Annotated in this window: 54 protein-coding genes and 1 tRNA gene (2 of these 55 running past the window's edge); 29 read left to right on the top strand and 26 right to left on the bottom strand. The window is 66.5% G+C overall.

The features are described 5' to 3' along the window. Both VH567_RS07680 and VH567_RS07675 read left to right on the top strand, forming a co-directional pair. Positions 1-1689, top strand: partial view of a TonB-dependent receptor gene (locus VH567_RS07680; protein ID WP_423324712.1) — the 3' portion only. 1167 nt of this gene lie to the left of the window's left edge; only the last 1689 of its 2856 coding nucleotides appear in the window; the start codon falls outside the window, past its left edge; its stop codon occupies positions 1687-1689. A 426-nt stretch (positions 1690-2115) separates the two neighbouring features. Further along, entirely contained in the window at positions 2116-3420 is a 1305-nt protein-coding gene (locus VH567_RS07675) for a spinster family MFS transporter (protein WP_423325026.1), read from the top strand. Positions 3421-3576: 156 nt separating this feature from the next. Here the strand turns inward: VH567_RS07675 and VH567_RS07670 are convergent, their stop codons facing one another. Together VH567_RS07670 and VH567_RS07665 are read right to left on the bottom strand one after the other, a co-directional pair. Beyond that, positions 3577-3951: a hypothetical protein gene (locus VH567_RS07670; protein WP_423324710.1), complete on the bottom strand. Its 375-nt coding sequence runs from the start codon at positions 3949-3951 to the stop codon at positions 3577-3579. A 111-nt stretch (positions 3952-4062) separates the two neighbouring features. After that, complete coding sequence (locus tag VH567_RS07665; RefSeq protein WP_423324708.1) at positions 4063-5307, bottom strand: TetR/AcrR family transcriptional regulator; 1245 nt, start codon at positions 5305-5307, stop codon at positions 4063-4065. Positions 5308-5463: 156 nt separating this feature from the next. Between VH567_RS07665 and VH567_RS07660 the strand changes: the two genes are divergently transcribed. The 6 genes from VH567_RS07660 to VH567_RS07635 all read left to right on the top strand — a co-directional run bounded on the left by VH567_RS07660 (position 5464) and on the right by VH567_RS07635 (position 12004). Next, positions 5464-6747 (top strand): acyl-CoA dehydrogenase family protein, encoded by a 1284-nt coding sequence (locus tag VH567_RS07660; RefSeq protein WP_423324706.1) that lies wholly within the window; start codon positions 5464-5466, stop codon positions 6745-6747. Between the two features lie 141 nt (positions 6748-6888). Beyond that, complete coding sequence (locus VH567_RS07655) at positions 6889-7971, top strand: Zn-dependent alcohol dehydrogenase (RefSeq protein ID WP_423324704.1); 1083 nt, start codon at positions 6889-6891, stop codon at positions 7969-7971. Between the two features lie 20 nt (positions 7972-7991). Beyond that, a complete protein-coding gene (locus tag VH567_RS07650) occupies positions 7992-9035 on the top strand; it encodes a phosphotransferase family protein (RefSeq protein ID WP_423325024.1) in 1044 nt (347 codons plus the stop codon). A gap of 126 nt (positions 9036-9161) precedes the next feature. Continuing rightward, entirely contained in the window at positions 9162-9926 is a 765-nt protein-coding gene (locus VH567_RS07645; protein ID WP_423324702.1) for an SDR family oxidoreductase, read from the top strand. 15 nt (positions 9927-9941) lie between these two features. After that, positions 9942-10739 carry an SDR family NAD(P)-dependent oxidoreductase gene (locus VH567_RS07640; RefSeq protein WP_423324700.1) on the top strand — a complete coding sequence of 266 codons (798 nt, stop codon included), beginning with the start codon at positions 9942-9944 and terminating at the stop codon, positions 10737-10739. 89 nt (positions 10740-10828) lie between these two features. Beyond that, on the top strand, positions 10829-12004 hold the full coding sequence (locus VH567_RS07635; protein ID WP_423324698.1) for an energy transducer TonB: 1176 nt from the start codon (positions 10829-10831) through the stop codon (positions 12002-12004). A gap of 3 nt (positions 12005-12007) precedes the next feature. Here the strand turns inward: VH567_RS07635 and VH567_RS07630 are convergent, their stop codons facing one another. Next, positions 12008-12415, bottom strand: coding sequence for a BLUF domain-containing protein (locus VH567_RS07630; RefSeq protein ID WP_423324696.1), 408 nt, complete (start codon positions 12413-12415; stop codon positions 12008-12010). 203 nt (positions 12416-12618) lie between these two features. Here VH567_RS07630 and VH567_RS07625 point away from each other — a divergent pair, with 203 nt between their 5' ends. After that, entirely contained in the window at positions 12619-13233 is a 615-nt protein-coding gene (locus VH567_RS07625) for a superoxide dismutase (protein WP_423324694.1), read from the top strand. Between the two features lie 123 nt (positions 13234-13356). On the opposite strand, the gene VH567_RS07620 is transcribed toward VH567_RS07625, so the two are convergent. The 4 genes from VH567_RS07620 to VH567_RS07605 form a co-directional block, all read right to left on the bottom strand. After that, positions 13357-13983 (bottom strand): septation protein A, encoded by a 627-nt coding sequence (locus VH567_RS07620; RefSeq protein ID WP_423325022.1) that lies wholly within the window; start codon positions 13981-13983, stop codon positions 13357-13359. A 137-nt stretch (positions 13984-14120) separates the two neighbouring features. Further along, entirely contained in the window at positions 14121-15056 is a 936-nt protein-coding gene (ftsY, locus tag VH567_RS07615) for a signal recognition particle-docking protein FtsY (RefSeq protein WP_423324692.1), read from the bottom strand. After that, on the bottom strand, positions 15053-16300 hold the full coding sequence (gene mtaB / locus VH567_RS07610) for a tRNA (N(6)-L-threonylcarbamoyladenosine(37)-C(2))-methylthiotransferase MtaB (protein WP_423324690.1): 1248 nt from the start codon (positions 16298-16300) through the stop codon (positions 15053-15055). The genes ftsY and mtaB overlap by 4 nt, the downstream gene beginning before the upstream one ends. Before the next feature lie 324 nt (positions 16301-16624). Further along, the gene (locus VH567_RS07605) at positions 16625-18250 is read right to left on the bottom strand and encodes a putative bifunctional diguanylate cyclase/phosphodiesterase (protein WP_423324688.1); all 1626 of its coding nucleotides are present in this window, start codon (positions 18248-18250) and stop codon (positions 16625-16627) included. A gap of 382 nt (positions 18251-18632) precedes the next feature. On the opposite strand from VH567_RS07605, the gene ffh reads away from it, so the two are divergent. The 4 genes from ffh (at position 18633) to rimM (ending at position 21550) form a co-directional block, all read left to right on the top strand. Beyond that, positions 18633-20183: a signal recognition particle protein gene (gene ffh / locus VH567_RS07600; RefSeq protein WP_423324686.1), complete on the top strand. Its 1551-nt coding sequence runs from the start codon at positions 18633-18635 to the stop codon at positions 20181-20183. 67 nt (positions 20184-20250) lie between these two features. Continuing rightward, positions 20251-20697 carry a 30S ribosomal protein S16 gene (rpsP, locus tag VH567_RS07595; protein ID WP_187504196.1) on the top strand — a complete coding sequence of 149 codons (447 nt, stop codon included), beginning with the start codon at positions 20251-20253 and terminating at the stop codon, positions 20695-20697. 228 nt (positions 20698-20925) lie between these two features. Beyond that, the gene (locus VH567_RS07590) at positions 20926-21069 is read left to right on the top strand and encodes a hypothetical protein (protein ID WP_423324684.1); all 144 of its coding nucleotides are present in this window, start codon (positions 20926-20928) and stop codon (positions 21067-21069) included. After that, positions 21047-21550 carry a ribosome maturation factor RimM gene (gene rimM / locus VH567_RS07585; protein WP_423324682.1) on the top strand — a complete coding sequence of 168 codons (504 nt, stop codon included), beginning with the start codon at positions 21047-21049 and terminating at the stop codon, positions 21548-21550. The genes VH567_RS07590 and rimM overlap by 23 nt, the downstream gene beginning before the upstream one ends. Positions 21551-21643: 93 nt before the next feature. Here rimM and VH567_RS07580 read toward each other — a convergent pair whose 3' ends face one another. Further along, positions 21644-22549 (bottom strand): NAD(P)/FAD-dependent oxidoreductase, encoded by a 906-nt coding sequence (locus VH567_RS07580; protein ID WP_423324680.1) that lies wholly within the window; start codon positions 22547-22549, stop codon positions 21644-21646. Positions 22550-22626: 77 nt separating this feature from the next. Between VH567_RS07580 and VH567_RS07575 the strand changes: the two genes are divergently transcribed. The 4 genes from VH567_RS07575 to rplS are packed head-to-tail and all read left to right on the top strand — an operon-like array spanning position 22627 to position 24399. Beyond that, positions 22627-22911 (top strand): AbrB/MazE/SpoVT family DNA-binding domain-containing protein, encoded by a 285-nt coding sequence (locus tag VH567_RS07575; protein WP_423324678.1) that lies wholly within the window; start codon positions 22627-22629, stop codon positions 22909-22911. Continuing rightward, positions 22908-23282: a type II toxin-antitoxin system VapC family toxin gene (locus VH567_RS07570; protein WP_423324676.1), complete on the top strand. Its 375-nt coding sequence runs from the start codon at positions 22908-22910 to the stop codon at positions 23280-23282. The genes VH567_RS07575 and VH567_RS07570 overlap by 4 nt, the downstream gene beginning before the upstream one ends. Continuing rightward, on the top strand, positions 23279-24010 hold the full coding sequence (gene trmD / locus VH567_RS07565) for a tRNA (guanosine(37)-N1)-methyltransferase TrmD (RefSeq protein WP_423324674.1): 732 nt from the start codon (positions 23279-23281) through the stop codon (positions 24008-24010). The genes VH567_RS07570 and trmD overlap by 4 nt, the downstream gene beginning before the upstream one ends. Further along, positions 24007-24399, top strand: coding sequence for a 50S ribosomal protein L19 (gene rplS, locus VH567_RS07560; RefSeq protein ID WP_031395442.1), 393 nt, complete (start codon positions 24007-24009; stop codon positions 24397-24399). Before trmD ends, rplS begins: the two co-directional genes overlap by 4 nt. Before the next feature lie 116 nt (positions 24400-24515). Here rplS and bluB read toward each other — a convergent pair whose 3' ends face one another. Beyond that, positions 24516-25160: a 5,6-dimethylbenzimidazole synthase gene (gene bluB, locus VH567_RS07555; protein ID WP_423324671.1), complete on the bottom strand. Its 645-nt coding sequence runs from the start codon at positions 25158-25160 to the stop codon at positions 24516-24518. Positions 25161-25303: 143 nt separating this feature from the next. On the opposite strand from bluB, the gene VH567_RS07550 reads away from it, so the two are divergent. After that, positions 25304-26143, top strand: coding sequence for an amidohydrolase family protein (locus VH567_RS07550; RefSeq protein WP_423324669.1), 840 nt, complete (start codon positions 25304-25306; stop codon positions 26141-26143). On the opposite strand, the gene VH567_RS07545 is transcribed toward VH567_RS07550, so the two are convergent. Next, entirely contained in the window at positions 26140-27588 is a 1449-nt protein-coding gene (locus VH567_RS07545; RefSeq protein WP_423324667.1) for a mannitol dehydrogenase family protein, read from the bottom strand. The genes VH567_RS07550 and VH567_RS07545 overlap by 4 nt on opposite strands. Continuing rightward, positions 27585-29060: a UxaA family hydrolase gene (locus VH567_RS07540; RefSeq protein WP_423324665.1), complete on the bottom strand. Its 1476-nt coding sequence runs from the start codon at positions 29058-29060 to the stop codon at positions 27585-27587. The genes VH567_RS07545 and VH567_RS07540 overlap by 4 nt, the downstream gene beginning before the upstream one ends. Positions 29061-29345: 285 nt before the next feature. On the opposite strand from VH567_RS07540, the gene VH567_RS07535 reads away from it, so the two are divergent. The 4 genes from VH567_RS07535 (at position 29346) to VH567_RS07520 (ending at position 31729) form a co-directional block, all read left to right on the top strand. Continuing rightward, positions 29346-30437, top strand: coding sequence for a CaiB/BaiF CoA transferase family protein (locus VH567_RS07535; protein WP_423324663.1), 1092 nt, complete (start codon positions 29346-29348; stop codon positions 30435-30437). A gap of 93 nt (positions 30438-30530) precedes the next feature. Continuing rightward, positions 30531-30728: a hypothetical protein gene (locus VH567_RS07530; protein WP_423324661.1), complete on the top strand. Its 198-nt coding sequence runs from the start codon at positions 30531-30533 to the stop codon at positions 30726-30728. Positions 30729-30768: 40 nt separating this feature from the next. After that, positions 30769-31443, top strand: coding sequence for a UPF0149 family protein (locus tag VH567_RS07525; protein WP_423324659.1), 675 nt, complete (start codon positions 30769-30771; stop codon positions 31441-31443). Positions 31444-31477: 34 nt separating this feature from the next. Then, positions 31478-31729, top strand: coding sequence for a DUF3253 domain-containing protein (locus VH567_RS07520; protein ID WP_423324657.1), 252 nt, complete (start codon positions 31478-31480; stop codon positions 31727-31729). Positions 31730-31792: 63 nt separating this feature from the next. Here the strand turns inward: VH567_RS07520 and VH567_RS07515 are convergent, their stop codons facing one another. The 3 genes from VH567_RS07515 to VH567_RS07505 all read right to left on the bottom strand — a co-directional run bounded on the left by VH567_RS07515 (position 31793) and on the right by VH567_RS07505 (position 36006). Next, complete coding sequence (locus tag VH567_RS07515; protein WP_423324655.1) at positions 31793-32473, bottom strand: Fe2+-dependent dioxygenase; 681 nt, start codon at positions 32471-32473, stop codon at positions 31793-31795. Positions 32474-32565: 92 nt separating this feature from the next. Beyond that, complete coding sequence (locus VH567_RS07510; protein WP_423324653.1) at positions 32566-34968, bottom strand: TonB-dependent receptor; 2403 nt, start codon at positions 34966-34968, stop codon at positions 32566-32568. 264 nt (positions 34969-35232) lie between these two features. Next, positions 35233-36006, bottom strand: coding sequence for an energy transducer TonB (locus tag VH567_RS07505; protein ID WP_423324651.1), 774 nt, complete (start codon positions 36004-36006; stop codon positions 35233-35235). A 367-nt stretch (positions 36007-36373) separates the two neighbouring features. On the opposite strand from VH567_RS07505, the gene VH567_RS07500 reads away from it, so the two are divergent. After that, positions 36374-37477, top strand: coding sequence for an alpha-hydroxy acid oxidase (locus VH567_RS07500; protein WP_423324649.1), 1104 nt, complete (start codon positions 36374-36376; stop codon positions 37475-37477). Between the two features lie 74 nt (positions 37478-37551). On the opposite strand, the gene VH567_RS07495 is transcribed toward VH567_RS07500, so the two are convergent. The 3 genes from VH567_RS07495 to moaA form a co-directional block, all read right to left on the bottom strand. Further along, positions 37552-37626: transfer RNA gene (locus VH567_RS07495), tRNA-Asn, on the bottom strand. Between the two features lie 88 nt (positions 37627-37714). Beyond that, positions 37715-38494 carry an NAD kinase gene (locus tag VH567_RS07490; RefSeq protein WP_423324647.1) on the bottom strand — a complete coding sequence of 260 codons (780 nt, stop codon included), beginning with the start codon at positions 38492-38494 and terminating at the stop codon, positions 37715-37717. Continuing rightward, on the bottom strand, positions 38491-39519 hold the full coding sequence (gene moaA / locus VH567_RS07485; protein WP_423324645.1) for a GTP 3',8-cyclase MoaA: 1029 nt from the start codon (positions 39517-39519) through the stop codon (positions 38491-38493). Before moaA ends, VH567_RS07490 begins: the two co-directional genes overlap by 4 nt. Before the next feature lie 124 nt (positions 39520-39643). On the opposite strand from moaA, the gene VH567_RS07480 reads away from it, so the two are divergent. The 5 genes from VH567_RS07480 (at position 39644) to VH567_RS07460 (ending at position 46751) form a co-directional block, all read left to right on the top strand. After that, positions 39644-41317, top strand: coding sequence for an EAL domain-containing protein (locus tag VH567_RS07480; RefSeq protein WP_423324643.1), 1674 nt, complete (start codon positions 39644-39646; stop codon positions 41315-41317). Next, positions 41314-41748, top strand: a complete 435-nt coding sequence (locus tag VH567_RS07475; protein WP_423324641.1) for a YybH family protein — start codon at positions 41314-41316, stop codon at positions 41746-41748. The genes VH567_RS07480 and VH567_RS07475 overlap by 4 nt, the downstream gene beginning before the upstream one ends. A gap of 11 nt (positions 41749-41759) precedes the next feature. Beyond that, positions 41760-42752, top strand: coding sequence for a DUF2891 domain-containing protein (locus tag VH567_RS07470; protein WP_423324639.1), 993 nt, complete (start codon positions 41760-41762; stop codon positions 42750-42752). Between the two features lie 79 nt (positions 42753-42831). Continuing rightward, entirely contained in the window at positions 42832-44952 is a 2121-nt protein-coding gene (locus VH567_RS07465) for a prolyl oligopeptidase family serine peptidase (RefSeq protein WP_423324637.1), read from the top strand. A gap of 17 nt (positions 44953-44969) precedes the next feature. After that, the gene (locus tag VH567_RS07460; protein ID WP_423324635.1) at positions 44970-46751 is read left to right on the top strand and encodes a DUF885 domain-containing protein; all 1782 of its coding nucleotides are present in this window, start codon (positions 44970-44972) and stop codon (positions 46749-46751) included. A 16-nt stretch (positions 46752-46767) separates the two neighbouring features. On the opposite strand, the gene VH567_RS07455 is transcribed toward VH567_RS07460, so the two are convergent. The 6 genes from VH567_RS07455 to VH567_RS07430 form a co-directional block, all read right to left on the bottom strand. Next, complete coding sequence (locus VH567_RS07455) at positions 46768-47367, bottom strand: RNA polymerase sigma factor (RefSeq protein ID WP_423324633.1); 600 nt, start codon at positions 47365-47367, stop codon at positions 46768-46770. 64 nt (positions 47368-47431) lie between these two features. Beyond that, positions 47432-48712, bottom strand: coding sequence for an L-fucose:H+ symporter permease (gene fucP / locus VH567_RS07450; protein WP_423324631.1), 1281 nt, complete (start codon positions 48710-48712; stop codon positions 47432-47434). Positions 48713-48740: 28 nt separating this feature from the next. Continuing rightward, positions 48741-49493: an SDR family oxidoreductase gene (locus tag VH567_RS07445; RefSeq protein ID WP_423324629.1), complete on the bottom strand. Its 753-nt coding sequence runs from the start codon at positions 49491-49493 to the stop codon at positions 48741-48743. Further along, positions 49490-50767: an L-fuconate dehydratase gene (locus VH567_RS07440; RefSeq protein WP_423324627.1), complete on the bottom strand. Its 1278-nt coding sequence runs from the start codon at positions 50765-50767 to the stop codon at positions 49490-49492. The genes VH567_RS07445 and VH567_RS07440 overlap by 4 nt, the downstream gene beginning before the upstream one ends. Next, positions 50764-51609 carry a fumarylacetoacetate hydrolase family protein gene (locus tag VH567_RS07435; protein WP_423324626.1) on the bottom strand — a complete coding sequence of 282 codons (846 nt, stop codon included), beginning with the start codon at positions 51607-51609 and terminating at the stop codon, positions 50764-50766. The genes VH567_RS07440 and VH567_RS07435 overlap by 4 nt, the downstream gene beginning before the upstream one ends. A 10-nt stretch (positions 51610-51619) precedes the next feature. Then, the gene (locus VH567_RS07430; protein ID WP_423324624.1) at positions 51620-52360 is read right to left on the bottom strand and encodes an SDR family oxidoreductase; all 741 of its coding nucleotides are present in this window, start codon (positions 52358-52360) and stop codon (positions 51620-51622) included. Positions 52361-52500: 140 nt separating this feature from the next. On the opposite strand from VH567_RS07430, the gene VH567_RS07425 reads away from it, so the two are divergent. Continuing rightward, entirely contained in the window at positions 52501-52842 is a 342-nt protein-coding gene (locus VH567_RS07425; RefSeq protein WP_423324622.1) for an L-rhamnose mutarotase, read from the top strand. A gap of 46 nt (positions 52843-52888) precedes the next feature. On the opposite strand, the gene VH567_RS07420 is transcribed toward VH567_RS07425, so the two are convergent. From VH567_RS07420 to VH567_RS07410, 3 genes are all read right to left on the bottom strand, one after another. Next, entirely contained in the window at positions 52889-54205 is a 1317-nt protein-coding gene (locus VH567_RS07420; protein ID WP_423324620.1) for an MFS transporter, read from the bottom strand. 184 nt (positions 54206-54389) lie between these two features. Beyond that, positions 54390-56192, bottom strand: coding sequence for an alpha-amylase family glycosyl hydrolase (locus VH567_RS07415; RefSeq protein WP_423324618.1), 1803 nt, complete (start codon positions 56190-56192; stop codon positions 54390-54392). Positions 56193-56206: 14 nt separating this feature from the next. Then, positions 56207-56334, bottom strand: partial view of a TonB-dependent receptor domain-containing protein gene (locus tag VH567_RS07410; RefSeq protein WP_423324616.1) — the final stretch only. Its footprint extends 2389 nt past the window's final position; 128 of the gene's 2517 nt are visible here — the last part of the coding sequence; its start codon lies beyond the right edge, outside the window — the gene reads right to left on this strand; it ends in the stop codon at positions 56207-56209.

The raw sequence follows: 56334 nt of genomic DNA, 5'->3' as shown, positions 1-56334 counted from the left end.
CTCTACCGCGCGGCCGACGGCAATTCCTCCCGCCAGTTCAAGACGTTCACGCAGGAATTGCGTCTCCAGGGCAGCGCGTTTGCTGGCAAGCTCGACTGGCTGGTCGGCGGCTTCTACACCGACGAAAAGCTGACGGTGCACGACAATCTGAAGTTCGGGTCGCAATATGGCCGGTTCGCGACCTGTCGCATCATCTCGGGCGGCGGTCTGGCTGGGCTCTATTCGCCGACCAGCCCGAGCTGCGTCGTTCCCGGTGTCGGCCCGGCCACCCTGGCGGGCGCCAGCGGGGCGAGCGGTGCCGATATCGTGGCGGGTTTCGCACGCCTCGACGGGCTCAACAATCTCGGCTCGACGATCGATACCTATCAGCAGAACAGCCGGAATTTCGCGGCGTTCACGCACAATATCATCCATCTCGCCAGCACGCTCGATCTGACGCTGGGCGCGCGCTACACGCAGGAGCGCAAGACCTTCGACGCGACGTTCGGCAACAACAACACCGTCTGTACCGCGCTCGAATCCTCGCTGACCGATGATCTGGTCAGTCCCAACGCGACCGCACGCGCGCTCGCGGCGGGGCTGATCGGGCTGGGGTGCCAGGGCAATTCGACCGCGGAGCTGAACGGCGTCAGCATCAACGACCGCCGCAAGGAGCACAAGTTCACCGGCACCGCGATCCTGTCGTGGAAACCGGTCGACAACCTGCTGGTCTATGCAAGCTATTCGCGCGGCTACAAGGCGGGCGGGTTCAACCTCGATCGCTCCGCCTTGAAGACGCCGATCGCGGTGGTCGCAGGCGTGCCGACGACGACCTTTGCGGCGGTCGGTGGCGCACAGGCGCTGGTGCGCGGGCTGCAATTCGATCCCGAAACGGTCAATTCATTCGAGATCGGTGCGAAATACGGTACCGGGCCGTTCTCGCTGAGCGTCGCGGCCTTCCGCCAGGACTTCAAGAACTTCCAATTGAACACGTTTAACGGCACGGTCTTCCTAGTACAAAACATCAACGGCTGCGATTCGAGCCTGGCCGGTGGCGATCGCGACCAGAGCAAGTTCACGGCAGCTACCAACTACAGCGCGGCAGCGGGAACGACGGGTGCGTGCCCGTCGGGTGACGTTGGCTACGGCGTGCGCGCGCAGGGCGTCGAGCTGGAGGCGAGCCTGATCCCGGTCCGCGATTTCCGGGTGACACTGGGCGCGACGTTCACCGACACCGGCTACCGCGACCAGTTGGTCGGCAACAGTTCGGGCGCGCCGCTCGATCAGGCGTTGCGCAAGCTACCGGGCCAGACGCTGTCGAACTCGGCGGATATCGTCACCACCGCATCGATGGCGTTTACGCCGCCGATCGGCGACAGCGGGCTGTCAGCGCTGTTCTACGTCGATACGCGGATGACCAGCGACTATAATACGGGCTCGGACCTGTTCCCGCAAAAGGCGCAGGACGGCTTCGCGCTGGTTAATGCGCGGGTCGGGCTGCGCGGCAAGGACGAGCGCTGGGCGATCGAGTTCTGGGGCCAGAACGTCTTCAACCAGCAATATGCGCAGGTCGCGTTCAACTCGCCGTTCCAGGAGGGCGCCGCCACCGCGGCATTCCAGGATCCGCAGTTCCCGGGCGGGCGCCAGTTGTTCTCGCAGTTCCTCGCCGAACCGCGGACCTACGGCGTGACCGTGCGGGGCAAGTTCTGAAAAGAAGGCTGAGGGACGGAATGCGCATTCTGCAATCCGTCCCTCAAGGGAGAGGTAGCCATAACGAGGACGGCGACGGGCGATGGCGACGGGGCAGGGGGACTGAATGGAGCTCGTCCCCTTGCCATCTTCCCGTCAGGCGGCGCCTGTCACGTCCCCTGGAGGGGACGGAGCGTTCCGCTTCGTCACAGTCGACTCTTGGGCGGCTACCCCTTTCGAGCAGGTAAGACGTGTTTCCCCGCGAAGGGACCCAGACTGGACTCCCGCCTTCGCAGGAGAACAAGGAGGGACATCGTTTCGCCCCGCAAAACTACCGAGCCGACTGCTCAGCGGACGGTCGATACCCTGCATCACGCCGAACTTCACTTGTCTGGTACGCGATCCATAACCTAGCATAGCCTAGAATTAGATATCAGGGTATTGCCGATGGCCGCAGCGTATCAGTCCCATCCCGAGATCGCCGACGCGTTGGCGATGAAGCGACGGGGCCTGACGCTCGCGTTGCTCACCTTCACCTATTTCTTCAGCTACATGGACCGTCAGATCCTCGCGATCCTGCTCGAGCGGATCAAGGCGGACCTGATGCTGACCGATACGCAGCTCGGGCTTCTCTCCGGGCTGGTCTTCGCGATCTTCTATGCGACGCTCGGTATTCCGGTCGCGCGGCTGGCGGATCGGACCAGCCGGCGCAACATCATCGCCGCCAGCCTGACGATCTGGAGCGCGATGACCGCGCTGTGCGGGCTGGCGCAGAACTTCACGCAGCTGATGCTCTTCCGGATCGGCGTCGGCATCGGCGAGGCGGGGTCGAGCCCGCCCAGCCATTCGATCATCGCCGACCTGTATCCGCCCGAAAAACGTGCGAGCGCGATGGCGGTGTATTCGCTCGGCGTGGTGCTCGGCGCGGGTTTCGGCACGCTGATCGGCGGCGTCGTCGCGCATTCCTATGGCTGGCGGATCGCGATGATGACCGTAGGCCTGCCGGGAATCGCGCTGGCGCTGCTCGTGCGCCTGTTCATGGTCGAGCCCCGCCGCGGCCTGTCCGATGCCGCCCGCGCGACCGAGGTGAAGCCGATGCCGAGCGTCGCGCAGGGCTTCGCATCGATGTGGGCGAGCGCGCCGGCGCGGCATCTGGTGGTCGGCGTCACGCTCACCTCGATGATCGGGTATGCGCTGACCGGCTGGGGTCCGAGCTATATCCAGCGCTCGCTTGGCATCTCGATGCTCGATATCTCGCGCTATATCGCATTGCCGGGTGCGCTGTTCGGCGCGATCTCCGCGCTAGCGGGCGGCAAAATCGCGGACGTGCTCGCCAAGCGCCACGGATTGCATGTCCAGGCCTGGGTCGTGCTGGCGATGAAAGGACTGTCGCTGCCTTTCGCGCTGGCCTTCTACCTGATCGACGCGCCGGCGATCGCGATCGGCAGCTATTTCGTCTCGCTGATCTTCGCCAATTCGTATCTCGGGCCGAGCTTCGCATTGATCCAGCATCTGGCGCCTTTGCAGATCCGGGCGATGTGGGCGGCGATCACGTTGCTGGTGATCAACCTGGTCGGGCTCGGGCTCGGGCCGACGCTGGTCGGGTGGCTGAGCGACCTGTTGAAGCCGGGATGCGGCGAGGATTCGCTGCGCTATGCGCTGGTGATCATCGTGCTGATGACGCCGTGGGCGCTGTTCCACTATTGGCGAGCAGGCGTTCTGTTGAAGCGGGCGGAGGATGCGGCCAAATAGCTCCTTCCTCCGTCATCCTGACGAAGTCAGGAGCCAGGATCCCAGGGGACGGCGTTTGTAATCCTGGATGCTGACTTTCGTCAGGATGACGGGGTTGGTGTCGTTAGCGAGCCTCAACGGGCCGCAGGATGATTGCTGGGCACGGCGTCCGCCAAGCTATCCGTTGGGCGCCCCCTGCATCATCCAAGCCAGCGCCGACTTCCGGTCGTCGAACACCGCCATGTCGTCGCGCACCGACGCGATCCGCTTCACCTGCAACCGGGCAAGCTTGCCCTCGGTATACAGCGCGACCTTGCGGGACTTCAGCGGCATCGACACCGCGACGCGTTGCAGCATCGCGATCACCTCCTGCGGCTGGATCGCGGATTTCGAGAAATTGCACAGCAGCATGTGGCGTTTGCCCGTCGCCAGCACGCGGCGTCCCTCGCGCTCCAGATCGCGCAGGAATTCCTCGACATGCTCTATCGTCCAGAAGCCGGACGCATCGACCTCGATAATTCCGGTCTCAAGATCGGTCGTGATGGTGTGCATGCCGCCTCCGTGGAGGCGCCGGGATCGGCCGCCAGCGGTTAACGCGGCGTAACCAAACCATTCCGGCTTCGAGCGTCCACCAGTCCGGGGCGACCAGTTCGAGATAGGCGCTCAGGCCTTCGCCATCCGATCGTCGAACAGCCCATACATCAGCGTCGAGGCATACATCGCGATCGCCCGCTCGCGCGGCATCGTCGACGCCCACTTCCGCATATCGAACGCCGCATTCTGCAGCGCCATCAACGCCTGCGCCGCGATCAGCGCATCGACCGCGCGGATCGAGCCTTCGCCGATCCCGTCCATCATCATGCCCGCGTACCGTCGCGCGATGCCGTTCGAGCGATCGACCATCGCGTTGCGCACGCCGACCGGCAGTCCGCTCAGTGCGGTGGTGCGCAGCAGCGGTCCGCGCTCGGCGAACTGGACGTCGAGCAAGGTCGCGACGGTGCTCGACAGCTTGTGCCAGTAGCTCCCGCCCTCGGCCTCGCCACGGCTCTGCGCATCGGCGATCGTGTCGAAGCTGCGCCGGTAGCACGCGATGACAAGATCGTCCTTCGCGTCGAGATGGTGGTAGAAGCTGCCCTTGGTCACGTTCAGCTCCGACGCGATCTTCTGCACCGACGCGCCGCGATAGCCGAGTTCGTTGATCAGGCGCGTCGCAGCCAGCAGAAACGCCTCGCGCCCCGGCTCCGCCTCGTCATGGCTGAGATCGAGCAGCTTCGGCGACCATTTGGCCTCCTTCCCCGCGATGCCGTGCGCGAACACGTCCATCAGCCGCTCCTCGACACGCCCGTATTGATCGGGCTCGTACCGCGTCAGCCAGATCGGCAGCCAGAACGTGTTCTCGAGCAGCACGTGCGCACGCGCGCCGTTGAGATCGGTCTGCGCGCGTGACGAAGTCGGCCCCCACAACAAGCGCGTCCGACGGAACACCTCGCGCCAGCCCGCCATCAGTCGGCCGCGCATTGGCTCTTCGGTCGCCCGCAGATCGGACAGGACCGCGAACGCCTTCTCCTCGCCGCGCTGAATCCGCCCCAGCCTATCCATGTTGAGCGCCAGATAACGCCGCACGCGGTCCTCCGGCGTCGCTTCTTCCGCCGCGACGTCGAGCATCGCGATCAGCGATTCGAGCGTGTTCTCGAACGCCGCCGCCGCGAGGTCTTCCTTGCGCTTGAAATAATAGGTAACGCTCGTCGTGTTGAGCCCGACGCGCCGCGCCACGTCCGCGAACGTCATGCCCTTGGCACTCTGTTCGTTGATCGCTTCTGCCGCCGCGGCGAGGATCGCGTCACGCTTCGCGCGGAAGCGCTTGGTGCCCTGTTCGCTCTCGTCGCTGGCCTCTGCCGGAACCTTCATCGAAACACCCTAACAGCTTCGATTTGAAGATACAGTGCTTTTTAGGCGCTTTCAGGGCGGACTTGAAAACATGCTTTCAGGGCCCCTCCGCACGCTTTACCGAATACGCGGTATGGTCTAACCCGCCTCCAAAGCGATGACGAACGGAGAGCCCGCATGGATTTTACGCTGAGCGAACGAGAGACGTATTTCCGAGATCGGGTCCGGGATTTCATCGACCAGAATATCCGCCCGCGACAGGCCGATTACGACCAGCAGGCGCATGAGGGCGAGCGCTGGAAGGTGATTCCGGTGATCGAGGAGATGAAGGAGAAGGCCAAGGCCGCCGGCCTCTGGAATTTCTTCATGCCGCCGCATTCGGGCCAGACGCACGTCGACGATTCGTTCGAGTTCGAGGGCACGCAGCTCACCAATCTCGAATATGCGTTATGCGCGGAGGAGATGGGCAAGGTCGGTTGGGCGAGCGAGTGCTTCAACTGTTCGGCGCCCGATACGGGCAACATGGAGGTGTTTCACCGCTATGGCACGCGCGAGCAGAAGGACCGGTGGCTCGGCCCGCTGATGCGCGGCGAGATCCGCTCGGCATTCCTGATGACCGAGCCCGCGGTGGCGTCGTCGGATGCGACCAACATCGAGACGTCGATGGTGCGCGATGGCGATCACTACGTGATCAACGGCACCAAATGGTGGTCGAGCGGCGTCGGCGATCCGCGTTGCAAGATCGCGATCGTGATGGGGAAGACGAGCTTCGAGGGTTCGCGGCATCAGCAGCAAAGCCAGATCCTCGTGCCGATGGATACGCCCGGCGTCACGATCAAGCGGATGCTGTCGGTGTACGGCTATGATCACGCGCCGCATGGGCATGGCGAAGTCGTGCTGGAGAACGTGCGCGTGCCGGTCGAGAACGTGCTGCTCGGCGAGGGGCGTGGGTTCGAGATCGCGCAGGGGCGGCTTGGGCCGGGTCGTATCCATCATTGCATGCGGACCATCGGCGTTGCGGAGACCGCGATCGAGGCGATGGCACGCCGCCTGCTCGACCGCGTCGCGTTCGGCAAGCGGATCGCCGACTTCTCGGTGTGGGAGGAACGGATCGCTACCGCGCGCATCGACATCGAGATGACGCGGCTGCTGTGCCTCAAGGCGGCGGACATGATGGACCGCGCGGGCAACAAGTCCGCGCAGATCGAGATCTCGATGATCAAGGTCGCCGCGCCGAACATGGCGCTCAGGATTCTCGACGATGCGATCCAGGCGCATGGCGGCGGCGGCGTCTCGGGCGATTTCCGCTTGGCGCATGACTGGGCGGCGATGCGGACGCTGCGCTTTGCGGATGGCCCGGACGAGGTTCACAACCGCTCGATCGCGCGCAACGAGTTCGGGAAATATGGGGACTTCCGGAAGGGCGGCGTGTCCAGCGGGGATGTCGGCGTGAGCCGGTAACCCCATCCGTTTAAACCCATCCCCCCCGTTTGTCCTGAGCGAAGTCGAAGGACCGGCCCGCTCGGGGCAATGTCCTTCGACTACGCTCAGAACGAATGAGATTTTGATTGTGCGTCCGCCATTTTCGGAGCCTGACTAAACATGAAAGCCGCAGTCCTTTTCGAAGCCAACACCCCGCTCAGCATCGAGGACGTCACCGTCTCGAAGCCGACGTCCCATGAGGTGCTGATCCGCACGGTCGCAGTCGGGGTATGCCGCTCCGACCTGCATTTCGTCGACGGCGCCTATCCACACGCGATGCCCACCATCCCCGGCCATGAAGCCTGCGGCGTCGTCGAGGCGGTCGGCGACGAAGTGCGCGGCGTGAAGGTCGGCGACCATGTCGTGACCTGTCTGTCGGCCTTCTGCGGCCAGTGCGAGTTCTGCGTCACCGGTCGGATGTCACTGTGCATCGACGCCAGCGTACGCCGTCCGAAGGGTGCCGCGCCGCGTCTCATGCTCGGCGACAGGCCGATCGCGCAGATGCTGAACCTTAGTGCCTATGCGGAGATGATGCTGGTCCACGAACATGCGTGCGTGGCGATCGATCGCGACATGCCGATGGATCGCGCGGCGTTGCTCGGCTGCGCGATCACCACCGGCGCGGGCGCGGTGTTCAACACTACCGACGTGACACCGGGCGAGACGGTGTGCGTGGTAGGCTGTGGCGGCATCGGCCTCGCCGCGGTCAATGCGGCCAAGATCGCCGGCGCGGGCAAAATCATCGCGCTCGATCCAGTGCCCGAGAAGCGCGCGATGGCGGAAAAGCTCGGCGCGACGCACAGCATCGATGCGCTGTCCGACACCGCCGCGGACGAGGTCGTCGCGATCACCAAGGGTGGTGTACACCACGCGATCGAGGCAGTCGGCCGCGCGCAATCGGCGGCGACCGCGGTGAAGGTGCTGCGCCGCGGGGGCACTGCGACGATCCTCGGGATGATGCCGCTCGGCGAGAAGGTCGGGCTGTCGGCGATGGACCTGCTCTCGGGCAAGCGTTTGCAGGGTGGCTTCATGGGCTCGAACCGGTTCCCGGTCGACATCCCGCGGCTGGTCGATTTCTACATGCGCGGGCTGCTCGACCTCGACACGATCATCGCCGACCGGATGCCGCTGGAGCGGATCAACGACGCGTTCGACGAGCTTCGTCGCGGTGACACCACCCGCAGCGTGATCACCTTCTCGTGACGAGCGACGCAGCCACCAGCATGGTCGGCACGATCGAAGTCGCCGAGCGTGATAAGCTCGACCTTGGCGCGCTCGGGACCTGGATGACCGCCAACGTGCCGGGCTATGCCGGGCCGCTAACCTACGCGAAGTTCGCCGGCGGCCAGTCGAATCCGACCTACCGGCTCGACACGCCAAGCCGCGCCTACGTCCTGCGCCGTAAACCGTTCGGCCCGATCTTGCCGAGCGCCCACGCCGTCGATCGCGAATACCGCGTCATTGCCGGGCTGTATCCGACCGGCTTCCCCGTCCCACGACCTCACGGGCTCTGCGAGGACGCGGCCGTGATCGGCTCGGCCTTCTACGTCATGGAGATGGTCGAGGGCCGGACGATCTGGGACGGCGCGATGCCCGGCGCGACACCCGCCGAGCGCACCGCGCATTACGAGGCCATGGTCGACACGCTCGCCGCGCTCCACAACACCGATTACGCTGCGGCGGGGCTCGGCGAGTACGGCAAGCCCGGCAATTATTTCGAACGCCAGGTCGGCCGCTGGACCAAGCAGTATCGCGCCGCCGAGACCGAGCGGATGGACTCGGTCGAACGCCTGATCGAATGGTTGCCAAGAACGCTCCCCGAGCAGACGCGCACCTCGATCGTCCACGGCGACTACCGCATCGACAATATGATCTTCGCGCCGTCGGAGCCGAAGGTCATCGCGGTGCTCGACTGGGAGTTGTCGACGCTTGGCGATCCGCTCGCGGACTTTTCGTACCTGTTGATGAGTTGGGTGACCGAACCCGAGGGACGCTCAGGTGTGCTCGGCATGACCGGGCCGGAGACGGGTATCCCGACGATCGAGCAGGTCGTCGAGCGTTATTGCGCCGCGACCGGTCGCGACGGCGTGCCCGATCTCAACTGGTATTTCGCCTACAACCTCTTCCGACTGACCGGCATCGTCCAGGGTATCAAGAAGCGTATCGTCGACGGCACCGCGTCGAGTGCGCAAGCGGAGAAGACGGTGGCGAAGATCCACGGTCTGGCGGATGCGGCCTGGGGGTTCGCGGTGAAGGCGGGGGCGTAAACTCATTCCCCTCCCGCAAGCGGGAGGGGCTAGGGGTGGGCTCGCGCTCACCATAACGGATACCGTTTGTGGCTGGCCAGGTGCCCACCCCCGGCCCCTCCCGCATGCGGGAGGGGAGAAGCTGGAATGTCGCAGTTCGATTTGACGGGACAGGTCGCCATCGTCACCGGATCCTCGCGCGGGATCGGCCTCGCCTCCGCGCGAGAACTCGCCAAGCACGGCGCGAAAGTCGTCATCTCCAGTCGCAAGCAGGACGCCTGCGACACCGTCGCCACGGAGCTCAATGCTAAGCACGGCGACGGCACCGCGATCGCCATCGCCGCCAACATCTCCGACAAGGCCGGCCTCCAGAATCTCGTCGACCAGACCCGCGCGACATTCGGCCGCATCGACGTCCTGGTCTGCAACGCCGCCTCGAACCCCTATTACGGGCCGCAAGCCGGCATCGCCGACGACCAGTTTCGGAAAATCCTCGACAACAACATCGTCTCCAACCACTGGCTGATCCAGATGGTCGCGCCCGAGATGCTGGAGCGCCGCAGCGGCAGCATAATCATCATCTCGTCGATCGGCGGCCTGCGCGGCTCGCCCGTCATCGGCGCCTATTGCATCAGCAAGGCCGCCGACATGCAGCTCGCGCGTAACCTGGCCGTCGAGTTCGGCCCGTCCAACGTCCGCGTCAACTGCATCGCGCCCGGCCTGATCAAGACCGACTTCGCACGCGCGCTGTGGGAAGACCCGCAACGGATCGAGGCCGCGAACACCAGCGTGCCGCTCCGCCGGATCGGCGAGCCCGACGAGATCGCCGGGGCAGTCGTCTTCCTCGCCTCGCAGGCCAGCGCGTTCATGACCGGCCAGACGATGGTCATCGACGGCGGCGTCACGATCTAACCGGAAGGGAACCCCATGCGTTTCGAGAACAAGTCGATCATCGTCACCGGCGCAGGCTCGGGCATCGGCCGCGCCGCCGCGCTCCTGTTCGCGAGCGAAGGGGGCAGGGTCATCGTCGCCGACAAGACCGAAGGCGCAGACGAAACCGCCCACTTGATCGCCGAGACAGGCGGTACGGCCAAGGCGATCCGCATCGACGCTGGCCTCGAAGACGACGTGATCCGCACCATCGCGCTGGCGTGCGACAGCTTCGGCGGGCTCGACGTCATGTTCGCCAACGCGGGCATCTCCGGCGGCATGGCGAACCTGTTCGACACCGACGTCGCGCTGATCACCGAAGTGTTGCGCGTCAACCTGATCGGCCCGTTCCTCGCGATCAAGCACGCCGCCCCCCGCATCGCCGAGCGCGGCAAGGGCGCGATCGTGCTTACCGCGAGCGTCGCCGGAATCCGCTCGGGCGCCGGCTCGCCTGCCTATTCCGCGTCGAAGGCGGGCGTCATCAATCTCGCCGCCGTCTCCGCGCAGCAACTCACCGGCTCGAACGTCCGCGTCAACGCGATCTGCCCTGGCCTGACCGAGACGGGCATGACCAAGCCCGTCTTTGATTACGCGCGCGAGGCGAACAAGATGGACCGCGTCGGCCGCTTGAACCCGCTCCACCGCGGCGCACAGCCCGAGGAACTGGCGAAGGTCGCGCTGTTCCTCGCCTCCGACGACGCCAGCTACGTCAACGGTCAGGCCATCGCGGTCGATGGCGGGCTGTCGTCGAGCCATCCCGTCACCCGCCAGGAATACGGCAAGACCGCCGCCTGACTTGCAGCGGTCATGATCGTGCGGCACGATGCTCAAATCGGCGGCGGTATCGGCGGCGGTATTTGCGGTTTGGAGGATACGCGATGGGTATGTCCCGGTTGGCCCTATCGATACTGATCGGCGGCCCCGCCGCGACCGCGTATGCGATCGTTCCGGACATGCAGGTGCCGCCAATCGTCGTCGGCAGCATCCTATCCGGCCCAAGGCCCTCGGCCGGAGCGCCGGAGTACCGGCAGGTCCTCGTGACATGGCATGCGCGCGAGGTCCGCTGTGCCGGCGTGCCGGTCGCGTTCCTTCGCCAGCCGGCGGTCATGCCGATGCTGAACTGGGCAGCGCCGACCACCGCCATGAAGTCGGTCGAGTTTGGCTTCACGATCGATCCGGGAGGGCGTCCGATCGACATAAAGCGTCTGGCGACGGACTATGTGGCAACCGGTGGAGACCTGGCCCCTGCCTTGGCGGTCGTGCAATTCGCCTCGAATAGTCCCCGAACCGCTTGCAGCCTGACGTACGTGCCGGACGCGCAGCCGATCGCGACCGCCCCGATCGCCCTGATGATGGCCTATACGATGTTTCCGCAGCAGCGCCCGACGCCCGAGATCTGGGCGCGGGTCAAGCCCGCCGGCTCGACCTGTTTCGATCCGGTGCCGCAGGTCCGCAACCGGGCCTTTCCCGATTTCGACGCCCTGCCGCGACAGCCGGGGCGGCAGAGCTGGAGCATGATCGGCTTCGATATCGACGAGAACGGCACGCCGGTCCGCCTGAAGCCGGTGGCGGGCAACGGCAATGCGGCGCTGGACTCGGCATCGCTCAAGGCGGTCGCGGAGTCCCGCTTCGCTGCCGGTGCGAGGGCCGGGTGCCAATACCCCTATTGGATCGGTGCGGGGACGGTTCCACCGCCGCCGATGCCGGAGGAGGCGAGCTTCAGGCCGGCCGACGCGACCTGTCCCGCACAGGCGGAATGGGCGGTCTCGCCGACGCTGACCTATCCCGACAATTTCCGCCGTCGCGGGATCGAGGGATGGGCGATGATCGGCTACGACGTCGCACCCTGGGGAGCGACCGGCAACGTCCGTGTGCTCGCGACGCAACCGTCCGACGAGTTCGGCGCGCAGGCGATGCGGATCATCACGACGGCCAAGCGCGTGCCGTCGGCGACCGGCTATACCGGCTGCATCGACCGCGTATCGTTCAAGATGGGCCCGACGCAGCGCAAGCCGGGCGGGCCGCCGGTGATCTTCGATCCGCCCCAGCCCGCCTATTGAGCGCTAGGCGGCCTTCATGTGGAGATCGACGAAACCGGTGAAATAGCCGCGCAGCATCGGGTCGTCGATCGGCGCGATCAAAGCGGCCATCGCCGCGGCCGACTCCCCCGAGGTCGCGTTTCCGCCAGCCTGATAACCCATCGACCAGGACCCGAAGGTGCGTTCGGTGATCGTCTGCCGCGCGAGCGAGACCATCGCGAAATGCCGTGGATCGCGCTGGATCCGGTCGAAGGTCTGCGCGACGGCGAGGTCGGTGCCCTCGAGCACCTGCAGGAAGCGCTTGCCGCCGACGATCAGCAGCCCGGTGACGCCCACGGCGGCGTTATTGCGGCGGGAGACGCGGAGGATATCGTCGATCACATCCTGCGTGATAATCGCGCGGGCAGTGCTGATGTATAGAAGTCGTTGCATGTCGAATCTCTTACCGGTGTCGCAACCAACATAAATTAGGTGTGCGAACAGCGCGTTAATGATTGGCGGGCAGCGACGGTCGCGCAGCGCGGTGCAGGGCGGCTCGACAAAAACTGCCGACGGGTACGCTTGCGTAACGAGATGGCCGGGAGCATTTGCGCTGTGCGGGCGTTGAGCGTCCGACCCCATAAAGGAGAAACCCCATGGCTTTCGAACTCCCACCGCTGCCGTACGCCTATGATGCGCTAGAGCCGGTGATCGACAAGGAGACGATGCAGTTCCATCACGACAAGCATCATGCTGCATATACGAACAAGCTGAACGAGGGCGTCGAGAAGGACGCCGCGTTGCAGGGCAAGACGATCGAGGACATCCTCGGCATGATCTCGTCGCAGCCGCCGCTGGTCCGCAACAATGGCGGCGGCTTCTGGAATCACGATTTCTTCTGGAAGACGATGGCAGCCAAGAGCGGCCAGGCGCCGTCGGGCAAGCTGGCCGAGGCGATCGATCGCGACTTCGGCAGCCTCGACAAGCTGAAGGAAGAATTCAACACCAAGGGTGCGGGTCAGTTCGGTTCGGGCTGGGCATGGCTGATCGCGGATGCTTCGGGCAAGCTGAAGGTCACGAGCACGCCGAACCAGGACAACCCGCTGATGGACGACGCCAAGGAGCCCGGTACGCCGTTGCTCGGTAACGACGTCTGGGAGCACGCGTACTATCTGACGTACAAGAACGACCGCCCGGGCTATCTGAAGGCCTGGTGGGACATCGTGAACTGGGACGTCGTCAGCGAGCGCTACGCGAAGATCGCGGGCTAAGCCAAATTCCCCTCCCGCTTGCGGGAGGGGCTAGGGGAGGGTGCGACGTACGTACTGGCGTCCGGTCTGTTGGATCAGACCCTCCCCCGACCCCTCCCGTGAACGGGAGGGGGGCAGTAGAAGTTACCCTTCGGGCGGCAGGTCGGTCACGGCCTTGTCGCCCGTTTGCAATCCATGCTTCAGCAGCATCGGAATGTTGGCGAACGCGAAGATCAGCGTCAGTGGGATCGCGCCCCACAGCTTGAAGCCGACCCAGAAATCCCAGGTCGTGTTGCGCCACACCGCCTCGTTCAGCACCGCCATGAACACAAAGAACACCGCCCAGTTGCGCGTCAACTTGCGCCAGCCATCGGCGGACAGGCCGGGATAGGCAGTTCCGAGCAGCGACTGGAGCAGCGGGCGCCCGGTGACGAGCCCGAACGTCAGGATCGCGGCGAACATCGCGTAGATGATCGTCGGCTTCATCTGGATGAAGCGCTGGTCGTGGAAATAGATTGTCAGCCCGCCGAACACGACGATCAGCGCGCCGGACAGCCACAGCATCGGCGAGATATGGCCCGCCGTGACCTTCGACACGATCATCGCAGCTACCGTGGCGATGATGAACGCGGTGGTCGCGGCGACGACGCGGACGATCGGCAGGCCGGGGGTAAGGAAGTTCACCGCGAAGAAGATCGCCAGCGGACCGTAGTCGATGGCCATGCGGAGACCGGGAGATAGGGGGGGCTTGGTGGGGGTCACGAGATCAATCCAGAATACCGTTCGTCCTGAGCGTAGTCGAAGGACATGCCACAAACGGGCCGGTCCTTCGACTATGCTCAGGACGAACGGAAAAAGAGGGGCGCAGGATGAGCGAAAAAGGGGGGGCAAGGCGAATGGAATGTCAGTTACTTCCGAACGCTCTCCACTCCTGCGATGATCCGGCTGACTTCGTTCGCATCGAACGGGCGCAGGTCGGTCATGCCCTCGCCGATCCCGATCGCGTGGATCGGCAGGCCGTATTTCTCCGCCGCCGCGACCAGTACGCCCCCGCGGGCAGTGCCGTCGAGCTTGGTCATCACGAGGCCGGTGACGCCGGCGACCTCCTTGAAGACCTCGATCTGCTGGAGCGCGTTCTGGCCCGTCGTCGCATCCAGGACCAACACGATATCGTGCGGGCTTTCTGGGTTGATCCGCCCCAGAACGCGGCGGATCTTCGCCAGTTCGTCCATCAACTCGCGCTTGTTCTGCAAACGTCCGGCGGTGTCGACGATCAGCACGTCGATGCCGGTCTCGGTCGCCTTTTTGACCGCGTCCCAGACCACGCCCGCCGCGTCGCCGCCCTCGGGGCCGGTCACGATCGGCACGCCGACGCGCTCGGCCCAGGTGCGGAGCTGGCCGATCGCGGCGGCGCGGAAGGTGTCGCCCGCCGCCAGCATCACGCCGTAATCCTGCTCCATCAGCAGGTGCGCGAGCTTGGCGATCGTCGTGGTCTTGCCCGATCCGTTGACGCCGATAACCAGGATTACCTGCGGGCGCGGAAAGGCGTCGATCTCGATCGGTTTCGCGACCGTGGCCAGCACCTTCTCGACCTCCTCCGCGACGATCACGCGGATGCCGAGCTCTTCCATGTTGCGCTCGAAGCTGCCCTCGGAAAGGCGGTGGCGGATACGGCCGGCGGTCTCGGGGCCGAGGTCTGACGCGATCAACGCTTCCTCGATGTCGTCGAGCGTCGCGTTGTCGAGCCGTGCGCCGCTGAGACCGGCGAGGTTGCCGACGAGCCGGTCGGAGGTGCGCTTGAAGCCGCCGATCAGCTTGTCGTGCCAGGTTGGGGTGGTGCTCATGATGATTCTCGTGTTGCGCTGAGGCGGTCGGATGTGGCGCCGGTGATCGTGATGCGGACGATGTCGCCGGGTATGGCGGGTTCGTCCAGCAGGACTTCTGCGAAATTGCCGATATGGCCGCGGTCGCCGGGGCGTTCGACGAGCAGATCCTGCGACGTGCCGACCAATGTCTGCAGCCAGTTCGTTCGCGCGGTTTCTCCAGCTTGGCGGAGCAGCGCGGCACGCTGGCGGCGGATTTCCGGCTCGACCTGCGGCATGCGCGCGGCGGGAGTGCCGGCGCGCGGCGAATAGGGGAAGATGTGCGGATGGACGATGTGGCAGTCGTCGATCAGTACGAGCGTGTTGGCGAACATCGCCGCGTCTTCGGTCGGGAAGCCGGCGATCAGGTCCGCGCCGATCGCGATGTCGGGGCGGGCGGTCTTGAGGCGCTCGACCAGCGCTACGCTCTCGGCGCGGGAATGGCGGCGTTTCATGCGCTTGAGGATCATGTCGTCGCCGGCCTGAAGCGAGAGATGGACGTGCGGCATGATCCGGCGTTCGGTGGTCAGCAGCGCGAAGAGGCGGTCGTCGATCTCGATGCCGTCGAGCGAGGATAGGCGCAGGCGTTCGAGTTTCGGGACGTGATGCAGGATGCGTTCGACGAGATGGCCGAGCGTCGGCGCGCCGGGGAGGTCGGGGCCGTAGCTCGTGAGATCAACGCCGGTGAGGACGATCTCGCGGTGGCCCGCGTCGACCAAGCCAGTGATCCGGTCGACGACCGCGCCCGCGGGGACCGAGCGGCTCGGACCGCGACCGAACGGGATCGCGCAGAAGGTGCAACGGTGGTCGCAGCCGTTCTGCACCTCGACGAACGCCCGCGCGTGGGCGGAGGAGCTGGCGGCGAGATGGGGGGCGGTCTCGCGGACCTGCATGATGTCGGACACAACGACCGCGGCGTCGGTCTGCCAAGCGTGCGACGTGAGCTTGTCTGCATTGCCGACGACGCGGTCGACTTCGGGCATCGCCGCAAAGCTGGCAGGGTCGATCTGCGCGGCGCATCCGGTGACGACGATCTGCGCTTCGGGGCGGTCGCGTTTGGCGCGGCGGATCGCGACGCGCGTCGCCTTCACCGCGGCGTTGGTGACCGCGCAACTGTTGACCACGACCATGTCCCGCCCGGCAACGAGCGCGCGGATGGTCTCGCTTTCGGCGATGTTGAGGCGGCAGCCGAGGCTGATGACCTCTGGCTGCGGGGCAGATGGCATGGGGCGCGATTTAGGAGCGGCTGGGGGGGAAGTCCACGCTTTGCGGTTTGTGGTTCGAGGGAAATACCGTGCGGCCCACAGCCGTTCCCCCGCGAAGGCGGGGGGCCAGGGAACCAACCGGAGCACTGCTTGGTCTTGGGCTCCCGCCTTCGCGGGAGAACTAGAGTTGGGTGTGGTGCTGTTCACCGCACACCACCCCGGCGGAGACCGGGGCCCAGTTGAGAGACCATACTGGCGAAGGACCGTCCGTCGTTACTGCAATCTTTCCAACTGGGCCCCGGCCTCCGCCGGGGTGGTGTTGCGTGAGCGGGTGAAAACCGAACCTCAGCCCGCCAGCCGCGGCGCGATCCCACGTGGTGGCGGCGCATCGCGATCCGGCCGCTGGGCCAGCAAGCGCTTCTCCGCCAGCAATCGCCGGACCTGCGCCGCGCCCAGCGGCCGCCCATAAAGATACCCCTGGCCCTTCGCGCACCCGATCGCGCGCAGGCGTTCCTCGATCGCGGCGTCCTCGATTCCCTCCGCGGTCGTCGGCAGGTTGAGGCTGTCCCCCAGCCGCGCGATCGTGTTGACGATCGCCATGCTCTCCGGATTATCCAGTATCGAGGTAACGAAACTCTTGTCGATCTTGATCCGGTCGAACGGCAGCGCCCGCAGATGCGCCAGACTCGAATAGCCCGTCCCGAAATCGTCGAGCGCAAGGCGGATACCCTGGTTCTTCAGGCTGCCGACGATCGACTGCGCGAGCGGGAGATTGTCGAACAGCGCGCTCTCGGTGATCTCGATCTCGAGCCGGCTGGCAGGGAACCCCGTCTCGACCAGCGTCTTGATGATCTTCTGCGCGAGCCACGCATCGCGCAACTGCAGCGGCGATACGTTGACCGACAAGGTGAGCCCCGCGTCCCAGTCCCGCGCGGCGGCGAACGCCTGGCGCATGATCGACAGCGAGAGCTCGCCGATCAACCCGATCTCCTCGGCGATCGGGATGAACACGTCGGGCGCGATGATGCCCTTGGTCGGATGTTCCCAGCGCGCAAGGACCTCGAAACCGGTGATGCGGCCGGTGGTCAGGTCGACCTGCTGCTCGAAATAGGGGACGATCTCCTGCGCCGGGATCGCGTTGCGCAGGCCCGTCTCGAGTTCGCCGCGCAATTGCAGCGAGCGCTCCATCGAGCGATCGAACCAGGCGTGGCGACTGCGTCCGGCGGTCTTGGCGGCGTGGAGCGCGATATCGGCGTTGCGCAACAGCGTGTCGATCGAACCGCAGTCGCCATCGGAGCGCGCGATGCCGATCGACACGCTCGTGTGGATATCGACGCCGTTGCTGCGGAACGGCAATGCGAGCGCGGCGACCATCCGCTCGGCAATCCGGTCGGCAACGTTCTTGTGCGCGGAATCAAATACGAAGGCGCAGGCGAACTCGTCCTCGCCCAGGCGCGCAAGCAGGCTGGTGCCCGGCGCGATCGCCGCGATCGTCTCGGCGACATAGGCGAGCAGCAGGTCGCCGACCGCATAGCCGTGCAGGTCGTTGACGCTCTTGAAGTGATCCACGTCGATCGTCAGCATGGCCATCGCCTTGCCGCGGCGGCGGGCGCTGGCGAACAACGTTGCGCCGTCCTCGGACAGGGTGCGGCGGTTGAGGAAGCCGGTGAGCGGATCGCGTTGCGCCAGGGCCTGCGCGCGGTGGCCGGCGTCGGTGAGGTCGCTCAATTCCTCGGCGAGCGCGCGGTAGCGGAACCAGCCAAACAGGATCAGCGCGACGTTCAACAACATCGCCGCGATCAGTGTCCGGTCGATGACCGCGGTGCTGCCGTGGAGATTCGCCAAGGCCTTGACCAGGACCGTGCCGCCGGTGCCGACGAACAGCAGCATCGCGGCGCCGGTGACGGCGCCGGTCATGAATTCCCGACTGATATTGCGGGGCGCACGCGTCGCCGCCGACTTTGCGGTCATGGGAGTGTCCGGTCGTTGATTGGTTGCCGGTGTGGCATGCGACAGGTGTAGGAGATGTTAAGGCGGCGTTGGCGCGGGACAGGGCGTGGCACCGGTGCGATTGGTTGCGTATTTAGAACCTATAGCAACCTACAGCAGCGTGTTTCCCCGCGAAGGCGGGGATCCAGTCTGGGCTCCCGCCTTCGCGGGAGAACAAGGAGGGAAGAGATGCCGTCAGGTTGCTAAGTCTGGCACATCTTGCATCCTGAACCCCTTTCCAGTAGGTGGCCATCCACGTTCCGTTACGGGGCGCATTGGACGAGCATCCAAGGATGCACGCTGGCCGGCGAGGTTTCGCCCGCCGGCGCTTTTGCGTTTTGTCACGGTGATTTGGAGTATTTCGATGTTCGAAAGCCTGAGCGATCGACTTGGCGGAGTCTTCGACCGCCTTCGCGGCCGGGGTGCGCTGACCGAAGCGGACGTGCGTTCGGCGATGCGCGAGGTGCGCGTCGCGCTGCTCGAAGCCGACGTCGCGCTGCCCGTCGCGCGCGAGTTCGTCGACAAAGCGACCGAGAAGGCGATCGGCCAGAACGTCCTGCGCTCGGTCACGCCGGGGCAGCAGGTCGTCAAGATCGTCAGCGATGCGCTGGTCGAGATGCTCGGTTCGGAAGCCTCCGAGCTTGAGTTGGGCGTCACCCCGCCGGCCGTGATCATGATGGTCGGCCTCCAGGGCTCGGGCAAGACGACCACCACCGCCAAGATCGCCAAGCGGCTGGCGGCAGGGCAGGCCAATTTCGGCCAGGGCGCTCGCGAGCGGAAAAAGGTGCTGATGGCGTCGCTCGACGTCAATCGCCCGAACGCGCAGGAGCAGTTGGCGACGCTCGGCACGCAGATCGACGTCGCGACGCTGCCGATCGTCCAGGGTCAGCAGCCGGTCGATATCGCACGGCGCGCGATGCAGGCGGCCAAGCTCCAGGGCTATGACGTCCTGATGCTCGACACCGCGGGTCGACTCCATGTCGACCAGGCGTTGATGGACGAGATGAAGGCGGTCGCCGACGTCGCGAACCCGGCCGAGATCCTGCTCGTCGTCGACTCGCTGACCGGCCAGGACGCGGTCAACGTCGCGCAGAACTTCAGCGACCAGGTGCCGCTGACGGGTATCGTGCTGACCCGCATGGACGGCGATGCCCGCGGCGGCGCGGCGCTGTCGATGCGCGCGGTCACCGGCAAGCCGATCAAGTTCGCGGGCACCGGCGAGAAGCTCGATGCGCTCGAGGCGTTCCATCCGGAGCGCGTCGCCGGCCGCATCCTCGGCATGGGCGACGTCGTCAGCCTGGTCGAGCGCGCTGCGGAGTCTATCCAGCAGGAAGACGCCGAGCGGATGGCCGCCAAGATGGCCAAGGGTCAGTTCGACATGAACGACCTGCGGGCCCAGTTGGCGCAGATGCAGCGGATGGGCGGGCTTGGCGCACTGGCGGGGATGATCCCCGGCATGAAGAAGGCACAGGGCGCGGTCGCGTCGGTCGGTGGCGAAAAGGTGCTGGTGCACATGGACGCGATGATCGGATCGATGACGATCAAGGAGCGCAACAAGCCCGAACTGATCAACGCCAAGCGCAAGATCCGCATCGCCAAGGGCTCCGGGACGACCGTCCAGGAGGTCAACAAGCTGCTCAAGATGCACCTCGAAATGTCGACCGCCATGAAGAAGATCAAGAAGATGGGCGGCATGAAGGGCATGATGGCAATGCTCGGCAAGGGCGGCCTCGGCGGCGGTCTTGGCGGCATCGGCAATGCGATCGGCGGGCCGCAGATGGGCGACATGCTCAACAAGGCCGGCGCTGGTGGCCTGCCGGGCGGTGGCGGTGGCGGTGGCGGTTTGCCGGGGCTTGGTGGCCCCAAGATGCCGCAGATGCCTGCCGGTTTCGACGATTTTCTGAAGAAGAAATAACCTCTTTATCCAACCCCATTACCCCGGCGCTCGTCGGGCGAAATATTAGAAAACGAAGGAAAATATCATGGCAATCAACATTCGCCTCGCGCGCGGTGGCTCCAAGAAGCGTCCTTACTACAAGATAGTCGTTGCCGACGCGCGCAGCCCGCGTGACGGCCGCTTCATTGAGAAGATTGGCAACTACAACCCGCTCCTCGCCAAGGACAACGAGCAGCGCGTGCAGCTCGACGCCGACCGCGCGAAGCATTGGCTGAGCGTCGGCGCGCAGCCGACCGACCGCGTCGCACGTTTCCTCGATCAGGCTGGCGTGCTCGAGCGTTCGGCGCGCAACAATCCGAACAAGGGCAAGCCCGGCGAGAAGGCCACCGAGCGCGCCGAAGAGCGTGCGACCAAGGCGGCTGAAGCTGCCGAGGCCGAAGCCGCTGCAAAGGCTGCACCTGCGACCGGCAGCAACGAAGAGACCGAGCAGGTCGCTGCTGCCGAAATCGAAGACGCAACGAGCGCTTCGTAAGATCCGGGGGCGGTCGGTATCGTATCGGCCACCCTTGCTCCGTCATGCCGGGCTTGTTCCGGCATCCACCCGTCCGCGTATTCTAGGAAATAGAGTACGCGGAACGGTGGACCCCGGAACAGGTCCGGGGTGACGAAGGACGCTGGTAATCCCGCTCCGACTACAGGTGCGCTCCGCACCCGATCCGCCATTCGTGCGTTCTTTGTCGGTAACCCCGAACAGGAGCGCATGATGGTCCCCGAATCCGACCCCCGCACAGCCCCCGCACCCGAGGACATCGAAGATGCCACCAACCAAGGCGTCTCCGCCGACGACCCCGCCGAAGGCTCCGACGACACCCCCGGCCGCGATGAAGGCTCCGCGGAAGGATGAGGTGACGCTCGCCGTCGTCATAGGTGCGCACGGCATCGGTGGCGAAGTGCGGCTGAAGGTCTTCGCCGAGAATTTCGGGAGCTATAAGAGCTTCAACAACGGCGCGCTGTCGCTGAAGTCCGCCCGCAACGGCAACAACGGCATGATCGCGCGCTTCGCTGAGGTCGCCGATCGCAACGCTGCCGAAGCGATGCGCGGGACCGAACTGACGGTACCGCGTGCGTCGTTGCCTCCGCTTGAGGACGGCGAATATTATCACACCGACGTGATCGGGCTCGATGTCGTCTCGACCGATGGCGAAGCGATCGGCCGCGTTGTCGCGATCGACAATTTCGGCGCGGGCGACGTGATCGAGATCGAACGCCTTCCGGTGGACGACAAGCCGGGCAAGCGGTTCATGATCCCGATGCGGGTCGAAGCGGTACCCGAGTGGGATGCGGAACGACTGGTCGTCGAAGCGTCGTTCGCGGCCGAACAATAGGCTTCAACGATTGCTTCCTTGTTCTCCCGCGAAGGCGGGAGCCCAGTCTGGGTCCCCGCCTTCGCGGGGAAACAATCTTCCTTTGTCGAGTGACTACCGCCGCAACGGCCGCTGCTCGGCAAGCATGTTGCGGATTGTAGTGGCCGCAACGCCCGCTTCGCCCATCGCGTGGCTGATCTGGTCCAGACCCTTCACGACGTCCCCCGCCGCGAACAGCCCGGGGATCGAAGTCCGCTGATGCGCATCGACCTCCAGACACCCATCCTCGGATGCCCGCGCTCCGGCCGCGACCGCCAGTTCCGACCGGATCACCGAGCCTAGCGCGGGATAGACGCTGTCGAACACCAGTCGCCCGTCGACCGTATCGAGCGCGAGCTTGCCCTCTTCGATCGCATAATTGCCACACGGACCACCAACCCGGACGATCCCCGCATCATCGAGCGCCGCCTCGCACGCCGGATCAAGATCATGGCCACCCTCGGGCGCGATCAGCGTCACGTCCTTAGTGTAACCCCGCAGGAACAGAGCCTCGCGCATCCCGTGGTCGCCGGTCCCGATCACACCCACATTCTTGTCGGTGACCTCATAGCCGTCGCAAATCGGGCAATAGCGCAACAGCCCGGCTTCCAGCGCCTCGTCATGGATCGCGTCAGGCATGTCGGGCCGGTTATTGACCACCCCGGTCGCGAGCAGCACGCTCCGCGCCCGGGCGCGGCGATCGCCAATCCGTACCGTGAACCCGTAGTCGTCCACCTCGATCGCATCCACCCGCGCACCCTGGCGCACCGCACCATATATCTCAGCCTGCGCCAGCATCCGCGCAAGCAGATCGGTCCCGCGGATTCCCTCGGGATACCCCGCATGATTATGCGTACAAGGGATCAGCGCCGCGCGGCTACTCCCGCAATCGAACAGCCGGATCGAAAGATGAAACCGCGCGAGATAGATCGCGGCAGTCAGCCCCGCCGGGCCAGCGCCGATGATGATGCAATCGTCCATCCCGCGCGAGCGTTTCGCAGCCGTAATTGTTCCGTGCGCTTTTCTAGTATATACGGCGTGTGCATACGGAGGCGGCAATGGCCAAGGAATATCGTGCGAAGGTCTTCAAGTCGGGCAATTCGGTCGCATTGCGCTTGCCCAAAGCGCTTGGCATCGCGGAGGGGGCTGAAATGACGGTACGAGAGGACAGCGGCAAGTTCATCTTCGAGCCCTATTCGCCAGCGCCGCGGAAGATCGATCTAACGGGCATTTACGGATCGATCCCCGGCCTCAAACTCCTCGACCGAGAGGACCGGGTTTTCGAACCCTCGCCGCGTCCGTGGGATGATCCGTCCTGGCCGGGTGGCTCCGAAGAGCGATGAAATATCTGCTCGACACCAATATCTGCATCCTGTTGCTGGGCGGAAATGTCCCGCGTCTCAGACACCGTGTCGAGCAATGCGACGAGGGCGAACTGGGGATGTCCGCTGTCGTCTTCGCCGAACTGGCGATCGGTAGCTGGCAGGGTAAGCTGCCGCCACTGGACGCGATCGATGCGTTCAGCCGGTGGGTGCCAGTGCTGCCGTTCGACGAACTGTCTGCGAGGCACTATGCCCAACTGCCATTCAAGCGCGGTAGTTTCGACAGGCTGATAGCCGCACACGCGCTATCGCTTGGACTGACGCTGATCACCAACAACGAACGCGACTTCGCCGACGTGGCGGGTCTTCGCATAGAGAATTGGACGCTGTGACTTTCGCTGCCACGATATTGACGCTGTATCCGGAGATGTTTCCGGGGCCGCTGGGGACGTCGCTTGCCGGGCGCGCGCTGGGCGAGGGGCGGTGGTCCTGTCAGCCGGTGCAGATCCGGGACTTTGCGACGGACAAGCACAAGTCGGTGGATGATACGCCTGCCGGGGGCGGGGCCGGGATGGTGCTCCGGGCCGACGTAGTGGCTTCGGCGATCGACAGCGTTGCGGATGGTCGTCCGGTGCTGGCGATGACCCCTCGGGGGAAGCCGCTTACCCAGGAGCGGGTTCGCGAGCTCGCGAAAGGCCCGGGCGTCACCATCCTCTGCGGCCGCTTCGAGGGCTTCGACGAACGGCTGTTCGAGGCACGCGACATCGAGGAAGTCTCGATCGGCGACTACATCCTGTCGGGCGGCGAGATGGGGGCGCTGGTGCTGCTCGATGCTTGCATTCGGCTGCTGCCCGGCGTAATGGGCGCGGCTTCTAGTGGGGATGACGAGAGCTTCGAAACGGGGCTGCTCGAATATCCGCACTATACCCGACCTCAGATATGGGAAGGGCGCACGATCCCGCAGGTGCTGCGATCGGGGGATCATGCGAAGATCGCGGCATGGCGCAAACGCCGTGCGGAGATCGATACACGGTCACGGCGACCGGACCTTTGGGAGCGCCATGAGGGCGCTCGGGTCCAGTCGCCCTCTGGCGCGCAGCGACACGAGGACGAGACATGAACCTGTTGCAGACGATCGAAGCCGAGAACATCGCGAAGTTCCTGGCCAACAAGACGATCCCCGATTTCCGCCCCGGCGATACGCTGAAGGTCGGCGTGAAGGTCGTCGAAGGCGAGCGCACGCGTATTCAGAACTACGAGGGCGTGTGCATCGCGCGCTCGAACAAGGGCATGGGCTCGAACTTCACCGTGCGTAAGATGAGCTTCGGCGAGGGCGTCGAGCGCGTCTTCCCGCTCTACTCGCCGAACGTCGATTCGATCGAAGTCGTCCGCAAGGGCGCCGTGCGTCGCGCCAAGCTGTATTACCTGCGTGGCCGCACCGGCAAGGCAGCGCGTATCGCCGAGCGCCGCGACATGCGCCCTGCAAAGGGCACTGCAGCCGCCGAGTAATCGGAGACCGCTGGAGTTGGAAAAGGGCGCGGGGGCGATGGTCCCCGCGCCTTTTTTCGTGCCGCCCTTTTCGTGGCGGCCCTTTTCGTAGCGGCCCTTTTCGTGGCGGCCGTGGTTCAGCGTGACAGGCGAGGGGTGGGACGTCGGGTTTCCCAGCCGGCGCGCTCGAGTTCCGGGCTGATCGCCTCCTCCTCTGTATAGCCGAGGCAGAGATAGCCGATCAGCCGCCAGCTATCGGGGACGTCGGCGATCGTGCAGATCCGGTCGGGATCGAGGATTGACACCCAGCCGAGACCGATGCCGTGCGTGCGTGCCGACAGCCACAGCGTGTGGATCGCGATCACCGCCGAGAAGCTGACGCTTTCGGGCATGGTCTGGCGTCCGAGCCCGTGGCCCTGCGTCGGATCGGGCTCGACGAATACGGCGAGATGGCACGGCGCGCGGTCGAGGCCGGCAAGCTTGAGGTGCGCGTAGCGGTTTGCCCGCGCATCGGCCTGCGCCGCCAGTGCTGCGGCATTGCACGCCTCGAAATCGGCGCGGACTGCGGCGCGGCGCGCGGGATCGTCGATCGTGACGAACCGCCAGGGCTGGCTGAGCCCGACCGACGGCGCGGTGTCGGCGGTCGTCAGCAACCGGTCGAGCAACCCCGCGGGCAAGGCGTCGGTCCGGAACCGCCGCACGTCGCGCCGCCAGCGGAACAGGTCGTCGAGCCGGTCCTGAAAGCGCGTATCGAAGATCGGGGGAGTGGAGGGTGGCGTCATCCGGCCTCTCTGCACCCGGGGGTGTCGCAAGCAAGGCTCTCTTCCCCGTCATCGTGACTTTCGTCAGGATAATGGTCGGATGGTCTGATAGTCCCGTACCCTCTGAAAGCAGCTACCCCGCCAAGAAAGGGCCGGAATTCCCGATGACACGGATCGACGCGCACCAGCATTTCTGGTGCTATTCCACCGCCGAGTATGGCTGGATCGACGCGGACGGCGTACTCGCGCGGGATTACGGCCCAGCGGATTTGATGCCGCTACTCGACAGCGCCAGGGTCGACGGATGCATCGCGGTCCAGGCGCTGCAAACCGAGACGGAAACCGACCGGCTGCTCGATCTTGCCGCCGCGAACCCGCGGATCGTCGGCGTGGTAGGGTGGGTCGACCTGTGTGCGGACGATCTGGAGGCGCGGCTCGACCGGTGGCAGGCGCCGGCGCTGGTCGGTTTCCGGCATCTCGTGCAGGGCGAACCCGCCGATGACTTCCTGCTGACCCCCTCGTTCGTCCGTGGCGTGCGAACCGTACTCGCCCGCGGGTTCAGCTACGACATCCTCGTCACGCCGCGCCAGGCCGGGCACGTCCGCCGGTTCGTCGACAGCGTCGCGGACGCTGCGGTCGACGGGCGGCGGCTGATCCTCGATCACGGCGCCAAACCCGATATCGCGGGTGGCGGCTGGCAACCCTGGGCCGATGCGATCGCCGACATGGCCCAGGCGCCGTCGTTCAGCTGCAAGATCTCCGGGCTGGTGACCGAGGCCGATCACGCGCACTGGACCGCAGATCAGATCGCACGGTACCTCGACCACCTGCTCGCCTGTTTCGGCCCCGACCGGCTGATCTTCGGCTCGGACTGGCCAGTCTGCCTGCTCGCCGCCGACTATGCCCGCGTCCACGATCTGATCGACGCTTTCGTAACGCGGTCGTGCCCGGAAGCGCGGTCGCAGATCTTCGGCGGCACTGCGGCGATCGCCTATGGGCTCTAGCGCGGCAGGTCGGCCCAGTCGCCGCGCGCGATTCGCTCTGCCGCGGCCGCCACCGCTGCACGGACAGCATCGTCGCCGCGGATTTCCGGCGGGAAGCCGAGCGCGGCATCGATCAGCCGTGCGACGATTTCGGACGGCGCCCCCTCACGCGCCAGCGCCGCGAGCCGTTCGCCAGCGGGGTCGAGGATCGGCGTGCCGTCACGGGTGCGGCGGATGAGGAACGCGACCCACGCGGCATAGGCGGTGACGATACCGCTCGGCATGCGGCCTTCGCGGCGATTGGCGATCAACGTGTCGCCGAGCCGGTAGGGGAGCTTCTGCGAGCCGTCCTGCGCGATCTGGTCGAGCCGGTGGACGATCACCGGATTGCGGAACCGCTGGAGCACCGCGGCGCGATAGGCGTCGAGGTCGAGCCCGGCGGTCGGTGGCAGCATGGGCATGATATCGTCGCGGATCATCGCGTCGACAAAGCCTGCCAAGGCCGCATCGTGCATCGCGTCGGCGACGCTCGCCGCGCCGCGGAGCAGGCCGATATAGGCGAGCGTGGAGTGCGCGCCGTTGAGGATTCGCAGCTTGGCCCGTTCGTAGCTCGCGACGTCGGTGGTGATCGTCGCGCCGACGGCAGCGAGATCCGGCCCGAGCGGCTTGCCGATATCCTCGATCACCCACTGGACGAACGATTCGCGTTGTACGGCCGCGCGATCTTCCAGGCCCAGCGACGTCGCGACATCGGCGTAGAGCGCCGCATCGGAGGCGGGGGTGATCGAATCGACCATCGTGCAGGGCACCCGCACGTCGCCCGCGATCCAGTCCGCCAGCCCAGCGTCCCGCGCGCGCGCGAACGCGACGAGCGCGGCGTGGACCTTGGTGCCGTTGGAGGCCAGATTGTCGCACGGCATCGGCACGAACGGCGCGATTCCCGCGTCCCGGCGCGCACTGAGCCCGGCGATGAGCCAGCCGATCAGGCTGCGCGGGGTCTGTGTACCGCTTGAGCCTTGGGCGAGATCGTGGACGATATCGGGATGCGCCAGATTGAGCGTTCCGTCGCCGGCGAGGCAATAGCCCTTCTCCGTGACCGTCGACGTCACCAGCCGGACCGCGGGATCGCGCAGCAGCGCGTGCGTCGCGGCGGCATCGTCCGGCCCCAGGAAGCACCGATGCGCACCGATCACGCGGTTCGACGACTCCGCGTCGCGTACCGCCAGCGTGTAGAGCCCGTCCTGTTCGGCGAGCGCAGCGACCGTCTGCTTGCTGCGCAGCGACACCGCCGCAATCCCCCAGCGCGGATCGTGTGCGAGCAGGTCGTCGATATACCCCGCCTGGTGCGCGCGGTGAAATGCCCCGGGGCCGAAATGGACGATGCCGATCGAGGGCGGTGTCCGCCCGAGTGGACTGGCGATCGTCGGCGGCAGCGTGTCGAGGGTGGCATAGGTCAGACGGGTCACAGCGTCACTCCACGTTTCCAGATCGCGATCTCGCGTTCGCCGTTGCGCTCGGCGGCGGTTTCCGCGCCCGATGCGATTCCGCGGATGCGGTCGAGCAGGGCGGCATCGGCGGCGTCGAATCCCTGGTCGAGCACCTGCCCCGCGTCGAAGTCGATCCAGCCGGGCTTGCGCTGCGCGAGGTCGCTGTTCGAGGCAATCTTGATCGTCGGCACCGGAAAACCGAGCGGCGTGCCGCGACCGGTGGTGAACAGGATCACGGTCGCCCCCGCCGCCGCGAGTGCGGTCGACGACACCGCATCGTTCCCCGGCGCCTCCAGCAACGTCAGCCCCTCGGCACGCACGCGCGCGCCGTATGCAATGACGTCGGCGATCGTCGAGCGCCCCGCCTTCTGGACCGCGCCCAACGACTTTTCCTCGAGCGTCGTGATGCCGCCGGCGACGTTGCCGGGCGAGGGGTTCTCCGACACCGTCTCGCCGTGATCGAGGAAATAGCGCTTGAAGCCGTTCACGACGCCGACGATCGCGTCGAACACGTCGACATTGGCGGCACGGTTCATCAGGATCTGTTCGGCGCCGAACATCTCGGGGATCTCGGTGAACACGACCCGCCCGCCGGCACCGACGACGCGGTCGCTCATCCGCCCGACCAGCGGATTGGCGGTCAGCCCCGACAGCCCGTCCGAGCCGCCGCATTTGACCCCAAGCACCAGCCGGTCGAGCCCGACGTCGGTGCGCTCGCACGCCGCCAGCGCGGCCAGTTCCTCGACCAGCGCGACACCCTCCTCGAGCTCGTCGCCGCTCAACTGGGTCGTCAGCGTCCGGATCGCGGGGCGGCGCCATGCCGGGATCGCCGCGATCAGCGCCGCGACCTGGTTCTCCTCGCAGCCGAGCCCGACGATCAGGACACCGCCCGCATTGGGATGACAGGCAAGACTGGCGAGGATCTGCCGCGTTCCATCCAGGTCGTGGCCAACCTGCGAACAGCCATGCGGATGGCCGAACGCATGGACGCCGTCGATTTGGCCGGCGAGCCGCGCGCCCGCCTTCGCAGCGATCCGTTCCGCGGTCCGCGCGACGCAGCCCACCGTCGGCAGCACCCAGATTTCGTTGCGCGTGCCGACCTGGCCATCGGCACGGACATACCCTGCAAAGGTCGCGGTCTGCGCCGAAGGGGCAGGTGCACTGTCGATGGGTGCGAACGCGTAGTCGAGCGTCCCGGCAAGCCCGGTGGCGAGGTTGTCGCTGTGGACGTGATCGCCCGCCGCGATCGCGCGTGTCGCGCGGCCGATCGGATAGCCGTATTTCAGGACCATCGCGCCCGGCAGGATCGATCCGAGCGCGACCTTGTGGCCGCGCGGCACGTCCTGGGCGAGCGTGACGCAGGTATCGGCGGCGTCGATCCGCTCGCCGGAGCGGCCGTCGCGGAGCAGCGTCGCGACACTGTCCCCGTCATGCACTGTCACGCTATCCACTCGCCCGATCTCCTGCTGCCCGGTGTTTTTCGCAACCCCTGGCGTGCGTGTACCGCGGTCCGGCAGTCCGCGCGCCTATAAAAACCCGGACTGTGGTCTGCGGAAAGCTGGTCGCGAACGACTATGCCGGCACCGAACGGCATGCCACACTCGCGTCCTGATCCGCACGAGCGGACGCGAAGGGGACGGGATGCGGATTCAATTGGAAGCGCGCGGCCTGATGTTGCCGGCGAAGTCTCTGGTATCGCGGAACGATCCGGTGGCGATGACCGGCACGGTGGCATCTTGACCAGCGGGGTGATCGGCGGGCCGCTGGCCGGCGTCCGGGTCGTCGAGTTCGATGCGATCGGCCCGGTGCCGCTGGCGGCGATGATCCTGGCGGATTTCGGCTGCGACATCGTTCGGATCGGACGCGCGGGGCGACCTCCCAGCCCCAGTGCGGACGGGCCGATCCTCGGGCGGGGACGTCGAAGCATCTCGCTCGACTTGAAGACGCAGCCGGATCGCGACACCGCGCTGGCGATCGTCGCGCGCGCGGACGTGGTGCTGGAAGGCAACCGGCCGGGCGTGATGGAACGGCTCGGGCTCGGCCCAGACGCGTGTCTCGCCGCCAATCCGAAGCTCGTCTACGGACGGATGACGGGCTGGGGCCAGACCGGCCCGCTCGCGCAGACCGCCGGGCACGACATCAACTACATCGCCCTCACCGGCGTGCTGCATGCGATCGGCGGGGCCGACCGACCGGTACCGCCGCTGAACCTGGTCGGCGATTATGGCGGCGGCACCATGCTGCTCGCGCTCGGTGTCGTCGCGGCGCTGGTCTCGGCGCGGACCACGGGCAGGGGGCAGGTGGTCGATGCGGCGATGACCGATGGCAGCGCGCTGCTGATGACCATGTTCTACACGATGCACGCCGCCGGCCTTTGGCGCGACGCCCGCGAGGCCAATCTGCTCGACGGCGGTGCGCCGTTCTACCGGACCTATGCGTGCGCCGACGGCGGCCATGTCGCGGTGGGGGCGATCGAGCCGGCGTTCTTCGCCGCGCTGCTCGCCGGACTCGGGCTGGACGCGGCCGGGATCGACCAGGGCGACCGATCCGCATGGCCGGACCTTGCGAGCCGCTTCGCCGCCCGGTTTGCGGAGCGATCGCGCGATGATTGGGCGGACGTCTTTGCCGGTACCGACGCCTGCGTGACGCCGGTCCTGTCGCTGGCCGAGGCACCCGACCATGCCCATAACCGCGCCCGCGCCACCTTCGCCGCGCCTTCCGGCCCGATGCAGCCGATGCCGGCGCCGCGCTTCTCGGTGACGCCGGCAACAGTGACGGCGTCCGAGGCCACCGATGCCGATGCGATCCTGAAGGCATGGGCAAGCTGATCGTTCGGCGGCGACCATGCACTTCTCGGGGTGGGGGCATTTCCGTGGCGCAGGCCCCTGCCATTTCCGGACGTCCTCTGGTACCGATGGCCGATGCTCAAATCACGAATACGGCGCCGCACGATCGAGACGGCGCAAGCCGCCGCCATGCTTTCCGACATCGAAACCTCGATCGCGGCGCTCAAGGACGAGGATCTGCTCGATCTCGCCGATATTTTCGCACGGGAAGCACCCTCGCCGCTGACACCGATGGCGGCGGCCGAGATGGCTAAGCGCGGGCTCAGCCTGTGACCGCGCGGCGTGCGTCCGGCAGCCATCGCCGGGGCGCGATATGAGACAGCTTCCGTCGCGGCTGCGTCGTCTCGACGGCGCGCTGGCCGATCTTCCGCTCGAGGAGCCGATGCTGCTCACCGAGCTGGATGGCTTCCTGACCGGTATCCTCGTGTCGCCCGCGCCGATCGCGCCGGCCGAATGGATGCAGAACGTCTGGGGATCGGACGATAGCGGCGTCGCGCCGTTCGAGGATCCATTCGACGTCCAGTGGTTCGCCGATGCGGTGACGGCGCGCCATGCGGAGATCGCCCGCGACCTGGGCCGGAGCAAGCTGCAGCCGATCTTCGACATCGACGAGCGTAATGGCGACGTGCTGTGGGAGCTGTGGATCGAAGGGTTCGCCGAAGCCATCGACCTGCGACCAGAGCGCTGGGCCGGATTGGCCGATGGTGCCGATCCGGATGCCGCCGATGCCGCCGCGCGCATGGCGACTCTGGTCGCGATCGCCCGGAACGAAAGCACGCTCGACAGCATGGAGATCAACGCCATGCAGGACCGGGCGCCCTTGGAGATCGGCGATATCATCCAGCGGCTGTACGCGGCGCGATTGCGCGCCACGCCCGAACTGGCGGTGGCGGCATTGGCCGGCGAGGTCCCGGCGAAAATCGGCAGGAACGATCCCTGCCGCTGCGGCTCGGGTAAGAAGTTCAAGCGCTGCTGCGCGGCGGCGTGAGCGTCAGCAGAACGTGACGCAAGGGTTGCCCCCGGTGGATGCGCGCGACGCGACCCTCGCGCTCGTCGCTTCTCGGGCGGAATCGGCCACGGTCTGCCCGAGCGAAGTCGCCCGCGTGCTGGCCAAGGCGAACGGCGGGGAGGCGGCGGCGGACTGGCGGGGCATGATGCCGGCCGTCCACGCCGCGGTCGATCAACTGGTCGCCGACGGGGTGGTACGCCTGAGCTGGAAGTGTAACCCGCTTCCGGTGCGGGCCGGTCCGTATCGGATCGCCCGCGTGCGCTAAGCGATTATTCCCCGCCCGGATCGGTCTGTCGGTCGATCGATACGGGGATGCTGCCCGCTAGTGTCAGGTCGTCGACCATTGTCGCAGGAGGTTGTGATAGATGTTGGTCAGGCGATCGATCGCGCCGTGATCGGGGTGATCGCCGGTCAGCGTCTGGATCGCGCTGTCGAGCTCGAACAGCGTCCGCCGGTGCTGGTCGTCGATGACGAGGCTCTGCGTCCAGAAGAACGATGCGAAGCGCGTGCCGTTCGTCACCGGGGTGACGTGATGCAGGCTGCTGCCGGGATAGATCACCAGATGCCCGGCGGGCAGCTTGATCCGCTGTTCGCCGAACAGGTCGTCGATGACGAGTTCGCCACCGTCATATTCGTCTGGGTCGCTGAAGAAGAGCGTCGCCGAGATATCGGTCCGCACGCGTAGCGCGGTGCCGGGGATCGGGAAGATCGCGCTGTCGACGTGCGGGCCATAGGCGCCCGCGCCTTCGTAGCGGTTGAAGCGCGGCGGCAGCACGCGCAGCGGCAGCGCGGCGGCGATGAACAGCGGCGTCTGGCCGAGCCGGTCAAGGATCGTATTGCCCAGCGCCTGCGCGGTGGGATGGTCGGTCGCGAGCTGGAGGTTGCTCTTCACGCGCGCCGCGCGGTGCCCCGCGGTCGCCCGGCCGTCGATCCAGTCCGCCGCCTCCAGCGCCTGCCGCGCGTCGCGCACCTCGTCGGCCGAAAACAGGTCGGGAATCTGCAGCAGCATGCGTCGGGCCTCGGGCGGAGTGGAGGATGTGACCCTAACGAAACCGGACGGCGAACGCGAATGCGCCGCCGCCCGATCACGCAATCACGCGATCAATAGGTGTAGTTGATCGACAGCACCGCGGCGCGCGCATCGCCGGGGGTTGCCCAGCCATTGTTGCGGATGCGCGTGTAATAGTCCTTGTCGCCGATGTTCTTCAGGTTGAGCTGCGCGGTCAGCTTCGGCGTGACGTCGTACGCGACATAGGCGTTGTGCACCCAATAGGCGTTCGACCGGAGGATGTTGGTGTTGGTCGTCGCGAACGGGAAGCGGCCCTGATACGTCGCGCCGTATCCCAGGCGAAGCCCGAACGGCAGCGCATAGGTGGTGAAGATGCTCCCCGAATGCTTCGGCGTGTTGGCCAGCTGTGCGCCGCGGAGCGGATCGGGCAGCGCGACGGTGTTGGTGCAGCCGGTCGAGCCGGGCGCGCCCAGGCACTTGTCGGACACCGACTGGATCAGCTTGCTGTCGAGATAGGTGTAGTTCGCGGTGATCTGCCACGCCGACGTGATCTTGCCGATCGCGCTCAGTGACACGCCGTCGACGCGTGAGTGACCATCGAGCTGCTGCGAGGGGACAAGGGGGTCGCCGGAGTCCACGCGGTACGAATCGCGCTCGTTGCGGAACAATGCGGCGCTCAGCAGCACGCCCGCGCCCAGCTCGGCCTTCGCGCCAACCTCATAGGTCTGCGCGCCTTCGGGCTTGGTGTTGCAGGTCGTGATCGCGGTGCACGATCCGTTGACCGAGCTTTGCGACGGCGTCTTGGAATTGCCGTACGAGACATAGAGCGTCACCGGCTCGATCGGCTTGTAGACCAGCCCGCCGCGATAGGAGACGAACTCGGCGACGTTGGACAGCGTCGTGCCGCGTACGATCGCACCCTGCGGCGTGGTGAGCGTGGCGGCGGCGCCCGCGGTATCGGAGCGGAAGCGGCCATCGTTGCGTTCCCAGCGCACGCCGCCGTTCAGCTCGACCTTGCCGAGCTTCAGCGTGTCGAACAGATAGACCGCGTAGTTGGTGACTTCGCCCTGCTGCCCGCTGTTCTGCACCAGATTGACCGGGCCGGTGTAGACATTGCTGCCATAGTTGAAGCCGGCAGGCCCCGCGATCACCTCGTTCGGGTTGGCGATGTTGACGAGCGGATAGGCGGTATAGACCAGGGTCCGGTTGGCGGTGCGCAGCGCGTTGCCGGTCGCCAGCGTGTATTTCTCCCAGCTTGCCGATGCACCTAGCACCGCGGTGTGCTCGATCGCGCCGGTGCTGAAAGCCGCCTTCAGGTCGACCTGGTCGTACATCAGCTCATTGTCGGAATTGCGATAATTGCCGCGTGGGCCGCCGATCAGGTAATAGCCTGCGGGCACGGTCGCGGGGCAGGCGGCGCCGGTCGGCTGGACGCCTGTCGCCAGGCAATAGGTGCCCTGTGGCGGGCTGACGACGGTAAGCTGAGAGACCTTCTGCCAGCGCGCGAGGTTGCGGATCGACACGCTGTCGCTGAATTCATGCTCGCCGATCGCGGTCGCCTGGTCGACGGTGATGTCCTGGCGGTCGACGTTGCGATACCCGAAATAATCGCTGCGATCGACGCCCGGCACCGCGCCCGACGTCGTCGCGTTGGTGAAATAGGGCACGCCGTATTGCGGGATATTGTCGTCTTCCTGATGCATGTACTGCAGCGTCAAGCGGGTCGGGCTGTCGATGCCGATCGTCACCGATGGTGCGACGCCCCAGCGCTTGTTGTTCTCGACGTCGCGGCCCGGCACGTCGTTCTCGTGCGCCATCGCGTTCAGGCGCACTGCGATCAGATCGTTGACGCGGACATTGGCATCGACCGTGCTGCGATAGTAATTGTCGGTGCCGATGCCGCCGCTGACGACGATCCGCGTGTCGGCGAGCGGACGCTTCGTGACGATGTTGATCTGCCCGCCAACCGAACCGCTGCCGGTGGTGACCGAGTTCGCGCCGTTGACGACCTCGACCTGTTCCAGGTTGAACGAATCCGACCGGCTATAGGCGGCGCTGTCGCGGACGCCGTCCTGGGTGATGTCGTTGCCGGCCGAATAGCCGCGCAGGTTGATTTGATCGCTTGGCGGCGTGCCCCCCTCGGCCGCGCCGAAGGTGATGCCGGGCACGGTCGACAGCATGTCGCGCAGCGTCAGCAGGTTCTGCTGGTCGATCACCTCCTTGGTGATGATCGTCACGGTCTGCGGCGTGTCGCGCACCGGGCGGGTCGTCTTGGGGCTTTCCTGCTTGCGACCGGGCTCGACGTCGATCGCGGTATCGCTGACCGTCACCCCGCCGAGCGCTGGCGCATCCTGCGTGGATGCTGCTGGCTTGGATGCTGGCGGGGTCGATTGGGCAGACGCCTGCGACAGGGCAAGCGGCGAGAGCAGCGATCCGACGCAGGACAGCGCGAGAAACGTCGGCGCCTTTGGCTGGCCGGCTCTGAGTAACGACATTGAATTCCCCCTGTAACACTACATCTCGCGCCGCCGTTATTGCGAGGCATTATCAACGTCAATTAATAACGCGTCTCATTTGCGACATGATTTTGCAAGCTACTGTTTGCGGGGGAAACTATTTGGCGCGGTGCGTGGTGTAAGGTTTTGGCCCGGTACGAAGCGACGGTGAACGTCCCGTCAGATTGTGATGCGACCATAGCGGCACGTCAGGGTACCGTGGCATATCGATCGCGGATGATCGATAGGGTGAAGCGTCGTGCGTCAGCTGCGCAGCACGAAGGGGATCACGACATTGCCCTGGACCAGAACGGGCTGTCCGTCGCGAACCGTCGGCGACCAGCGCCAGTGACGGACTGCGCCCGACGCGGCGCGGTCGAGCCTGGGATGGCCACTGGTCCTGGCGATCGAAATACGTTCGACGCGTCCCTCGATCGACAGCAATACCGCGAGAACGACCGTGCCCTGTTCGCGCAGCCGACGCGATTCCACCGGATAGGTCGGCGGCGTGGCGGAAATCATCTTGCTCGAAAGATCGCCGGCCGCGCTTGTCGTGGTGCTGACCGTGGCCGCGGGCGTGTCGACGGCCTGAACCGTTGCTGCCTTGGCCGCGGCAGGCGAGGGCGACGGGGGCGCCGGGGCCTCTGCCAACGCCAGCGCGGGCGGCGGGGCAGGGGTCACGACGATCGGTGGCGGTGCGACGGCGGCGGCATGAACGGGCACCGTGTCGGCCGCTTTGACCGGACGCTTCTCGGGCGCGGGCGGTGGCGCCGGTGTGGCCAGATCGGCCAGGGTCACGATCGTCAGCGCACGCTGCTGCGGACGGTTGGGCGAGAAATCACCGAGATACTGGAACGACGAGAAGGCCGCGGCGGCCAGCACAAGCGCGGCGATCGCCGAGCCGGGGCTGATCCGGCGGGTCTGATACACGGTCCGTTCGAACGCGACGGCCCGGGGATACCCATCGGTGCGCTTCGGGGCCGGACGTGCCTCGCCGAATATCGCTGGAGACGGCTTGGCGAGAGACTGGGCGGGCATCCGCTATCCGTTCATGGCTATTGCGGATCATTCGCATAGCGTAACAGCGGATTTTGGTCCACAACATTATGAAAGGGTGACACATGGTGGCGGTTGCAGCGCGGTCTCGTGGCACTCCAGCCGCCGTTCTTGGCGGCGGACACGCAGGTATCGCATCGGGCTCCACGGCGGCACCACGATGGCATTTCGTTGCAACAGTGCCGTAAGGCTGCGTAACTTCTTGCATGTGATGCCATGCACATCGACGATCGCCACGCACGTCATTGGCTGAACAATCAGGGATTCCACGGATGCTACGCACTGCCGGCCTACCGAACATCGGTTGCACCGGATGCCCGCGGTCAAGTCGCGGCGAACGGCGGTAACGGTGGCCCAGCCAACCCCGGTCATCCCGCCCGACATCCGTCGGCTGGCCGATTATGAGCGGCATGCGGCGGCATGCCTCGCGCCGGAAACCTGGCGCCATATCCAGGACGGTGCCGAGAGCGGCCCAAGCCCGGCGGGCAACCGGGCGGCGTTCGACACGCTCCGCCTGCTGCCGCGGGTGATGACCGATCTGCGGGACGGCAGTACCGCGATCACGCTATTCGGGCGGCATCACGCGAGCCCGATCATGCTCGCACCGCTGGCGTATCAGCGGATCGCGCATCCCGATGGCGAACTCGCGGTGGTCAGCGCGGCGATGGCGCTAGAGATCGGCATGGTCGTCAGCACGCTGTCGAGCGTCCCGCTGGAAGATATCGCGATCACCGGCCGCCAGGCCGCCGCCGACCTCGACACACCTGCCGCACCATTGTGGTTCCAGCTCTATTTGCAGGAGGATCGCGGCTGGACCGATGAGCTGGTGCGGCGCGCCGAGGCGGCGGGATACGAGGCGATCGTGTTGACCGTCGACGCATCGGCCAAACGATCGAGCTTCACGCTGCCCGAGGGTGTCGATGCCGCCAACCTGCGCGGCATGCCGAAAATATCGCAGACGACGATAGCGGGCGGGCGCATCCTATTCGGCACGCGTCTGATCGACGCGGCGCCACGGTGGGACCATCTTGCCCGGCTCCGCGCGCTGACGCGGCTGCCGCTGATCCTGAAGGGCGTGCTGTCGCCCGACGATGCGGTGCGGGCGATCGCGCTGGGGTGTGACGGGGTGATCGTGTCGAACCACGGGGGTCGCGTGCTGGACGGGCTGGCATCGCCGGTCGAGATGATGCCGGCGATCGTCGATGCGGTCGCCGGTCGCGTGCCGCTGTTGCTCGACGGCGGCGTACGTAGTGGTACCGACGTCGTGAAGGCGCTGGCGCTGGGCGCGGATGCGGTTCTGGTCGGACGCCCGCAGATGCATGCGCTGGCGGTTGCGGGCATGGCAGGCGCCGCGCACATGCTCCACGTGCTGCGCGCCGAACTCGAATTCGCAATGGTCCAGATGGGTTGCGCAACGCCGAGGGACATCCAGGCCGATCGGCTGAAGCGATAGTGTCAAGGTGCCGTGGTTTGTGGAACTTCGCACCATCGAGATGCGGAATGGGTCGCCGAGCGACCTGGCAAAAATGGCTCCCTGAGTAGGATTCGAACCTACGGCCACTCGATTAACAGTCGAGAGCTCTACCGCTGAGCTATCAGGGAACGTTGCCGGAGGCGGCTCTATAAACGGCCAGTCGGGCGATGCAAGCAGGTTTCGCCGCAAAAAACGAAAGTCCGCGATAAACTGCGCTCAGGCGACGAACTGCTCCATCGTGATGCGGTCGTCCAGCGCATGCTCGGGATCGAACAGCAGCGTCAGTTCGCGCGCGCGGTCCATGCAGATGTCGACGCGCGCGACGTCGCGAATTTCGCGCTGGTCGGCGACCGCGGACACGGGGCGCTTGCCCGGATCGAGCACGCGGATGCCGATCCGCGCCTTGTCGGGCAGGATCGCACCGCGCCAGCGCCGCGGGCGGAACGGGCTGATCGGGGTCAGCGCGATCATGCCCGAGCCGAGCGGCAGGATCGGGCCATGCGCCGACAGGTTGTACGCGGTCGAGCCCGCGGGCGTCGCGACGAGGATGCCGTCGCAGGCGAGTTCGGGCAGGACGATACGGTCGTTGACGGTGACCTCGAGGTTAGCGGTCTGGCGGGTCTCGCGCAGGAACGACACCTCGTTGATCGCGGGCAACGTATGCGTGCGCCCGTCGACGCCGAGCGCGGTCATGCTGAGCGGGATGACCTTGAACGGCTTCGCGCGCTCCAGCCGGTCGGTGAGGCCGTGGTGACGCCATTCGTTCATCAGGAATCCGACGGTGCCGAGGTTCATTCCGAACACGGGCACCGGCGGCTTGCGGCGTTCGAGCATCGCGTGGAGCGTCTGAAGCATGAAGCCATCGCCGCCGAGCGCGATGATCACGTCGGCGTCCTCCACCGATACCCACTCGCCCATATCGGCGAGTTCGGCCTCTGCGGCACGAGCGGGCGGGGTATTGGACGCGACCAGCGCCCGCCGCTCGTACCGACTCATCCGCCGGTAACGCTCATGTGGCGTGCGACCGCGGGGCCTTCGCCCTGGCCGATGCGGAAGTCGTGCGCCTTGGGCTTGGCGAACAGGCCGGCGTCGATCGCTGCGTCCAGGCCCGCAGTACCGCCTTCGCGCAACGCGGCCTTGAGATCGACCTGGTCGTCATGGCCCAGGCACATGTAGAGCTTACCCTCGGTGGTCAGGCGGACGCGGTTGCAGCCATCGCAGAAATTGGCGGTCAGCGGCGAGATCAGGCCGAGCCGCGTGTGCGTGCCGTCGACGTTCCAATAGCGCGCGGGGCCACCGGTCTTGTGCGCGTCGCGGGCAAGCGTGAACTGCTGGCCGAGCGCGTCGAATACCTTGGTCAGCGGCAGGAAACGATCGGTGCGGTCCTCATCGATCGCGCCGAGCGGCATCGTCTCGATCAGCGACAGGTCGAAGCCCTCGTCGCGGCACCAGGCCAGCATCGGCGCGATCTCGTCCTCGTTGAAGCCCTTCAACGCGACCATGTTGATCTTGATCGCGAGCCCTGCATCACGCGCGGCATAGATCCCGCCGATCACCTGCGACACGTCACCGTGGCGGGTGATGTAGCGGAAGCGCTCGGGATCGCGGCTGTCCATGCTGACGTTGACGCGGCGGATGCCGGCATCGACCATCGCCTCGGCATGCTGCGCGAGGCGCGTGCCGTTGGTGGTCATCGTCAGCTCTTCGAGGCGCCCCCCTTGTCCATTGGCGCCGATGTTGTGGCCTAGGCGCTGGACCAGTTCGGCGACGTCGCGTCGGACGAGCGGTTCGCCGCCCGACAGCCGGATCTTGGTCACGCCGCGGGCGATGAAGCGCTCGGCGATGATCGCGATCTCCTCGAGGCTCAACAGTTTGGCACGCGGCAGGAACGTCATCTGCTCCGACATGCAATACCGGCAGCGCAGGTCGCAGCGATCGGTCACCGAAATCCGCAGATACTTGATGGTACGACCATGCGTATCGCGAAGCGGCTTTTGCAGAAGGGCGGGCTCCGACATCATCGCGTCAGAGCTAGGCGTTGACACGGTCGGTAACAAGGCCGGACCGGCCGGTAATGGATTGGCGGGGCGCGCAACGGCGGCTAGGCTCGCACCGTCAGGGTGGGGTGCGACGGATATGGAAGACATGCAGACGGCAACGACGCTGTTCGCGGTATCGTTCCGTCAACGCGATGAAATCGCGGAGATTTTGGCGTGCGCGGGGGCCGGCGCCGGCTGGCGCGCGGTGGTCGTCGAGGACGCCCATGCGATCGAGAACCGCTTTCTCGCGACCGGCGCCGCGGTGGCGATGATCGACGCGCGCGGTGCGCTCGACGACGGTCTGGCCGCCACGCGCGCGCTGGGGGGGCTGATCGCGACCAACGGCGCGGCGCTGCTGGTGCTGGTGTCGCGCGGCGATGTCGAGGCGATCGGCGAATTCTTCGATGCGGGCGCGACGCAGTTCCTCGCCAGCCCGGCGACCGAGGGCGAACTGGTGCAGGCGCTGCGCTTCGCCGGCCGCCATGCCGCGCGGGCGTCGGGCGGTGCGGTCGACCGGCGTGGCATCCCGGGCGCCTCGCTATACGACCGCGAGACGGGCGAGGCACGCCGCTGGATCGTCGGGCGGATCGCCGCCGACAAGCCGGTCGCAGTGGTGCTGATCGCGCTGTCGCGGCTCGACATCGTCAACGCCGCGCATGGCCGACCCGCGGTCGACGGGCTGATCGAGGCTGCGGTCCGCCGCGCCGAAACGGTCGCGCGCGAGGCGATCGGCGTCGAGGCGATGGTCGCGCGGCTCGGCGGATCAGAGTTCGTGCTGGTGCTCGAGGCGTCGGGTGCGGCGGTGATCACCGCGATCACCGCGCTGGACGCGGCACTCGCGCGGCCGTTCGCGGTGGCCGATACGCGCGCGGTGCTCGGCTGTCGGTTCGGCGTGGCGCAGCGCCAGCCGGGCGACGATGCCGCCGCGCTGCTGCGGCGGGCGAGCGAGGCGCTGGCGGAGGCCAAGATCAGCGACGGATCGGTGCTGCACGTCGCGCTGCCCGATGGCGTCGCGCCGATCGATGCGCTGGCGATCGACCTCCACCACGCGATCGAGCGCGACGAGATCGACCTGCGCTGGCAGCCGCAGGTCGAGATCGCGAGTGGCCGGATCACCGGCGTCGAGGCGCTGGCGCGGTGGCGACATCCGACCTTGGGGCCGCTCGGGGCCGACGCGTTGTTCGACGCCGCCGACCGCGCCGACCTGGGGATCGCGTTGTCGGACCATATCCAGCGGCTGGTGCTGGCGCGCGCGGTGGTGTGGCCGGCGGCGCTGGGGACGTTGCGGGTATCGTTGAACCTCACCGCGGCCGACATCACCCGGCCGGGGTTCGCCGCGCTGTTCCTCGCGCGGGTCGACGAGAGCGGGTTTCCGCGCGGGCGGCTGACCGTCGAGATCACCGAGACCGGGTTGATCGAGGATCTGGCGGCGGCGTCTGCGTTGCTTGCCGAACTCCGCGGGGCAGGGTGCCGTGTCGCGATCGACGATTTCGGCACGGGCTATTCGAGCCTCGCCTATCTGAAGTCGCTGCCGCTCGATTACGTGAAGATCGACAAGTCGCTGGTGCGCGACATCGACGGTTCGCCGCGCGACCGCGTGGTGGTGGCCGGCGCGATCACGATGGCGCGATCGCTCGGCCTTGCGGTGATCGCCGAGGGCGTCGAGACGCCGTCGCAGCTCGAGCTGCTCGCCGCGGGCGGGTGCAGCCTGTACCAGGGGTTCCTGCTGTCCGAACCGGTCGGCGAGGCGGCGTTGCTCGAATTGATGGCGAGAGAATGATGCGGAACCTGATGCTCCCCGTGGTGCTGATCTCGGTCGCGGCGGCACCGGCGCCGATGCCCGCACCGAAGCCAGCGGAAACCGCGATCCGTGAGGCGATGGCGGCCAGCGCAGTGGGCTGGAACGCCGGCGATCTGGTGCGCTTCATGGACGTCTATGCCGACGACGCCGTATTCGTGACGCCGAAGGGCCTGCTGCGCGGCAAGGACGCGATCGCCGCCAAATATCGCCCGAGCTTCCAGGGTGTCGGCAACGTCCGCGGCACGCTGTCGTTCGCGTTCCTCGAGATGCGCGGGCTCGATCCGCGCCACGCGATGCTGTTCGCGCGCTGGACGCTCAACGGCGCGACGACCACCGAAACCGGCATGACGACCTTGGTATTCGAGCGGCGCGGCACGGCGTGGAAGATCATCTCGGATCACAGCAGCTGAGGCGTAAGGCAATGGCGATCACGAACACTCTGGACCGTGCGACCGCCGCCCGGTTCGCCGACCTGACGCTGGGGCACCTGACCCGCGAATGGCCGTACAAGCTCGACCAGATCCTGATGGGGCCGGGCGACCTCGCGTCACCGAAGATCCTGCATCCAGTGTTTCACGGCAGCTTCGACTGGCATAGCTGCGTCCATGGCTGGTGGCAGGTGATGCGGCTCGCGCGGCTGTTCCCCGACATGCCGCAGGCGCGCGCGATCGAGGCGCTGGCGGACCGCATGCTGGTCCCGGCGCTGATCGCTGGCGAGGTCGCGTATCTCGACAGGCCGATGACCGGCGGGTTCGAGCGGCCTTATGGCTGGGGTTGGCTGCTCGCGTTGCACGAAGAACTGGCGCGGCGACCCGATCGCCCCTGGGCGGCGGCGGTGGCGCCGCTCGCGCGCGCATTCGCGGCGCGGTTCGCCGATTATCTCCCCAAGCTGATCTACCCGGTGCGGAGCGGCAAGCATGATTGCACCGCGTTCGCGCTGGTCCATGCGCTGCGCTGGGCGAGGGGGCACGACGCCGCGCTCGCCGTGCTGATCGAGACGCGCGCGCAGGATTGGTACGGCCAGGATCGCGACTGCCGGCCGTTCGAGCCAAGCGGCGAGGATTTCCTGTCGGCGAGTTTGTGCGAGGCAACGCTGATGGCGGCGGTGCTGGGTACCGAGTTCCCCGCGTGGCTCGCAGCATTCCTGCCCGATCCGTTCGGCGCGGCGACCGCGTGTCTGCGGACGCCGGCGGTGGTCAGCGATCGGTCGGACGGGCGGCTCGCGCATCTCGACGGCGTGAACCTGTCGCGCGCGTGGTGCTGGCGGACGATCGCGGATGCGTTGCCCGATCCGGCCGCGGCACGGGCGATCGCCGACGCGCACCTTGCCCAGGCGCTGCCGCATCTCGCCGACGATTATATGGGCGAACACTGGCTGGCGACCTTCGCGCTGCTGGCGCTGGAGGCCGACTGATCGCAGATTGGTCGGAGAGAAGGGGTTAGCAGAGCGGACTGTGCTGCCTAAGGTCGTGTCATCGAACGAAGAAAGAGTGATGATGCAAAGACGCCTGCCGCTGCTGGCCCTGCTGGCCCTCTCCATGACCGCGTTGGCGCAGACGCCTGCCGCCGATCCGAACGCGTACCTCGAGGATATCCACGGCGCGCGGGCGCTCGAGACGGTCAAGCAGTGGAACACGCGGTCGCTGGCGGCGCTGGAAGCGAAGCCCGGCTATGCGAAATACCGCCAGCGCGCGCTCGACCTGTTGCAGGCGGATCGCCAGATCGCGACGCCCGACGACGTGTTCGGCGACCAGGTGCTGAACCTCTGGCAGGACAAGACCAACGTGCGTGGCCTGTGGCGGGTCGCGTCGCTGTCGTCGTTCACCAGCGGCAAGCCGGTGTGGCGGACGCTGATCGACGTTGACGCGCTGGGCAAGGCCGAGGGCAAGAGCTGGGTGTGGAAGGGCGTGACCTGCCGTTCGCCATCCTATGACCGCTGCATGGTCGCGCTGTCGAACGGCGGCGGCGATGCGGTGGTCGAGCGCGAGTTCGACATCCCCTCGGGCAAGTTCGTCGCGGACGGCTTCGTCGTGCCGATCTTCAAGACGCGGTTGAGCTGGGCCGGTCCCGACTCGCTGTATGTCGCGACCGATTTCGGCGCCGCCAGCCTGACCAAGTCGGGCTATCCGCGCACCGCCAAGCTGTGGCGCCGCGGCACGCCGCTGACGGCTGCGATCGAGATCGCCAGCGCGACGCCTGAAGATGTCGGGATCAATGTTAGCGTATTCTCCGAGGGCGAGCAGCGTTATCCGCTGGTCGTCCGCGACACCGATTTCTTCCATTCGAAGCGGAGCCATGTCGCGCAGGACGGTCGGCTCGTGCCGTCGCCGCTGCCCGATGACGCGGTGATCAACACCGTGCTCGACGGCCGGCTGATCGCGACGCTGGCGTCCGAATGGCGCGGCGTGCCGGCGGGAGCGGTGGTCGCCTACAGCATCGCCGACGTGCTGGCGGGCCGTGCACCGACGATCGAGCAGGTGCTCGTGCCGACCGCGACACAGGCCGTGGAGCAGGTCGATTCGAGCAAGTCGGTGCTGTGGGTGAAGATGCTCGATAACGTGTCGGGTCGGCTCGCGTCGCTGACGCGGGGTGCGGACGGTACCTGGACGCAAAGCGTCGCGGCGCTGCCCGCGGCGTCGACGATCCATCTCGATGCGACCGCGGGCAGGGACGATCTGGCCTTTGCGATGGTCGAGAGCTTCCTCAGCCCGCCCGCACTCTACGCGATCCGCCCGGCCGCCAAGCCGGTCGCGGTCGACACGCTGCCGGCGCGGTTCGATGCGTCGACGATGCAGGTCGAACAGCGGTTCGCGACCTCGAAGGACGGGACGAAGATCCCGTATTTCCTCGTCCGCAAGAAGATCACGGCGGAGTCGGCCCCGGCGCCGGTGCCCGCTCTGGTCCACGCCTATGGTGGTTTCCGCAATGCGCAGACCCCGACCTATCTGGTCGACCAGCCGTATCGCTCGGGCCCGGCCGGGCTGTTCTGGGTCGAAGAGGGTAATGCGTTCGTGCTCGCGAACATCCGCGGCGGCGGCGAATACGGTCCGCGCTGGCACCAGGCGACGCTGCGCGAGAACCGGCAGAAGGCGTATGACGACCTCCACGCGGTCGGCGACGATCTGGTCCGCACCGGCGTCAGCGCCAAGCGGAAGATCGCGGTATCGGGGCGCTCGAACGGCGGCCTGCTGGTCGGTGTCGCGATGGAGCAGCGGCCGGACCTGTATGGTGCGATCGTGATGGGCTCGCCGTTGCTCGACATGCAGCGTTATTCGCATCTGTCGGCGGGTGCGTCGTGGATCGGTGAATATGGCGACCCGGACAAGCCCGCCGACTGGGCGTTCATCTCGCAATACTCGCCATACCAGAACCTGAAGCGCGGCGTGCAATACCCGGTGCCGTTCATCTACACCTCGACCGAGGACGACCGCGTCCACCCCGGCCACGCGCGCAAGTTCGCCGCAAGGCTGGAGGCGTATGGCGACCCGTTCTTCTATTACGAGAACCCGGAAGGCGGTCACGCGGCCGGCGCCGACAAGATCGAGGACGCCAAGCGCGCCGCGCTCGTCACCGTCTATCTCAACACTCAACTCGTCACCGCTCCACAGCGCTGATCGTCAGGAATTAGACCATGCGTAACTTCCGTCTGTTGCTCGGCGCCGCGATCCTGGCGCTGCCCGTCTCGTCGATTCCGGCGCCGTTGCTTGCCGCGCAGACCGCCGAAAACCCGGCGTTCTCGTCGCTGTCGAAGCGCTATGTCGATGGCCTGGCGCGGCTGAACCCGTCATCGGCGACGGGGCTTGGCGATCATCGGTTCGACGCACAGGTGACGGATATGTCCGTCGCGGGACGTGCCAAGCGCGAGGCGTTCTCGAAGGCGATGCTGGCGGATCTCCAGCGGATCGACCGGAAAGCGCTGTCGCGCGAGGCGCAGGTCGATGCGGCGCTGCTCGACAATGCGCTCCGCTACGACATCTGGGATGCCGAGACGCTCGGCGGATGGGCGTGGGATCCGCAGGTCTATAACGACATCGCCGGCAGCTCGCTCTATTCGCTCGCCGCGCGCGATTTCGCACCGTGGCCGCAGCGCCTGAATGCCGCGACCGCACGGATGGAGGCGCTCCCTGCGCTATTGGCACAGGCGCGCGCGAACATCGTCCCCGCCCGGGTGCCCTCGATCTACGCGACGACCGTGGCAAAGCAGAACAGCGGCATCGTCGATATCGCGGAGAGCATGCTCGCGCCGCACAAGAGCGAATTGTCGGCGGCAGACGCCAAGCGGTTCGACGCCGCGCTGGTTAAACTCAAGTCAGCGGTGGCCGAGCATCAGGTCTGGCTCGACAAGACTCTGGTGCCCGGCGCGTCGGGCGACTTCCGCCTCGGCGCGGCGCTGTACGACAAGAAGCTCGGTTTCGCGCTGCAGTCCGACCTGACGCGCGCCGAGATCAAGCGTCGCGCACAGGCCGCGATCGTCGATACGCGCGCGCAGATGTACGCCATCGCCCGACAGATATTCGGTGCCAAGAAGGGCGCGCTCCTGCTGCCCGACAAACCGACCGACGCGCAGCAACAGGCGGCGATCCAGGCTGCGCTCGAACTCACCTACGCCAAGCGGCCCGCACGCGACGGCATGATCGACGCCTCGACCAAGGCGTTGGCGCAGGCCACCGCGTTCGTCCGCGACAAGGGGCTGGTCGGGATGCCCGATGGTCCCGTGAAGATCATCACGATGCCGAAGTTCCAGCAGGGCGTTGCGGTCGCCTATTGCGATTCGCCGGGGCCGCTGGAAAAGAACCTCGGCACGTTCTTCGCCGTGTCGCCGATCCCCGACGACTGGACGGAGGCGCAGGCGACGTCGTTCCTTAGCGAATATAACGACTACATGATCCACGACCTCGCGGTGCACGAAGCGATGCCGGGGCATTTCCTCCAGCTCGCGCACGCCAACGCGACACAGTCGACGTTGCGCGCGGTGCTCGGCTCGGGGCCGTTCATCGAGGGCTGGGCGGTCTATGCCGAGGGCATGATGGCGGACGAGGGGTATCTGAACGGCGATCCGCTGTTCAAGCTGACCGTACTGAAGATGCGGCTGCGCTCGATCTCGAACTCGCTGCTCGACATCGGCATCCATACCGAGGGCATGACGCGCGAACAGGCGATGCAGCTGATGACGCACACGGCATTCCAACAGGAACGCGAGGCGGCGGGCAAATGGGTCCGCGCCTCGCTCGGCTCGACGCAGTTGCTGAGCTATTTCACCGGCTATTCCGAGCACATGGCGCTTCGGGACGAGGTGAAGAAGCGTCAGGGCGCGGCGTTCGATCTGAAGCGTTACAACGACGCGCTGCTCGCGCATGGCTCACCGCCGGTGCGCTACGTCCGCGAACTGCTGCTCGACCTGCCGATCGGCTGATCGGCGGGGCAGCGGCCTAACTTGTCGCCTCGATGCGCATGAAGGCGGAGCGCTCGAAACTGCCTTCGTCGAGGAACGTCATCACGCTCTGGCGCGCGCGGAAGATCCGAGTCTTCAGCGTCGCCATCGTGATGCCGAGCTGGTCGGCGGCATCGGCATAGGACAGGTTGCCGTCGGTGACGGACAGCAACGCCGCGCGCTGGTCGACGGTGAGCGCGGCGAGCGCAGCCGACAGATCCGCGTCGAGCAGGATCGTCTCCTGATCGGGCGCCTGCGTCAGCCGATCACCGAAATACTCCTCCCACGGGACCTGCCGGTTCGCCGCCCGTGTGCCCGTCATGAAGATGTTGCGCAGGATCGTCAGCAGCCACGCCTTCAGGCTGGTCCCCGGCTGGAACTGCGCCCGCGCCCGCCATGCCCGCGCGAGCGTCTCCTGCGTCAGGTCTTCCCAGTTGCGATCGTCGAGCCGCCGCGCCACGCTGCGGATCATCGGCAGCAGGTCCGCCACGGCGCTGGCAAAGGCATCCGGCGTGTCGATGCCCGCGCCCGTTTCGCGCTCGGACGACGCAGTCGCGTCTGAAGCCGCGGACCGGCGGGGAACGGATCGTATCATCATCTTGAACGACGGCGTGGTCGCGTTTCGGCGATGAACCCGCGGTTAAGGGGGCGTTCCTCCGGGCCTAGTGGATGCTGGGCTGCGGTGTCTCGTCGGATAATGGCTGTTGCGCGGTCTTCACCGCAAACCCCAACACGACCAGGAAGCACGCCGCCGGCACCAGCATTGCGGTGTCGATCCCGGCAATGTCCGAGATATGCCCCATCAGCCCGGTCAGCACCGCGCCGCCGATGATCGCCATGATGATCAGCGACGCGCCCGCGCGACGGAGCGGCCCCAGCCCGTCCATGCCGAGCGCGAAGATCGTCGGGAACTGGATCGACATGAACAGGCTGGCCAGCACCAGCGCGTACAGCCCGACCTGCCCGCCGACGAACCCGGCGACGCCCGCGAGCACGGCACTGACCACCGCAAAGATCGCGAGCAGGCGAGGGGGCGCGATCCGGCCCATCAGCGCGGTGCCCACGAACCGCCCGATCCCGAACAGCACGAGGCTGGCGAACAGGTAATCGGCGGCGTCGTGCTCGGCCATGCCGGGGACGTTCGCCTGCGCGTACCGGATCGTATAGCTCCACATCCCGACCTGCGCGCCGACGTAGAAGAACTGAGTCACCGTCGCGAAGATCAGCCTTGGGTGGCGGAACACGTCGACGAACCGCGACGGCGCGCCGACGGTCTCTTCCGCGCGGTGTTCGGGAAAGCGGATCACCGCGGCGGCGACCGCGAACAGCAGCACGACCAGCCCGATCACCAGATACGGCGTCTGCACCGCGACGACTTCGCTGCGATAGAACGCCTCACGCGCCGCCGGGCTCATCGCCGCCACCGTCGCCTCGTCATGGACGATCGCCGACAGGATAAAATACTTGCCGATCAGCACCCCCGCGACCGTCCCGACCGGGTTAGCCGCCTGCGCCCAATTGAGCCGCTTGGCCGCGGTCTTCGGGTCGCCCAGCTCTGTCATCAGCGGGTTCGCCGACGTCTCGAGGAACGCGAGGCCACACGCGATCACGAACAGCGCCGCGAGGAAATACAGATACTCGCCGTAATGCGCGGCCGGATAGAACAGCAGCGCCCCCGCCGCATACAACACGAGGCCTGTGACGATCGCGGTCTTGTAGCCCTTCGCCCGCGTCACCAGCGCGGCCGGCACCGCGAGCAGGAAATAGCCCATGTAGAAGGCCTGCTGGACGAAGCTGGTCTGGAAATCGCTGAGCGTGAACGCCTTTTTGAACTGCGCGATCAGGATGTCGTTGAGGTTGTTCGCCATCCCCCAGAGGAAGAAAAGCGCGACCGTCAGCACGATCGCCGGCACATATTTCCTGTCGGCGGTCGTTCCGCTCATGATCCACTCCTGATTATGTTTTTGTTCGTCAGTCTATCGCACGGTCGAGATGGGTGTAGCCGCCATCGACGTAGAGCCATTGCCCGGTCGTGTGGCTCGCCCGGTCGGAGAGCAGGAAGACTACCGTGTCGGCGATCTCGCGATCCTCGGTCATGCGGCGGCCGAGCGGGATGCGCGCGACGATTCCGTCGAGCTTTTCCGCCGGATTGTCGAAGCTGTCGATCCAGCGCTGGTAGAGCGGCGTCATCACCTCGGCGGGGATCACCGCGTTGACGCGGATGCCGTCGCCCCGCAGCGCCACCGCCCATTCGCGGGTCAGCGCGAGTTGCGCACCCTTGGCGGCGGCATAGGCGCTGGTGTCGCCTTGCCCGGTGACCGCGGTCTTCGACGAGATGTTGACGATCGCGCCGCGGGTCTTGCGCAAATGCGGGACCGCGTGATGCGCCATCGCGAAATAATGGACGAGGTTCTGGTCGAGCGAGGCGCGGAACTGAGCGGGGGTCTTGTCGAGGCCGATGTTGTCGTTGGCGCCGGCGTTGTTCACCAGCCCGTCGATCCGGCCGTAGCGCGAAACCGCCGCCTCGACCGCGGCCGCGCACGCATCGTCGTCGGACAATTCGGTCGCAACGAACAGATACTCGGCCGCGAAATCCTCGGGCGCGCTCCGCGAAACGATCACCGGGATTGCGCCTTCCTCGGCCAGTCCGCGCGCGATGGCGAGGCCGATCCCGGCCCCGCCACCCGTGACGATCACGACCTTGCCGTCGAGCCCCAGTTTCATCCGGCGAACCGATAGTCGATCAGCGACTGCGGCTTCATCTCAATCGAATACCCCGGCAGCGTCGGCGGCATATAGGCCGCGTCGCGGATCACGCAGGGGTCGACGAAATGCTCGTGCAGATGGTCGACATATTCGATCACGCGCCCCTCCTTGGTCCCGGAGAAGCAGAGATAGTCAATCATCGACAGATGCTGGACATATTCGCACAGGCCGACGCCGCCCGCATGCGGGCACACCGGCAGGTCGTACCGGGCCGCGAGCAACAGCACCGCGAGCACCTCGTTGACGCCGCCCAGGCGGCAGCTGTCGATCTGCACGACGTCGATCGCGCCCGCCGCCATGAACTGTTTGAACATGATCCGGTTCTGGCACATCTCGCCGGTCGCGACTTTCACCTCGCCGATCGCGTCGCGGATCGCCTGGTGGCCGAGGATATCGTCGGGGCTGGTCGGCTCCTCGATGAACCAGGGTTTGGCGAAGGCGAGCGCGTTGACCCATTCGATCGCCTGCGGAACGTCCCACACCTGGTTCGCGTCGATCATCAGCTTCCGGTCGGGGCCGAGCACTTCGCGCGCGATCGTGAGGCGACGGATATCGTCCTCCAGATCGCGACCGACCTTGAGCTTGATATAGTCGAACCCGGCGTCGACCGCCTCCTGCGCGAGCCGCCGCAGCTTGTCGTCGGGGTAGCCGAGCCAGCCCGCCGACGTGGTGTAGCAGGGGAAGCCCGTCGCCTCGAGATCGGCAATCCGCTCGGCCTTGCCCGCCGCGCGGTTCGTCAGCAGCGTGAGCGCGTCTTCCGGGGTGATCGCGTCGGTCAGGTACCGGAAGTCGATCGTGCGGACCAACTCCTCCGGCGTCATGTCCGCGACAAGGCGCCAGACCGGCTTGCCGACCGCCTTCGCCCACAAATCCCAGATCGCGTTGACCACCGCGCCGGTCGCGAGGTGGATCGCCCCCTTGTCGGGACCGATCCAGCGCAACTGGCTGTCACCCGTCAGGTGCCGCCACATCCTTCCCGGATTCTCGATGATCCAGTCGAGGTCGAGCCCGATGACGAGATGCCGCATCGCCTCGATCGCCGCGACGCAGATGTCGTTGCCGCGACCGATCGTGAAGGTCAGGCCGTGGCCTTCGAGCCCGTCCGTATCGGTGTCGAGCACGACATAGGCGGCTGAGTAATCCGGATCGGGGTTCATCGCGTCGGAGCCGTCGAGCCCCGCGCTGGTCGGGAAACGTAGGTCGATCGTCCTGAGGCCGGTGATTTGCGTCATGCGGCGGCGATCATCGTCTGAATCTGCTCGCCGAGCCCGTCGATACCGAGCCGCACCGTCTGGCCCGCGCGGAGATACACCGGCGGCTTCTGGCCAAGCCCGACGCCCGCGGGCGTGCCGGTCGAGATGATGTCGCCCGCCTCCAGCGTGCAGAAGTCGCTTAGGTAGGAGACGATCGTCGCGACGTCGAAGATCATGTTGGCGGTGGTGCCGTCCTGATAGCGATGGCCATCGACTTCGAGCCACAGGCCCAGTTTCTGAGGGTCGCCAACCTCGTCGGCGGTGACCAGCCAGGGCCCGATCGGCCCGAACGTGTCGCAGCCCTTGCCCTTGTCCCACGTGCCGCCGCGCTCGAGCTGGAACGCGCGCTCGGACACGTCGTGGACGACGCAATAGCCAGCGACATGCGACAGCGCATCGGCCTTGGCGATGTTACGGCCGGGCGTGCCGATGACGACGCCGAGCTCGACCTCCCAGTCGGTCTTTTCCGAGCCGCGCGGGATCTCGACATCGTCGTTCGGGCCCTGGATCGCGCTGGTCCATTTGCCGAACACGACCGGCTCGGCGGGAAGCGCCATGTCGCTCTCGGCGGCGTGGTCCGAATAGTTCAGGCCGATGCAGATGAACTTGCCGGTCCGCGTGACGCACGGCCCGATCCGCGGCGCACCGTCGACCTTCGGCAACGTCGTCACGTCGAGCGCGGCGATCTTCGCCAGCCCCGCGGGCGACAGCAGCTCACCGGCGATATCGCCCAGCTCCGCGGGCAACGCGCGGATAGCGCCGTCCTGATCGAGAATACCGGGCTTTTCCTGGCCGCGCGGGCCGTAACGAAGAAGTTTCATACGATAATCCTTAGTTGACCCAGCCGCCGTCGATCACGTGGACCGCGCCGGTGGTGAAGCTCGATTCGTCGCTGGCGAGATACAGGAACAGCGCGGCGATCTCCTCGGCGCGACCAAGCCGACCCATCGGCTGGCGCGCGACGAACGCGGCGTCGGCGTCGCTGACCGAAATGCTCTGCATGCCGGCCTGCGAGACGATGCGTTCGCGCAGCGACGGCGTCTCGATCGTGCCCGGGCACACGCAGTTGCAGCGGATGCCGCGGCCGACGAAATCGGCGGCCACGGCCTTGGTCAGCCCGACCACCGCCGCCTTCGACGCGCCGTAAGCGTAGCGGTTGGGGATGCCCTTCACGCTGGAAGCGATGCTGCTCATGTTGACGATCGCGCCACCGCCCCGCGCCAGCATGCCAGGCAGGAACGCGCGTGTCATGCGGTGCATCGCGTGGACGTTGAGGTCGAACGACAGCGCCCAATCGGCATCGGTCCCCTGCAGGATATCGCCCGCCGCGACGAAGCCAGCGACGTTGGCGAGGATGTCGATCTCGCCGATGATGCCCGGCAATGCGGCGATCGCGGCGGGATCGAGCAGGTCGACGACATGATGCTCGACGCCCTCGATCGCCTGCAACGCGGTGGCATCGCGGTCGAGTGCGAACACCCGCGCGCCCTCGTTACGGAAGCGTTCGGCGGTCGCGCGGCCGATACCTTGTGCCGCCGCGGTCACCACGGCGGTCTTGCCCGACAGTCTCATCCCATCTCCTGCGCGTCATTGTGCGTTTGGGTGCTTTTATTAGTCAAAGTGGCTTTTGGGAAGGGGGGCGGTATCATGCGCGCTTGAATTGGCCCGCGGACGACGAGACCGGGGCCGATCGAGCACGAGAGGAACTGAGAATGGCATATCGGATCGTAACGGCGCTCGACCTGGTCGACGATGCCGCGCTGATCGCCGCCTATCGCGACCGGCATGCCGTCGGGGCGGTCTGGCCCGAGATCGTCCGCGACATTCGCGACCGGGGCTATCTCGCGATGGAGATATGGCAGGTCGCCGACCGACTCGTGATGATCGCCGAGGTCGAGGACGATTTTCCGCGTGTCGCGGACCCGGCGGTCCAGCCCAGGGTCGCGGCGTGGGAAGCGGAGATGGACCGGTACCAGCGACCGATCGACCCGACCGGCGCGAAATGGATGGTCATGGAGCGCATCTTCTCGCTCGCGGATCAGCCGTCCGGGTGATGGCACCAGCGATCCCCGCCCGACGGCGTGCCGCCCGTCCGCGTAACTATCGCCGTTGCGGCATCGTCACGCGAGTCGTCGCGATCGCGCCCAGCACCATCAGTGCACCGCCGAGATACAGGATATTGCGCGGCTCGCCGGCCAGCACCGAATGGTAGAACAACGGCACGGTCAGGCTCTCGATGATCATCGGGATGACGATGAACATGTTGAAGATGCCCATGTAGACGCCGTTGCGCTCGGGCGGGATCATGTCGATCAGCATGATGTACGGATTGCCCATCATGCTCGCCCAGCCGATGCCGATGCCTAGCATCGCGACGAACAATGCCGCCTCGGTGCGCAGGCCGGGGATCGCCAGCATCGCCACGCCCGATGCGAGCAGGCATGCGGCGTGTGCGCTCTTGGCCCCCCAGCGGCGGGCGAGCGGGACCAGCGCGATCGCCGCGACGAACGCGACGGCGTTATAGAAGGCGCCGAGCTGGCCGACGGTGAGCACGGTATCGCGGAACGCTCCGCTCTTGGCATCCGACGTGCCGTGCAGCGAGCGCGCGACCGCGAAGGTGATGAACTGCCAATAGGCGAACATTGCATACCATTGGCACAGCATCGCCAGCGCCAGCTGCCGCATCGGCTTGGGCATCTCGACCAGCGCAGTCTTGAGGTCGCGCAGCGTACCACCGAGCGTCAGCGGCTCCTTCGCCAGCCGCACCTTTTCCTCCTCGGGCAGAGGCAGCTCGGGGACGCGGACGACCGACCAGACGATCGTCGCCAGCGACAGCACCGCTCCGATCAGGAACGCGATCCGCGTGATGTCGGGAATGCCGTTGCCATCCACGGCGTCCTTGTTGAAGCCTATCCACACCAGCAGCGACGGCGCCAGATACGACAGCGTCTGCGCGAGGCCGGTAAACGCGGATTGCGTCAGGAAGCCGGCAGCGCGCTGATCATCGGGCAGGCGATCGCCGACATAGGCGCGGTACGGCTCCATCGTCACGTTATTGGCCGCATCGAGCACCCACAACAGGCTGGCGGCCACCCACAAAGTCGGGCTGTACGGCATCGCCAGCAGGCACAGGCTGCACAGTATCGCGCCGATCAGGAAATAGGGGGTGCGGCGGCCGATCCGGGTCGAGGTCCGGTCGCTCATCGCGCCGATCAGCGGCTGGATCAGCAGGCCGGTCATCGGCCCCGCCAGCCACAGCAGCGGCAGGCTCGCCTCGTCCGCGCCGAGATAGCCGTAGATCGGCGCCATGTTGGCCTGCTGCAGCCCGAACGAGAATTGCAGCCCGAGGAACCCGAGGTTCATCTCGATCAGGCGCATGAGCGACAGGCGAGGCTTGGTCATGAGGCCGAGGTTCATCAAAATGCCCCTTGTACGCGATGGTCCGGCGCGGCCCGATCGATCCCCCCCCGCCAGGGGGAGGTGGCTGGCACTTGCCAGACGGAGGGGGAGGACACGAAACAGCGGTTCCTCCTTACCTCCCCCTCCGTCAGGCTATGCCTGCCACCTCCCCCTTGCGGGGGAGGATTGCGAAATTGCACGCTCATGCCGTCGGGCCTGCCCAGACGACGCCCCAGGGTTCGACGACAAGCGTGCCCCCGCAAAGCTGTTCCGACAAGCGATCCTGCCAGCCCGGTAGACCTTCGACCTGCGCGGCAGCGTCGGAGAAGTTCAGGAACACCCGGTCGCTACCGCAGCCGATCCCGAGCAGGGCAGCCGAGCCCGTCGTGATCGCAACCGGCGAACCGGCGCCGCCACTCGCGATCCGCGCGGACCGCAACGCTTCCAGATCGCCACCGATCCGCCGCGCGGCGGGGCCATCGAGCGCCGTCCAGTCCATCTCCGGCCGGTGCAGCCAGCGGCCTTCATGCGCGCGTTCGGGATCGCTCAGATAGCTCGTGTCGTTAAGCAGCCCCGCCTCGTCACCCATGTACGTCGTCGCCAACCCGCCACTCGCGATCGACAGCGCATTGAGCAAAGCGATCCGGCGGAATGCCATTTCGCGCGCATCATCGTCCGCCGCGGCCTCAAGCCCGGCCAACGACGCCATCGTGCCGTTCGAGCCGTGCAGCACCGAGCCGTCGGACTGGAACGGCGCACCGCGCGCCCAGCTGCCATCGCCGCCTTCGAGGAACCGCGCCGCCGTCTTCAGCCGCGCGATCGGATCGGGATCGATCCCGGCGAGGTCGCCGATCACCGCGCCCCAGCCGATATCGTCGTGGCAGCGTGCGTAGCTCAGCCAGTTTGCGCCGCGTGGCAGGCCACCGCTCGCCTCGACGATCGCGTGAGGCAGGGTGGCGGACTGTTCGGCCAGCGCGACCCAGCCCGCGACCATCAGCGAATTGTTATAGACCAGATGGCATTCGGGCTCGAACCCGCCATCCCAATCGGACCCTTCGTCAGCCCCGAAATACGGTGGCACGAGTGCGGTCGGCACGATCGCCTCGGCCTTCAGCAGCGTCGCGGGCGCGACGATGTCGAGCGCAGCCCTGAGCGCGCGGACGATGAAATGCGCCTCCGGACGGTTGCGGCAATCGGTGCCGAGCTGCTTCCACAGGAACGCGATCGAATCGAGCCGGAACGCCTCGAAGCCGTGGTTCGCCAGCTGCAGCATCGTATCGACGATCGCCAGCATGACCTCGGGATTTGCCCAGTTCAGATCCCATTGGAACGGATAGAAGGTCGTCCAGACCTGTCCCCCCATCGCCGGCACCGCCGTGAAGTTGCCTGGTGCGGTCGTCGGAAACACCTCGGGGAGGGCGGCTTCATACGCCTGCGCCTCGTCCTCGCTCACGACGTGATAGAAGGCCCGGTAATAGGGATCGCCCGCCCGCGCCGCCTGCGCCCAGGCATGATCGTCCGCGGTGTGGTTCAGCGCGAGATCGACGCACAGGCTGATCCGCCCCTCGCGCAGCCGGGCTGCAAGCCGCTCGACATCGCCCATCGTCCCCAGCCGCGGTTCGATCGTGAGATAATCCGCGACCGCGAACCCGCCGTCGCTGTCACCCTCCCGCGCCTTCAGCAACGCGAGCAGATGCAGATAGCGGACCCCGAGCAATTCGAGATGGTCGACCTTGCCGATCAGTCCCTCGACCGTGCCTGCGAACCGATCGACATAGGTCGAATAGCCCAGCATGTCGGGCGCGACGAACCAGTCGGGATCGGCCAGCCGCGCCTCGTCGAGCGCGACCATCGCCGCCGGCCGCTCGCTCGCCCGGTCGCGGAGGATCGTCTCCATCCGCGGCCAGAGCGCCGCCAGCCGATCGCTGCCGTACAGCCGTTCGAGCTGGCGTTTGAGCCGGGGGGCGAGCGCGTCGAGACGGCGCTCGGTGGAGGAGAAAGTCACGCTCACCCGCCCGATCAGAAGCCGACGCGGACCGCGGCGGAGATCGTCCGGCCGGTGATCGAGCGCGCACGGACGATGCCGTTGGTCGGGATCGCGCCTTCCTCGGCCTCGGTGATGCCCTTCACGTCGAACAGATTGTTGC

Origin of the sequence: Sphingomonas sp. 4RDLI-65 (assembly GCF_049472435.1) — a bacterium.
In the GTDB taxonomy this organism is placed as follows: domain Bacteria; phylum Pseudomonadota; class Alphaproteobacteria; order Sphingomonadales; family Sphingomonadaceae; genus Sphingomonas.
Note: the sequence above shows the minus strand (reverse complement) of the source record. Positions and strands in the feature narration are given on the sequence as shown.

Excerpts from the sequence above, each read along its gene's own strand:
- VH567_RS07675 (WP_423325026.1), top strand. The coding sequence starts at position 2,116 with ATGGCCGCAGCGTATCAGTCCCATCCCGAGATCGCCGACGCGTTGGCG.
- VH567_RS07670 (WP_423324710.1), bottom strand. The coding sequence starts at position 3,951 with ATGCACACCATCACGACCGATCTTGAGACCGGAATTATCGAGGTCGAT.
- VH567_RS07665 (WP_423324708.1), bottom strand. The coding sequence starts at position 5,307 with ATGAAGGTTCCGGCAGAGGCCAGCGACGAGAGCGAACAGGGCACCAAG.
- VH567_RS07660 (WP_423324706.1), top strand. The coding sequence starts at position 5,464 with ATGGATTTTACGCTGAGCGAACGAGAGACGTATTTCCGAGATCGGGTC.
- VH567_RS07655 (WP_423324704.1), top strand. The coding sequence starts at position 6,889 with ATGAAAGCCGCAGTCCTTTTCGAAGCCAACACCCCGCTCAGCATCGAG.
- VH567_RS07650 (WP_423325024.1), top strand. The coding sequence starts at position 7,992 with ATGGTCGGCACGATCGAAGTCGCCGAGCGTGATAAGCTCGACCTTGGC.
- VH567_RS07645 (WP_423324702.1), top strand. The coding sequence starts at position 9,162 with ATGTCGCAGTTCGATTTGACGGGACAGGTCGCCATCGTCACCGGATCC.
- VH567_RS07640 (WP_423324700.1), top strand. The coding sequence starts at position 9,942 with ATGCGTTTCGAGAACAAGTCGATCATCGTCACCGGCGCAGGCTCGGGC.
- VH567_RS07635 (WP_423324698.1), top strand. The coding sequence starts at position 10,829 with ATGTCCCGGTTGGCCCTATCGATACTGATCGGCGGCCCCGCCGCGACC.
- VH567_RS07630 (WP_423324696.1), bottom strand. The coding sequence starts at position 12,415 with ATGCAACGACTTCTATACATCAGCACTGCCCGCGCGATTATCACGCAG.
- VH567_RS07625 (WP_423324694.1), top strand. The coding sequence starts at position 12,619 with ATGGCTTTCGAACTCCCACCGCTGCCGTACGCCTATGATGCGCTAGAG.
- ftsY (WP_423324692.1), bottom strand. The coding sequence starts at position 15,056 with ATGAGCACCACCCCAACCTGGCACGACAAGCTGATCGGCGGCTTCAAG.
- mtaB (WP_423324690.1), bottom strand. The coding sequence starts at position 16,300 with ATGCCATCTGCCCCGCAGCCAGAGGTCATCAGCCTCGGCTGCCGCCTC.
- VH567_RS07605 (WP_423324688.1), bottom strand. The coding sequence starts at position 18,250 with ATGACCGCAAAGTCGGCGGCGACGCGTGCGCCCCGCAATATCAGTCGG.
- ffh (WP_423324686.1), top strand. The coding sequence starts at position 18,633 with ATGTTCGAAAGCCTGAGCGATCGACTTGGCGGAGTCTTCGACCGCCTT.
- rpsP (WP_187504196.1), top strand. The coding sequence starts at position 20,251 with ATGGCAATCAACATTCGCCTCGCGCGCGGTGGCTCCAAGAAGCGTCCT.
- VH567_RS07590 (WP_423324684.1), top strand. The coding sequence starts at position 20,926 with ATGATGGTCCCCGAATCCGACCCCCGCACAGCCCCCGCACCCGAGGAC.
- rimM (WP_423324682.1), top strand. The coding sequence starts at position 21,047 with ATGAAGGCTCCGCGGAAGGATGAGGTGACGCTCGCCGTCGTCATAGGT.
- VH567_RS07580 (WP_423324680.1), bottom strand. The coding sequence starts at position 22,549 with ATGGACGATTGCATCATCATCGGCGCTGGCCCGGCGGGGCTGACTGCC.
- VH567_RS07575 (WP_423324678.1), top strand. The coding sequence starts at position 22,627 with ATGGCCAAGGAATATCGTGCGAAGGTCTTCAAGTCGGGCAATTCGGTC.
- VH567_RS07570 (WP_423324676.1), top strand. The coding sequence starts at position 22,908 with ATGAAATATCTGCTCGACACCAATATCTGCATCCTGTTGCTGGGCGGA.
- rplS (WP_031395442.1), top strand. The coding sequence starts at position 24,007 with ATGAACCTGTTGCAGACGATCGAAGCCGAGAACATCGCGAAGTTCCTG.
- bluB (WP_423324671.1), bottom strand. The coding sequence starts at position 25,160 with ATGACGCCACCCTCCACTCCCCCGATCTTCGATACGCGCTTTCAGGAC.
- VH567_RS07550 (WP_423324669.1), top strand. The coding sequence starts at position 25,304 with ATGACACGGATCGACGCGCACCAGCATTTCTGGTGCTATTCCACCGCC.
- VH567_RS07530 (WP_423324661.1), top strand. The coding sequence starts at position 30,531 with ATGCTCAAATCACGAATACGGCGCCGCACGATCGAGACGGCGCAAGCC.
- VH567_RS07525 (WP_423324659.1), top strand. The coding sequence starts at position 30,769 with ATGAGACAGCTTCCGTCGCGGCTGCGTCGTCTCGACGGCGCGCTGGCC.
- VH567_RS07515 (WP_423324655.1), bottom strand. The coding sequence starts at position 32,473 with ATGCTGCTGCAGATTCCCGACCTGTTTTCGGCCGACGAGGTGCGCGAC.
- VH567_RS07510 (WP_423324653.1), bottom strand. The coding sequence starts at position 34,968 with ATGTCGTTACTCAGAGCCGGCCAGCCAAAGGCGCCGACGTTTCTCGCG.
- VH567_RS07505 (WP_423324651.1), bottom strand. The coding sequence starts at position 36,006 with ATGCCCGCCCAGTCTCTCGCCAAGCCGTCTCCAGCGATATTCGGCGAG.
- VH567_RS07490 (WP_423324647.1), bottom strand. The coding sequence starts at position 38,494 with ATGAGTCGGTACGAGCGGCGGGCGCTGGTCGCGTCCAATACCCCGCCC.
- moaA (WP_423324645.1), bottom strand. The coding sequence starts at position 39,519 with ATGATGTCGGAGCCCGCCCTTCTGCAAAAGCCGCTTCGCGATACGCAT.
- VH567_RS07480 (WP_423324643.1), top strand. The coding sequence starts at position 39,644 with ATGCAGACGGCAACGACGCTGTTCGCGGTATCGTTCCGTCAACGCGAT.
- VH567_RS07475 (WP_423324641.1), top strand. The coding sequence starts at position 41,314 with ATGATGCGGAACCTGATGCTCCCCGTGGTGCTGATCTCGGTCGCGGCG.
- VH567_RS07470 (WP_423324639.1), top strand. The coding sequence starts at position 41,760 with ATGGCGATCACGAACACTCTGGACCGTGCGACCGCCGCCCGGTTCGCC.
- VH567_RS07465 (WP_423324637.1), top strand. The coding sequence starts at position 42,832 with ATGATGCAAAGACGCCTGCCGCTGCTGGCCCTGCTGGCCCTCTCCATG.
- VH567_RS07460 (WP_423324635.1), top strand. The coding sequence starts at position 44,970 with ATGCGTAACTTCCGTCTGTTGCTCGGCGCCGCGATCCTGGCGCTGCCC.
- VH567_RS07455 (WP_423324633.1), bottom strand. The coding sequence starts at position 47,367 with ATGATGATACGATCCGTTCCCCGCCGGTCCGCGGCTTCAGACGCGACT.
- fucP (WP_423324631.1), bottom strand. The coding sequence starts at position 48,712 with ATGAGCGGAACGACCGCCGACAGGAAATATGTGCCGGCGATCGTGCTG.
- VH567_RS07445 (WP_423324629.1), bottom strand. The coding sequence starts at position 49,493 with ATGAAACTGGGGCTCGACGGCAAGGTCGTGATCGTCACGGGTGGCGGG.
- VH567_RS07440 (WP_423324627.1), bottom strand. The coding sequence starts at position 50,767 with ATGACGCAAATCACCGGCCTCAGGACGATCGACCTACGTTTCCCGACC.
- VH567_RS07435 (WP_423324626.1), bottom strand. The coding sequence starts at position 51,609 with ATGAAACTTCTTCGTTACGGCCCGCGCGGCCAGGAAAAGCCCGGTATT.
- VH567_RS07430 (WP_423324624.1), bottom strand. The coding sequence starts at position 52,360 with ATGAGACTGTCGGGCAAGACCGCCGTGGTGACCGCGGCGGCACAAGGT.
- VH567_RS07425 (WP_423324622.1), top strand. The coding sequence starts at position 52,501 with ATGGCATATCGGATCGTAACGGCGCTCGACCTGGTCGACGATGCCGCG.
- VH567_RS07420 (WP_423324620.1), bottom strand. The coding sequence starts at position 54,205 with ATGAACCTCGGCCTCATGACCAAGCCTCGCCTGTCGCTCATGCGCCTG.